59 protein-coding genes (1 of these 59 cut by a window edge) are annotated in these 55,246 nt (G+C 67.5%); 26 read left to right on the plus strand and 33 right to left on the minus strand.

All coding sequences use genetic code 11. The features are described 5' to 3' along the window. Positions 1-179: 179 nt before the first annotated feature. The 3 genes from ACFWAY_RS09085 to ACFWAY_RS09095 are packed head-to-tail and all read right to left on the minus strand — an operon-like array spanning position 180 to position 4,822. A complete protein-coding gene (locus ACFWAY_RS09085) occupies positions 180-1,736 on the minus strand; it encodes a GMC family oxidoreductase (protein WP_378510493.1) in 1,557 nt (518 codons plus the stop codon). Beyond that, positions 1,733-3,292: an APC family permease gene (locus ACFWAY_RS09090; protein ID WP_378452275.1), complete on the minus strand. Its 1,560-nt coding sequence runs from the start codon at positions 3,290-3,292 to the stop codon at positions 1,733-1,735. The genes ACFWAY_RS09085 and ACFWAY_RS09090 overlap by 4 nt, the downstream gene beginning before the upstream one ends. Positions 3,293-3,319: 27 nt before the next feature. After that, positions 3,320-4,822 (minus strand): aldehyde dehydrogenase family protein, encoded by a 1,503-nt coding sequence (locus ACFWAY_RS09095; RefSeq protein ID WP_378510494.1) that lies wholly within the window; start codon positions 4,820-4,822, stop codon positions 3,320-3,322. A 225-nt stretch (positions 4,823-5,047) separates the two neighbouring features. On the opposite strand from ACFWAY_RS09095, the gene ACFWAY_RS09100 reads away from it, so the two are divergent. Further along, positions 5,048-5,995, plus strand: coding sequence for an aldo/keto reductase (locus tag ACFWAY_RS09100; protein ID WP_378452277.1), 948 nt, complete (start codon positions 5,048-5,050; stop codon positions 5,993-5,995). Between the two features lie 2 nt (positions 5,996-5,997). Here the strand turns inward: ACFWAY_RS09100 and ACFWAY_RS09105 are convergent, their stop codons facing one another. Next, positions 5,998-6,915 carry a tyrosine-protein phosphatase gene (locus ACFWAY_RS09105; RefSeq protein ID WP_378510495.1) on the minus strand — a complete coding sequence of 306 codons (918 nt, stop codon included), beginning with the start codon at positions 6,913-6,915 and terminating at the stop codon, positions 5,998-6,000. A 226-nt stretch (positions 6,916-7,141) separates the two neighbouring features. On the opposite strand from ACFWAY_RS09105, the gene ACFWAY_RS09110 reads away from it, so the two are divergent. From ACFWAY_RS09110 to ACFWAY_RS09125, 4 genes are read left to right on the plus strand one after another with little or no spacing between them, the layout of a single operon-like run. After that, positions 7,142-7,918 carry an SDR family oxidoreductase gene (locus tag ACFWAY_RS09110; RefSeq protein WP_378510496.1) on the plus strand — a complete coding sequence of 259 codons (777 nt, stop codon included), beginning with the start codon at positions 7,142-7,144 and terminating at the stop codon, positions 7,916-7,918. 35 nt (positions 7,919-7,953) lie between these two features. Next, positions 7,954-8,745: an SDR family NAD(P)-dependent oxidoreductase gene (locus ACFWAY_RS09115; RefSeq protein ID WP_378452280.1), complete on the plus strand. Its 792-nt coding sequence runs from the start codon at positions 7,954-7,956 to the stop codon at positions 8,743-8,745. Positions 8,746-8,790: 45 nt separating this feature from the next. Beyond that, positions 8,791-9,603 (plus strand): SDR family NAD(P)-dependent oxidoreductase, encoded by an 813-nt coding sequence (locus tag ACFWAY_RS09120; protein WP_378510497.1) that lies wholly within the window; start codon positions 8,791-8,793, stop codon positions 9,601-9,603. A gap of 33 nt (positions 9,604-9,636) precedes the next feature. Further along, positions 9,637-10,047: a hypothetical protein gene (locus tag ACFWAY_RS09125; protein WP_378510498.1), complete on the plus strand. Its 411-nt coding sequence runs from the start codon at positions 9,637-9,639 to the stop codon at positions 10,045-10,047. A gap of 6 nt (positions 10,048-10,053) precedes the next feature. On the opposite strand, the gene ACFWAY_RS09130 is transcribed toward ACFWAY_RS09125, so the two are convergent. Then, the gene (locus ACFWAY_RS09130; RefSeq protein ID WP_378510499.1) at positions 10,054-10,665 is read right to left on the minus strand and encodes a maleylpyruvate isomerase family mycothiol-dependent enzyme; all 612 of its coding nucleotides are present in this window, start codon (positions 10,663-10,665) and stop codon (positions 10,054-10,056) included. Between the two features lie 134 nt (positions 10,666-10,799). On the opposite strand from ACFWAY_RS09130, the gene ACFWAY_RS09135 reads away from it, so the two are divergent. Beyond that, positions 10,800-12,086, plus strand: a complete 1,287-nt coding sequence (locus tag ACFWAY_RS09135; protein WP_378510500.1) for an HNH endonuclease — start codon at positions 10,800-10,802, stop codon at positions 12,084-12,086. On the opposite strand, the gene ACFWAY_RS09140 is transcribed toward ACFWAY_RS09135, so the two are convergent. Continuing rightward, complete coding sequence (locus ACFWAY_RS09140; protein WP_378510501.1) at positions 12,081-12,491, minus strand: PPOX class F420-dependent oxidoreductase; 411 nt, start codon at positions 12,489-12,491, stop codon at positions 12,081-12,083. The genes ACFWAY_RS09135 and ACFWAY_RS09140 overlap by 6 nt on opposite strands. Next, entirely contained in the window at positions 12,488-13,663 is a 1,176-nt protein-coding gene (locus ACFWAY_RS09145) for a hypothetical protein (RefSeq protein WP_378510502.1), read from the minus strand. The genes ACFWAY_RS09140 and ACFWAY_RS09145 overlap by 4 nt, the downstream gene beginning before the upstream one ends. A 96-nt stretch (positions 13,664-13,759) precedes the next feature. Here ACFWAY_RS09145 and ACFWAY_RS09150 point away from each other — a divergent pair, with 96 nt between their 5' ends. Then, entirely contained in the window at positions 13,760-14,380 is a 621-nt protein-coding gene (locus ACFWAY_RS09150) for a hypothetical protein (RefSeq protein ID WP_378510503.1), read from the plus strand. Between the two features lie 5 nt (positions 14,381-14,385). Here ACFWAY_RS09150 and ACFWAY_RS09155 read toward each other — a convergent pair whose 3' ends face one another. Beyond that, on the minus strand, positions 14,386-15,621 hold the full coding sequence (locus ACFWAY_RS09155) for a type II toxin-antitoxin system HipA family toxin (protein WP_378510504.1): 1,236 nt from the start codon (positions 15,619-15,621) through the stop codon (positions 14,386-14,388). Continuing rightward, positions 15,621-15,869 (minus strand): helix-turn-helix transcriptional regulator, encoded by a 249-nt coding sequence (locus ACFWAY_RS09160; RefSeq protein WP_378452289.1) that lies wholly within the window; start codon positions 15,867-15,869, stop codon positions 15,621-15,623. Before ACFWAY_RS09160 ends, ACFWAY_RS09155 begins: the two co-directional genes overlap by 1 nt. A 199-nt stretch (positions 15,870-16,068) precedes the next feature. On the opposite strand from ACFWAY_RS09160, the gene ACFWAY_RS09165 reads away from it, so the two are divergent. Continuing rightward, entirely contained in the window at positions 16,069-16,839 is a 771-nt protein-coding gene (locus ACFWAY_RS09165) for a deoxyribonuclease IV (RefSeq protein ID WP_378452290.1), read from the plus strand. Here the strand turns inward: ACFWAY_RS09165 and ACFWAY_RS09170 are convergent. After that, complete coding sequence (locus ACFWAY_RS09170) at positions 16,836-18,299, minus strand: SulP family inorganic anion transporter (RefSeq protein ID WP_378452291.1); 1,464 nt, start codon at positions 18,297-18,299, stop codon at positions 16,836-16,838. The genes ACFWAY_RS09165 and ACFWAY_RS09170 overlap by 4 nt on opposite strands. 98 nt (positions 18,300-18,397) lie before the next feature. On the opposite strand from ACFWAY_RS09170, the gene ACFWAY_RS09175 reads away from it, so the two are divergent. The 3 genes from ACFWAY_RS09175 to ACFWAY_RS09185 are packed head-to-tail and all read left to right on the plus strand — an operon-like array spanning position 18,398 to position 20,623. Continuing rightward, a complete protein-coding gene (locus ACFWAY_RS09175) occupies positions 18,398-19,186 on the plus strand; it encodes an amino acid ABC transporter substrate-binding protein (RefSeq protein ID WP_011594807.1) in 789 nt (262 codons plus the stop codon). 10 nt (positions 19,187-19,196) lie between these two features. Further along, on the plus strand, positions 19,197-19,865 hold the full coding sequence (locus tag ACFWAY_RS09180) for an amino acid ABC transporter permease (RefSeq protein ID WP_378452293.1): 669 nt from the start codon (positions 19,197-19,199) through the stop codon (positions 19,863-19,865). Further along, entirely contained in the window at positions 19,862-20,623 is a 762-nt protein-coding gene (locus ACFWAY_RS09185; protein WP_378510505.1) for an amino acid ABC transporter ATP-binding protein, read from the plus strand. Before ACFWAY_RS09180 ends, ACFWAY_RS09185 begins: the two co-directional genes overlap by 4 nt. A 4-nt stretch (positions 20,624-20,627) precedes the next feature. Here the strand turns inward: ACFWAY_RS09185 and ACFWAY_RS09190 are convergent, their stop codons facing one another. Continuing rightward, positions 20,628-21,122 (minus strand): GNAT family N-acetyltransferase, encoded by a 495-nt coding sequence (locus ACFWAY_RS09190; protein WP_378452295.1) that lies wholly within the window; start codon positions 21,120-21,122, stop codon positions 20,628-20,630. A gap of 119 nt (positions 21,123-21,241) precedes the next feature. Here ACFWAY_RS09190 and ACFWAY_RS09195 point away from each other — a divergent pair, with 119 nt between their 5' ends. Continuing rightward, on the plus strand, positions 21,242-22,489 hold the full coding sequence (locus tag ACFWAY_RS09195; protein ID WP_378452296.1) for a lipase family protein: 1,248 nt from the start codon (positions 21,242-21,244) through the stop codon (positions 22,487-22,489). A gap of 3 nt (positions 22,490-22,492) precedes the next feature. Here the strand turns inward: ACFWAY_RS09195 and ACFWAY_RS09200 are convergent, their stop codons facing one another. From ACFWAY_RS09200 to ACFWAY_RS09210, 3 genes are read right to left on the minus strand one after another with little or no spacing between them, the layout of a single operon-like run. Continuing rightward, on the minus strand, positions 22,493-23,344 hold the full coding sequence (locus tag ACFWAY_RS09200) for a patatin-like phospholipase family protein (RefSeq protein ID WP_378510506.1): 852 nt from the start codon (positions 23,342-23,344) through the stop codon (positions 22,493-22,495). A gap of 17 nt (positions 23,345-23,361) precedes the next feature. Further along, entirely contained in the window at positions 23,362-25,161 is a 1,800-nt protein-coding gene (locus tag ACFWAY_RS09205) for an AMP-dependent synthetase/ligase (RefSeq protein ID WP_378452298.1), read from the minus strand. After that, entirely contained in the window at positions 25,154-25,678 is a 525-nt protein-coding gene (locus ACFWAY_RS09210; RefSeq protein ID WP_378452299.1) for a MarR family winged helix-turn-helix transcriptional regulator, read from the minus strand. Before ACFWAY_RS09210 ends, ACFWAY_RS09205 begins: the two co-directional genes overlap by 8 nt. Positions 25,679-25,868: 190 nt before the next feature. Here ACFWAY_RS09210 and ACFWAY_RS09215 point away from each other — a divergent pair, with 190 nt between their 5' ends. Both ACFWAY_RS09215 and ACFWAY_RS09220 read left to right on the plus strand, forming a co-directional pair. After that, entirely contained in the window at positions 25,869-26,372 is a 504-nt protein-coding gene (locus tag ACFWAY_RS09215; protein WP_378452300.1) for a GNAT family N-acetyltransferase, read from the plus strand. 68 nt (positions 26,373-26,440) lie between these two features. Further along, positions 26,441-26,869 carry a hypothetical protein gene (locus ACFWAY_RS09220; protein WP_378510507.1) on the plus strand — a complete coding sequence of 143 codons (429 nt, stop codon included), beginning with the start codon at positions 26,441-26,443 and terminating at the stop codon, positions 26,867-26,869. Here the strand turns inward: ACFWAY_RS09220 and ACFWAY_RS09225 are convergent. Further along, positions 26,815-27,330: an SRPBCC family protein gene (locus ACFWAY_RS09225; protein WP_378510508.1), complete on the minus strand. Its 516-nt coding sequence runs from the start codon at positions 27,328-27,330 to the stop codon at positions 26,815-26,817. The genes ACFWAY_RS09220 and ACFWAY_RS09225 overlap by 55 nt on opposite strands. 128 nt (positions 27,331-27,458) lie before the next feature. On the opposite strand from ACFWAY_RS09225, the gene ACFWAY_RS09230 reads away from it, so the two are divergent. Genes ACFWAY_RS09230 through ACFWAY_RS09250 form a run of 5 tightly spaced genes read left to right on the plus strand, consistent with a single transcriptional unit; the run spans position 27,459 to position 34,681 of the window. Continuing rightward, positions 27,459-28,787 carry an SWIM zinc finger family protein gene (locus tag ACFWAY_RS09230; RefSeq protein ID WP_378510509.1) on the plus strand — a complete coding sequence of 443 codons (1,329 nt, stop codon included), beginning with the start codon at positions 27,459-27,461 and terminating at the stop codon, positions 28,785-28,787. Next, complete coding sequence (locus ACFWAY_RS09235; protein ID WP_378510510.1) at positions 28,784-30,259, plus strand: DUF5691 domain-containing protein; 1,476 nt, start codon at positions 28,784-28,786, stop codon at positions 30,257-30,259. Before ACFWAY_RS09230 ends, ACFWAY_RS09235 begins: the two co-directional genes overlap by 4 nt. After that, positions 30,256-31,359 carry an AAA family ATPase gene (locus ACFWAY_RS09240; RefSeq protein WP_378452305.1) on the plus strand — a complete coding sequence of 368 codons (1,104 nt, stop codon included), beginning with the start codon at positions 30,256-30,258 and terminating at the stop codon, positions 31,357-31,359. Before ACFWAY_RS09235 ends, ACFWAY_RS09240 begins: the two co-directional genes overlap by 4 nt. Beyond that, on the plus strand, positions 31,356-33,524 hold the full coding sequence (locus ACFWAY_RS09245) for a DUF5682 family protein (protein WP_378452306.1): 2,169 nt from the start codon (positions 31,356-31,358) through the stop codon (positions 33,522-33,524). The genes ACFWAY_RS09240 and ACFWAY_RS09245 overlap by 4 nt, the downstream gene beginning before the upstream one ends. Next, on the plus strand, positions 33,521-34,681 hold the full coding sequence (locus ACFWAY_RS09250) for a VWA domain-containing protein (protein ID WP_378510511.1): 1,161 nt from the start codon (positions 33,521-33,523) through the stop codon (positions 34,679-34,681). Before ACFWAY_RS09245 ends, ACFWAY_RS09250 begins: the two co-directional genes overlap by 4 nt. 7 nt (positions 34,682-34,688) lie before the next feature. Here the strand turns inward: ACFWAY_RS09250 and ACFWAY_RS09255 are convergent, their stop codons facing one another. From ACFWAY_RS09255 to ACFWAY_RS09280, 6 genes are all read right to left on the minus strand, one after another. Further along, the gene (locus ACFWAY_RS09255; protein ID WP_378510512.1) at positions 34,689-34,892 is read right to left on the minus strand and encodes a hypothetical protein; all 204 of its coding nucleotides are present in this window, start codon (positions 34,890-34,892) and stop codon (positions 34,689-34,691) included. A gap of 186 nt (positions 34,893-35,078) precedes the next feature. Next, positions 35,079-36,206 carry an acyl-CoA dehydrogenase family protein gene (locus tag ACFWAY_RS09260; protein ID WP_378452308.1) on the minus strand — a complete coding sequence of 376 codons (1,128 nt, stop codon included), beginning with the start codon at positions 36,204-36,206 and terminating at the stop codon, positions 35,079-35,081. Positions 36,207-36,215: 9 nt separating this feature from the next. Continuing rightward, on the minus strand, positions 36,216-37,391 hold the full coding sequence (locus ACFWAY_RS09265) for an acyl-CoA dehydrogenase family protein (RefSeq protein ID WP_378452309.1): 1,176 nt from the start codon (positions 37,389-37,391) through the stop codon (positions 36,216-36,218). A gap of 117 nt (positions 37,392-37,508) precedes the next feature. Then, positions 37,509-37,952 (minus strand): hypothetical protein, encoded by a 444-nt coding sequence (locus ACFWAY_RS09270; RefSeq protein ID WP_378452310.1) that lies wholly within the window; start codon positions 37,950-37,952, stop codon positions 37,509-37,511. Positions 37,953-37,963: 11 nt separating this feature from the next. Then, a complete protein-coding gene (locus ACFWAY_RS09275; RefSeq protein ID WP_378452311.1) occupies positions 37,964-38,479 on the minus strand; it encodes a twin-arginine translocation pathway signal in 516 nt (171 codons plus the stop codon). After that, positions 38,476-39,003 (minus strand): hypothetical protein, encoded by a 528-nt coding sequence (locus tag ACFWAY_RS09280; protein ID WP_378510513.1) that lies wholly within the window; start codon positions 39,001-39,003, stop codon positions 38,476-38,478. The genes ACFWAY_RS09275 and ACFWAY_RS09280 overlap by 4 nt, the downstream gene beginning before the upstream one ends. Before the next feature lie 188 nt (positions 39,004-39,191). Between ACFWAY_RS09280 and ACFWAY_RS09285 the strand changes: the two genes are divergently transcribed. The 5 genes from ACFWAY_RS09285 to ACFWAY_RS09305 are packed head-to-tail and all read left to right on the plus strand — an operon-like array spanning position 39,192 to position 41,685. Then, on the plus strand, positions 39,192-39,653 hold the full coding sequence (locus tag ACFWAY_RS09285; protein ID WP_005252221.1) for an Asp23/Gls24 family envelope stress response protein: 462 nt from the start codon (positions 39,192-39,194) through the stop codon (positions 39,651-39,653). Continuing rightward, complete coding sequence (locus ACFWAY_RS09290) at positions 39,650-39,964, plus strand: Asp23/Gls24 family envelope stress response protein (RefSeq protein WP_005252220.1); 315 nt, start codon at positions 39,650-39,652, stop codon at positions 39,962-39,964. The genes ACFWAY_RS09285 and ACFWAY_RS09290 overlap by 4 nt, the downstream gene beginning before the upstream one ends. Further along, entirely contained in the window at positions 39,961-40,140 is a 180-nt protein-coding gene (locus ACFWAY_RS09295) for a hypothetical protein (protein ID WP_005252219.1), read from the plus strand. Before ACFWAY_RS09290 ends, ACFWAY_RS09295 begins: the two co-directional genes overlap by 4 nt. Then, on the plus strand, positions 40,133-41,113 hold the full coding sequence (locus tag ACFWAY_RS09300; protein ID WP_378452314.1) for a DUF6286 domain-containing protein: 981 nt from the start codon (positions 40,133-40,135) through the stop codon (positions 41,111-41,113). The genes ACFWAY_RS09295 and ACFWAY_RS09300 overlap by 8 nt, the downstream gene beginning before the upstream one ends. Further along, positions 41,110-41,685, plus strand: a complete 576-nt coding sequence (locus ACFWAY_RS09305) for a hypothetical protein (protein WP_378452315.1) — start codon at positions 41,110-41,112, stop codon at positions 41,683-41,685. Before ACFWAY_RS09300 ends, ACFWAY_RS09305 begins: the two co-directional genes overlap by 4 nt. Before the next feature lie 126 nt (positions 41,686-41,811). Here ACFWAY_RS09305 and tuf read toward each other — a convergent pair whose 3' ends face one another. The 9 genes from tuf to ACFWAY_RS09350 form a co-directional block, all read right to left on the minus strand. Continuing rightward, the gene (tuf, locus tag ACFWAY_RS09310) at positions 41,812-43,002 is read right to left on the minus strand and encodes an elongation factor Tu (RefSeq protein ID WP_378452316.1); all 1,191 of its coding nucleotides are present in this window, start codon (positions 43,000-43,002) and stop codon (positions 41,812-41,814) included. Between the two features lie 89 nt (positions 43,003-43,091). Then, entirely contained in the window at positions 43,092-45,194 is a 2,103-nt protein-coding gene (gene fusA / locus ACFWAY_RS09315) for an elongation factor G (protein WP_378452317.1), read from the minus strand. 159 nt (positions 45,195-45,353) lie between these two features. Then, positions 45,354-45,824 carry a 30S ribosomal protein S7 gene (gene rpsG / locus ACFWAY_RS09320; RefSeq protein ID WP_073361026.1) on the minus strand — a complete coding sequence of 157 codons (471 nt, stop codon included), beginning with the start codon at positions 45,822-45,824 and terminating at the stop codon, positions 45,354-45,356. Next, positions 45,824-46,198 carry a 30S ribosomal protein S12 gene (gene rpsL / locus ACFWAY_RS09325; RefSeq protein ID WP_005252198.1) on the minus strand — a complete coding sequence of 125 codons (375 nt, stop codon included), beginning with the start codon at positions 46,196-46,198 and terminating at the stop codon, positions 45,824-45,826. The genes rpsG and rpsL overlap by 1 nt, the downstream gene beginning before the upstream one ends. 362 nt (positions 46,199-46,560) lie before the next feature. Next, the gene (locus tag ACFWAY_RS09330; protein ID WP_378510514.1) at positions 46,561-47,100 is read right to left on the minus strand and encodes a DUF3558 domain-containing protein; all 540 of its coding nucleotides are present in this window, start codon (positions 47,098-47,100) and stop codon (positions 46,561-46,563) included. Positions 47,101-47,111: 11 nt separating this feature from the next. Next, positions 47,112-47,636 carry a DUF3558 domain-containing protein gene (locus tag ACFWAY_RS09335; RefSeq protein ID WP_378452319.1) on the minus strand — a complete coding sequence of 175 codons (525 nt, stop codon included), beginning with the start codon at positions 47,634-47,636 and terminating at the stop codon, positions 47,112-47,114. 38 nt (positions 47,637-47,674) lie between these two features. Continuing rightward, a complete protein-coding gene (locus tag ACFWAY_RS09340; protein ID WP_378452320.1) occupies positions 47,675-48,316 on the minus strand; it encodes a TetR/AcrR family transcriptional regulator in 642 nt (213 codons plus the stop codon). A gap of 59 nt (positions 48,317-48,375) precedes the next feature. Next, the gene (locus tag ACFWAY_RS09345; protein WP_378510515.1) at positions 48,376-49,176 is read right to left on the minus strand and encodes an enoyl-CoA hydratase family protein; all 801 of its coding nucleotides are present in this window, start codon (positions 49,174-49,176) and stop codon (positions 48,376-48,378) included. Next, positions 49,176-50,366: an acyl-CoA dehydrogenase family protein gene (locus ACFWAY_RS09350; RefSeq protein ID WP_378510516.1), complete on the minus strand. Its 1,191-nt coding sequence runs from the start codon at positions 50,364-50,366 to the stop codon at positions 49,176-49,178. Before ACFWAY_RS09350 ends, ACFWAY_RS09345 begins: the two co-directional genes overlap by 1 nt. Before the next feature lie 215 nt (positions 50,367-50,581). Between ACFWAY_RS09350 and ACFWAY_RS09355 the strand changes: the two genes are divergently transcribed. Both ACFWAY_RS09355 and ACFWAY_RS09360 read left to right on the plus strand, forming a co-directional pair. Then, the gene (locus ACFWAY_RS09355; RefSeq protein ID WP_378510517.1) at positions 50,582-50,938 is read left to right on the plus strand and encodes a hypothetical protein; all 357 of its coding nucleotides are present in this window, start codon (positions 50,582-50,584) and stop codon (positions 50,936-50,938) included. Positions 50,939-50,953: 15 nt separating this feature from the next. Then, complete coding sequence (locus tag ACFWAY_RS09360) at positions 50,954-51,424, plus strand: hypothetical protein (protein ID WP_378510559.1); 471 nt, start codon at positions 50,954-50,956, stop codon at positions 51,422-51,424. Positions 51,425-51,457: 33 nt separating this feature from the next. On the opposite strand, the gene ACFWAY_RS09365 is transcribed toward ACFWAY_RS09360, so the two are convergent. The 3 genes in view from ACFWAY_RS09365 to ACFWAY_RS09375 are tightly spaced (at most 8 nt apart) and all read right to left on the minus strand, a layout consistent with a single transcriptional unit that may run on beyond the window. Beyond that, positions 51,458-53,467, minus strand: a complete 2,010-nt coding sequence (locus ACFWAY_RS09365) for an acetyl/propionyl/methylcrotonyl-CoA carboxylase subunit alpha (RefSeq protein ID WP_378452324.1) — start codon at positions 53,465-53,467, stop codon at positions 51,458-51,460. Between the two features lie 8 nt (positions 53,468-53,475). Further along, positions 53,476-55,074, minus strand: a complete 1,599-nt coding sequence (locus ACFWAY_RS09370; protein WP_378452325.1) for an acyl-CoA carboxylase subunit beta — start codon at positions 55,072-55,074, stop codon at positions 53,476-53,478. After that, a protein-coding gene (locus tag ACFWAY_RS09375; RefSeq protein WP_378452326.1) for an acyl-CoA dehydrogenase family protein crosses the window boundary here: on the minus strand, positions 55,071-55,246 show its end. Its footprint extends 973 nt past the window's final position; only the last 176 of its 1,149 coding nucleotides appear in the window; its start codon lies beyond the right edge, outside the window — the gene reads right to left on this strand; its stop codon occupies positions 55,071-55,073. The genes ACFWAY_RS09370 and ACFWAY_RS09375 overlap by 4 nt, the downstream gene beginning before the upstream one ends.

The raw sequence follows: 55,246 nt of genomic DNA on the forward strand, positions 1-55,246 counted from the left end.
GGCGGGCACGTCCTTGAACGCACCACCGAAGCTGCCGATCGGGGTCCTCGCGCCGTCGACTACCACGATCGGTTCAGGAGAATTCATGACGTGCCCTTCCGTCTCTCTACCAGTATGTGGAGATAGTAGGACTTCAAAGTACCCAGCGGTTCGGGCAGGGCCTCCGGCACGTCGCCGGGTCAGGTTCCGCGGATCAGATCGGCGCACTTCTCGGCCATCGTCATGACCGTGATGTTGGGATTGACGAAGGGCAGTTTCGGCATGGCGGACGCGTCCACCACCCGCAGATTGCGGACGCCTTTCACCCGCAGTTCCGGATCGAGAACGGCCATCGGGTCGGTCGCCGCACCCATCCTGGCGGTCCCGGCGGGGTGGTACACCGTGTTGTGCGTCCGATGCGCGTAGTCGACCAGTTCGTCGTCGGTCACCGCTTCCGGGCCGGGAGCCAGTTCCCTCGTGATCCAGTCGCGGAGAGGTTCCTGCTCGGCGATGCGACGCGCCAGCCGGATCCCGGCGAGCATTACGGCCTCGTCGTGGCCGTCCGGGTCGGTGAAGTACCGGGGATCCACTCGCGGACGATCCCGGAAGTCGCGGGAGCGGAGCCGCACCGTTCCGCGGGAGAGTCCCTGCGTGACATTCGGGGTGAGGCAGAAACCGTTGTCCGTGGTGGGGTATCCCCACCGGAGTGTGTTCATGTCGAACGGCACGCTGCCGTAGTGCATCATCAAATCCGGATAGTTCAGCCCCTCCGCAGTGGTGGCGAACACTCCGATCTCCCACCACTGCGTGGAAGTCTCGACCATCGGCCGGGACGCATCCCAGAACACCAGCCCCTCGACGTGATCGTCGAGGTTCTGCCCCACCCCGGGAGCGTCGACCCGAACCTGCACACCCATCTCACGCAGATGCACCGTCGGCCCGATACCCGAGAGCATCAACAGTTTCGGTGTGTCGATGGCCCCGGCGGTGACGATCACCTCGCGGCGCGCCGAGACCGTGTCGTATCCGGTGAGATCGGGACGCAGGTACCGCACGCCGGTCGCCGCAAGCGAATCGTCGATGACGATTTCGCTGACCCAGCAGTCGGTGCGCACGTCGAGATTGGGGCGGGACCCGAGGATCGGGTGCAGGTAGGCGTGCGACGTCGACATGCGCGTGCCGTCCTCGGACGCGTTGATCTGGAACCACCCCGCGCCGTCGAGCACTGTCGTGCCCCGGTTGAACTGCACGGTGGGCAACCCGACCTTCGCCGCAGCCTCGAGCAGGGCCACGCCGCAGGGGTCGTGCGGCGGGACGTCGCGCAACCGCACCGGGCCGCTGCGGCTGTGCTGCTCGCCGGGGGCGTCGTTGTTCTCGACCCGCGCCACGACCGGCAGCACGTCCTTCGCGCCCCAGCCGGTGGCGCCGGCCGCCGCCCAGTCGTCGAGTGTCTCGGCGGGTGGCCAGAACGCGATGCACGAATTGTGGGAGGAGCATCCGCCGAGCACCTTGGCGCGGGCGTGCCGCATGAAGCTGTTGCCCTTCTCCTGCGGCTCGACCGGATAGTCCCAGTCGTAGCCGGAGTCCAGCAGATGCATCCACTGCGACAGCTCGAGGACGTTGCGGTCACCGACGTCGGACGGCCCGGCCTCCACGAGGCAGACGGTCACCGAGGGGTCTTCGCTGAGCCGCGCGGCGAGCACACATCCGGCCGTTCCGCCGCCGGCGATCACGTAGTCGAACACGCTGTCCGTCATGGAAGTTCACTCTCCGCCTCGTCTTTCGACGACGCCGCATGCGAGGCGAGGCATCCGATGTGGTTGCGGCCCTTCACCGCATACCAGAGGAGACCGAGCCCGAGAATGATGCCGATGTAGACGAATGCACCCCACGTGTTGTACCAGGGGGTGCCGTACACCTCGGGGCGCGGCCACGCGAGATTGAGCGCCATCCCCACTCCCCACAGCACGGCGAAGATGTTCACCGGAAGCCCCCAGCGGCCCATCGTGAAGTAGCCGCTCTCCGCGAGTTCCTTCGGCGGCCACAGACCCTGTAGTCGCTTCTTCAGCAGCGGACCGGTGACCATGAGGTACGCCAGGTAGATCATGATGATCGCGATCGACGTCAGCACCGTGAAGATCTGCGGCTGACCGATGTTGATGACGAGGATGAACGCCGCGAGCACACCGATCACGATGGCGGGGACCACGGGCGTCTGATGCTTCGGGTTGACGTGGGCCAGGCGCTCCCCGAAGGGCAGCGCGTTGTCGCGGGCCATTGCGAACGTGAGCCGGATGGCCGCGGCGTGCACCGCGAGCGAACACACCGTGACCGCGACGACGATGCAGACCAGGAAGATCTTGCCGAGCGGCCCCCACATCACCTGCTCGACGATGTACTGCAGGCCGCCCTCACTGCTGCCGATCAGCGGATCCTCGAGGTCGGGGGCCGCCATGACGGCGAATACCAGGATCGCCCCGCCGATCACGAACGACGCGAGGATCGCCCGCAGGATCGCCTTGGGCGCCGTCCGTCGCGGGTCGACGGTTTCCTCGCCGAGCGAACTCGCGGTGTCGAATCCGTACATCACGTACCCGGACGCGAGAGACGCCACCAAGAAGACGGACAGATATCCGCCGCTCTCCCCGGCACCGTAACCGTGGGTGGAGAAGAACACGTCCGGACCGCGGGTGATGTTGGCGGCGAGGATGATGGCGATGAGGACGGCCGCGATCAGTTCGACGAACACACCCGAACTGTTGATGAGAGCCATCAGCTTGACACCGAACGCGTTGACCGCTGTGGTGAACGCGATCATGATGGTGCCGAGAATGACAGCGTTGGTGGCGAAGTCGTACTCGCCGCTGCCGTCACCGATGATCTGGAACCCGCTCCACAGCCGCGGCAGGTTGAGTTGCAGCGCCAGCACGACGGCGGAGAGGGTGACGATCGACGCGGTGAGCATCAGCCAGCCCGACGACCATCCCACGATCCTGCTGCCGAGCAACTTGGCCCAGTTGTAGACCGAGCCGGCGACCGGGTATTTGGCGGCGAGCTCCATGAAGCACAGGGCGACGGCCATCTGCCCGACGAACACCATCGGCCAGGACCACAGATACGCCGGTCCGGCGGTGCCGAACCCGAAGTAGAACAACTGGAACGTGCCGGTGAGAATCGAGATGTAGCTGACTCCCGCCGCGAAACTGGCGAATTTGCCGAGGCTGCGATCCAATTCCTGTTTGTACCCCAGTTCGCCGAGTCCACTGTCCCCCGGTGCACCTCCGTCACCCACTGCTCCGTGCCGAGTAGCCATGGTTCTCTCGCCTCTCCGTGCGCCGACCTAGCCGTTGTCGAACCACCCCGCCGCCGTGGGCGAGGTGTTGTGCCAGATATGTTTGGTCTCCTGGTATTCCGCCAGACCGGTGGGGCCGAGTTCGCGCCCGTTCCCCGACATCTTGAAGCCGCCCCACTCGGCGGCGGCGGTGTAGTAGCCGAAGTCGTTGAGCCACACCGTGCCGTGGCGCAGACCCCGCACCATCCGCTCACCCCGCGCGCTGTCGGCGGTCCGGACGCCGGCGGCGAGGCCGTACTCGGTGTCGTTGCCCAGTCGCAGCGCCTCCTCCTCTGTGGTGAAGCGCTCGACGGTGAGGATCGGTCCGAACGTCTCCTCCTGCACGAGGCGCATGGTGCGGTCGCAGTGGTCGAAGATGGTGGGCAGGTAGTAGCTCCCGTCCGCCAACGCGGGATCGGAGGGCCGGGCTCCCCCGGTCACCAACCGGGCGCCCTCGGAGAGGCCGAGCGCCACGTACCGTTCGACCTTCTCCCGGTGGGCCTCGGATACCAGCGGGCCGGTTCGGCTCGCGGGATCGAGACCGTTGCCCATCCGGATCTTCTCCGCCCGCGCGGCGAGCGCGGCGACGAACCGGTCGGCGATGGACTCCTCGATGATGAGGCGGGTGCCCGCCGAGCACACCTGACCGGAATGCAGGAACACCCCCGTGAGCACCTGGTCCACCGAGTCGTCTCCGTCCGCGTCGGCGAAGACGATGTGCGGATTCTTGCCACCGAGTTCCACCGCCACCTTGGTGACGTTCTTCGCCGCGGTCTCGAGGATGACGCGTCCGGTGGCCAGCCCGCCGGTGAAGGAAATGAAGTCGACGTCGGGGGTGCCCGTGAGTGCGGCGCCCAGGACGGCGCCGCTGCCCTGCACGAGGTTTACCACCCCGGCGGGGACACCTGCTTCGGCGATAAGCGCGGTGAACGCGATGGTGCTGAGCGGGGTCACCTCGCTCGGTTTGAGGACCATCGTGCACCCGGCGGCCAGCGCCGGCGCCACCTTCCACGAGATCTGCAGCAGCGGGTAGTTCCACGGTGCGATGAGCACGCACACGCCGATCGGCTCGCGCACCACCCTGCTGATCACCTCGGGGCGACCGACATCGATCAGATTGTCGGCTTCGACCGCGGCGAGTTGCGCGTAGTACCGGAACACCGACACCACGTCGTCGATATCGATCCTGCTCTCCTCCAGAGTCTTTCCGGTGTCGAGCGTCTCGATGCGTGCAAGGGTCTCCTTGTCGCGCTCGAGGAGATCGGCGATCCTCGCGACCAACGCCGTGCGCTCGGCGACGGTTGTGCGGGACCAGGTTCCCTCGTCGAAGGCCGCGCGGGCAGCGGCAACTGCGCGGGTTGCATCCTCCGGGGAGGCCTCGTCGACGGTGGCGACCACCGATCCGTCGGCCGGGTTGATGCAGTCGCGGGTCTCGCCGGAGCTGGAGCGGATCCACTGCCCGTCGACGAACAGGCCCGTGTTCAAGAGGTCATCGATCGACTGGTCCTGCATCACTCAACTCCGTGTCTCGCCGGAACGAACGCACCCCCTTTACGGTATGCCGTCGGAGTCGCGGTCGGCGGGGATCGCGCACACATGTCCGATTCGCCACGGTATCCGTGACCGAGAAGAGTGTGTCCGGTAGCCGGACGCGCGTGCGCCTAGCGGCTGCGATAGCGTCGTCAGGCGAACTCTTCGCACATTCCCGGACAGGACACACCAAGAAACGGAGCACCCGTGGTCGCGATCGGCACGTCGGATCTGGACATCTTTCCCCTGGCCCTCGGCGGTAACACCTTCGGCTGGACCAGTGACGAACCGACGTCGTTCGAGATCCTCGACTCCTTCGCCGCAGGTGGCGGCAACTTCGTCGACACGGCGGACTCGTACTCCGCGTTCGCCGAGGGCAACTCCGGCGGCGAGTCCGAGACCGTCCTCGGCAACTGGATGGCGTCCCGCGGCAACCGCGATCACATGGTGATCGCCACCAAGGTCAGCCAGCACCCGGAGTTCAAGGGCCTGGCCCCCGCCAACGTCCGCGCGGCGGCGGAGGCATCCCTGAAGCGGCTGCAGACCGACCACATCGACGTGTACTACGCCCACTTCGACGACGCCGACACTCCCCTCGTCGACACACTCGGTGCCTTCGACGAACTGGTCCACGACGGGCTCGTCCGCCACGTCGCCATCTCCAACTACTCGCCCGAGCGCATCCGCGAGTGGCTGTCCCTGACGGCCGAGAACGGCTTCGCGGCCCCGATCGCGCTGCAGCCCCACTACAACCTGGTGCACCGCCACGACTACGAGCCCGAGGTGGCCGCGATCGCCACCGAGAACGGCCTGGGCGTCTTCCCGTACTACTCGCTCGCCGCGGGTTTCCTCGCCGGCAAGTACCGCACCCAGGCCGACCTGGACGGTCAGCCCCGCCAGCGGATGGCGACCCGCTACTTCTCCGAGTCCGGCCTCGCCGTCGTCGACGCCCTGGCCGAGATCGCCGAAACACACTCGGCGGAGATCTCCACCGTCGCGCTCGCGTGGCTCCTCACCCGGCCCGGCATCACCGCGCCGATCGCGAGCGCGAGCCGCCTCGAACAACTTCCTGCCCTGCTCGACGCCCCGACCGTGACCCTGACCGCAGCCGAGATCAGCCGGCTCACGACTCTCTCGGACGCGATCGGCGCCTGACCTCAGCTCAGCAGCTTGCTCCGGAGCCGGTCGACGGTCGCCGCACTCAACCCGAGCCCCTCGGTGAGATAGCGGTCGACCGTGCCGTACTGCTCGGTGAGCCGACCGAGCCCGGCCTCGAGGTAGCTCCGGTCGACGCCCAGCAGCGGCTGGTAGATCTGCGCCACCGCCTCTCCGCGGCTCGCGGCGATCTGGTCGTACGTGATTTTCATCGATGCGGCGGTGTACTCGTTGGTGCGCAGATAGTCGTCGAAGGTGGTGTCCTGCGGGACTCCCGCGATGGACAGCAGCAGCGCGGACGCCCAGCCGGTGCGGTCCTTGCCCGCCGTGCAATGGAAGATCTGCGGCCCGTCGGTGTCGGCCAATGACGTCAGAAGTTGCGCGAACCCGGCCCGGGTTGCCGCGTCGTCGACGAAGCTTCGGTTCATCTGCTGCATGAACGCGACGGCGTCGGCGGGCGACTTCAATTGCGCGACTGCGGCCCCCAGGTCTCCCGACAGGATGGGGATGCCGAGGTACCGCGGCCCGGCCGGGAGCCGGTCGGGTTTCGCCGCCACCTCTTCGACGGTCCGCACGTCGTACACCGCGGTCAGTCCGAGCCCGGTGAGGACCGCGAGATCCTGATCGTTCGGAACCAGCGCGTTCGAACGGTAGAACAGTCCCCTCGTGACGTGTCCTCCACGGGAGGTGGCGTACCCCTGGCCCGATCCCCCGACGTCGCGGAAGTTGTCGACTGACGCCAATCGGGGTGTCTCGACGACCGGGCCCGCGCTCCCGAAGTCGGACGAACCGAATCCCGGGAGACTGATTCCGGGTAGCGACAGTGGGTCCGCCGAAGCGAACGCAGGCGCGCCGATACCGGCGAACAGGACGCTGCCGGTGATCAGCGCCGCGGCGGTGGAGGTGACGCGTCGAGACATAGGGGAAGCCTTTCGATGGGCTGTCGGGGAGATCCGCTCGTCCGGCATGTCCGGAACGTCAGCGGGTAATCCACATCACAGTGGCCGGACGTTTCCCGTGGCTACGAGTTGTTCCGATCACCGGGAGAACCCGTTTCCCGCCGGCGGCGCCCACAGCAGACTCGGGCCGTCGGCAGCCGACGTGCCCGACGAACGTGACTCTTTGACGACGAGGATGTGAGCTGAGATGACCGAGACCGCACAGCAACTGGCGGGGAAGGTTGTGATCGTGACCGGGGCGGCGCGGGGGCTCGGCGCAGCATTCGCCCAGCGCATCGTCGACGAGGGCGGCAGCGTCGTGGTCGGCGACGTTCTCGACGACGACGGCCGCGCGACCGTCGACCAGCTGGGTGAGCGGGCGCGGTACAGCCACCTCGACGTCACCGACCCGCAGCAGTGGCAGACCGCGGTCAACGTGGCGACGAGCGAATTCGGACGCGTCGACGGCCTCGTCAACAACGCCGGTATCTCCACCGGCCAATACATCGAGCACGAACCGCTCGAACACTTCCGGACCGTCCTCGACATCAACCTGACCGGCGTGTTCAACGGCCTGCAGGCCGTGATCGGCCCGATGCGCGCCGCCGGCGGCGGATCCATCGTCAACATCTCGTCGGCCGCCGGACTGATGGGACTCGCGCTGACCGCCGGTTACGGCGCGTCCAAGTGGGGTGTGCGCGGGCTCACGAAGATCGCCGCCGTGGAACTCGGCACCGACCGGATCCGCGTCAATTCCGTCCACCCCGGAATGACGTACACCCCGATGACCGCCGGCCTCGGAATCCAGCAGGGCGAGGGCAACTACCCGAACACCCCCATGGCCCGGGTCGGGGTGCCCGAAGAAATCGCCGGCGCCGTCGGATTCCTGCTGTCCGACGCGTCCACCTACGTCACCGGAGCGGAACTGGCCGTCGACGGCGGCTGGACCGCCGGGCCGACCGTCAAATACGTCATGGGCCAATGAGATCGAATTCGAAAGCAACACGAGGAGCACAGACGATGAATCGATTCGACAACCGGCGGATCCTGGTGACCGGAGCCGCGTCGGGTATCGGACAGGCGACCGCCCTCCGCCTGCTCGAGGAAGGCGGCACCGTCGTGGCAGCCGACGTCTCCGAGGACGGCCTCGCGCGGACGGTGGAACTGGCCGAGGCGGCAGGCACGGCGGGGCGCCTCAGCGTCGCCGCAATCGACATCGGCGACGAGAAGTCCGTCACCGACGGCGTGAGCCGCAGCGTCGAGAATCTCGGCGGACTGGACGTACTCGTGAATGCCGCAGGCATTCTCCGCGCCTCGCACACCCACGAGACGTCGCTGGACCTGTGGAATCAGGTGATCGGGATCAACCTCACCGGCACGTTCCTCATGGTTCGCGAATGCCTGCCCGCGCTACTGCGCAACGAGCGCAGCGTGGTCGTGAACTTCAGTTCCACGTCCGCCGCGTTCGCGCACCCCTACATGGCCGCGTACGCCGCGAGCAAGGGCGGCATCCAGTCGTTCACCCATGCGCTCGCCCTCGAATACGGCAAGCAGGGTTTGCGCGCCGTCGGCGTCGCCCCCGGCAGCATCAAGACCGGCATCACCGACGCCACATCCGGATACGTTCCGTCCGATGCCGATTGGAGCCTGTTCGCCAAGCTCTCACCCATCCTCCCGACCACCCTGGAATCGGGTGGCGCGGCCATGGGCGGACCCGAGCAGGTCGCCGGAGTCGTCGCCATGCTCGCCTCCGACGACGGCGCGTTCGTCACCGGAACCGAGATCCGCATCGACGGCGGAACCCACGCCTGAGCGGTGAACCCTTGCGCGTGCGACGGCGGCACGTAGGTTGGATCCATGAGCCTGCCCACACCTGCCGCCGATCGCACCGCGCTCGTCACCGGAGCGTCGTCCGGGATCGGCGCGGCCCTCAGCCGTGAACTCAGCCGCCGTGGTCACCAGGTGGTGCTCGTCGCACGCCGGGCCGAGAAGTTGGAGGAACTGGCCACCGAACTGCGGGCCGCAGGTGGTCGGGCGCACGTGCTGGGTGCCGATCTCTCCGACCGCTCGGCCCGCGCGACGCTGCTCGACCGGGTCGGCGAACTCGGTCTCACCCTCGACATCCTCGTCAACAACGCTGGCCTGTCCACACTCGGCCCGGTGGCCGCGTCCGATCCGGACGCCGAGATGAACATGATCGAGGTCGACGTGACGGCCGTCGCCGACCTGTGCAGCCGCGCCCTGCCCGGCATGGTGCAACGACGCCGAGGAGCCGTCCTCAACGTCGCCTCCACTGCCGCGTTCCAGCCGCTGCCCGGACAAGCTGCCTACGCCGCAGGCAAGGCATTCGTCCTGTCCTACACCGAGAGCCTGACCGGCGAACTGAAAGGCACCGGCGTCACGGCGACTGCCCTCTGCCCCGGGCCGGTGGACACCGGTTTCGGTGAGACAGCCGGCTTCGCGAAGGAAGACGCCGAGGCCGCACTGCCGAGCTTCATGTGGGAAAGCCCCGAATCCGTGGCCAGGACCGGAATCGACGGCCTCGACAAGGGGCACATGATCGCCATCCCCGGCCTCGCGAACCGGGCGGCTTCCGTGTTCGCCCACCTCGCGCCGAACAAGCTCCTCGTCCCCGTCCTGGCCAGCCGTCATCCCGGTTTGCGGACGTAGAAACGGCCGCCGGTTTACTGTGGCCTAGTGGAGATGACTACCGCTACTCGCCGATTCGCACAGATCACCGCCACCGTGGCCGTCGCCGCCGCCGCCCTTATCGGGAGCGCCGGTGTGGCCGCCGCCGACGAATGGCCGCCGGTGCCCACCGAGCCCAGTCCGGTCGCGCCGTTCGACAACCAGAACTTCCTCACCCCGACCGACGTCGACTATTGGAATCCGTTGGTCAGCGCAAATCGGCTCACCTCGCCGTTCGGAACCGCCAACCGCATCGTCTGCACCGGATTCCACGGCGTGCTGCTCGATTGCTGGCAAGCCGACCAGAACGGGCAACCACACAAACTCGTCAAGTTGTCCATGGACTTCCCCGGATCCCTCGGCGCCACCCTCCCCGGCGGAGGCCCCGGGCACTTCGTCTACCCGGGCTTCATTCCGGGGATCTGAACCAGATCACAACGGATCGCCCTCGACCCGTCCTGCCGGAAGCGTACGGCCGCAGATCATCAGTGCGAGATCCTCGCCCACTCCGCGCAATTCGGCGCCCGATCCATACGACCAGTCGAGGTCCGTGGCCCGCAGGCGGCGACCCTCGATGCCGACGCCGAAATTCGAGTGCCCACCACCCGCCGTGAGGTCGTTGAGGACGATGCGGATCGCCGCCTCGGGTACACGGCGCGGAACCCCGAGCGGGACCGTCGCGTCGAGTCCGTGGATCACCACATGGTTGAGAGCGCCGTGGTATCCGCCGCCCGGTGGGGTCCAGCGGCGCATGATGTCCGAGCGCAGGTTGGCGACGAGTTCCGCTGATGCCAATTCGGCGTCGCTACGGGCGATCTCGTTGGACAACCGGGTGAAATCGAACTCGCACTCACGCAGGCGCGCCATAAACTGTTCCTCGGAGTAGCGCGCCGCCATGGTGAGATGCGCGATCACTTCGCGAACCCGCCAACCCTCGCACAGCGACGGTGTGTCCCACTCCGCCTCCGAGATCCCGTCGAGCAGATCGGCCAGTGCCGTGAACTCGTTCACGACCGCACGTTGCAGAGCGGCGTCATCGGTCATCGCTCTCGGCCCCCACATCTCTGTCGACGAGACTTCTCACGCCCACCGTAGACCGGATCCGCCGAGTATTGCCCCAGTCGAACATGATTGGTAGAATCGAACACATATTCGAACGGCCTTGGGGGAGGTTGATTGTGGGGGAACTGGCACCGGCTCTGGACGAATTGCGTGCGTTCACCGCGCGGTTGCGTGTGGTTTCTGCCGACGGCGATCCGGGACTGGGCATCGATTTGCTCGATGCGATCGAGACGTTGAAGTCGGTCGGGTGCGCGGTGCAGGCGGTGATCACCGACGACGTCGCGACGAATATCCGTGCCGACCGCAGGGCTCGGCGACTTCCGCAGTCCGAGTGGGGTCGGGGTATTGCGTCGCAAATCGCCTTGGCACGCAGGGAGTCCCCCAATCGGGGCGGCCGGCATCTGGGGTTCGCGCAGGCTCTGGTGCACGAGATGCCCCACACTCTGGCCATGTTGCAGACCGGCCGGTTGAACGAATGGCGTGCGACCCTGCTCGTGCGGGAAACAGCGTGCCTGTCCGCGGCAGATCGGGGAATCGTCGACCGCCGGTTGTGCTCGGACCCGGCCACTCTCGACGGCGTCGGCGACCGCGGTCTGATCGCCCGGGCGAAAGCGTTGGCGGTCGAACTCGACGCCGCCGCGGTGGTCCGAAGGCATCGCAAAGCGGTGTCGGAACGGCGCGTCACGACACGGCCCGCCCCTGATTCGATGGCCTACCTGAGTGTGCTGATGCCGGTCAAGCAGGCCGTCTGCCTGCAGACGACCCTGGGTCGGGACGCGGACAGCCTCATCGCGACCGGCAACAGCGGCGGCCGCACCCGCAATCAGCTCATGGTGGATCTGATGTTCGAGCGTGGCACTGGGCGGGCTGCTGCTATTGGTGTTCCAGTGGCGGTGAATCTGGTGCTCTCCGACGAGACCTTGCTGGCCGGTGGTCACGAGGCCGCGCAGCTACAGGGATTCGGGCCGGTGTCGGCGGGTATCGCTCGGCAGTTGGTAGCCGACGCCGTCGATAGTGGCACCGAGACGTCGCTGCAGCGGGTGTATTCCTGCCCGCAGTCGGGTGCGCTGACGGCGATGGAATCGCAGTCCCGTACGTTCCCGAAGGGCCTGAGGAAGCTGATCGATCTCCGGGATCGGACGTGCCGCACTCCGTCGTGCGATGCACCGATCCGGCATCACGACCACATCCGCTCACGCCGAAAGCAAGGGGCGACCAGCGTGCACAACGGGTCCGGCCTCTGCGAGGCCTGCAACTCTGCGAAGGAAGCGCCGGGCTGGACGGCCCGCCCGGTCGGCCGGCCCGGCCGCACCCACCTCATCGACGTCGGCACCCCGACCGGGCACCACTACCGATCAACCGCGCCGCCGCTCCCGACCCCGGCGCACCTGCGCGCGTCATGAGGTGGCGATTACCCTCTCGGTCGCCGGGGTGATCCGTAACAGCACCCGCGGCTTCTGCCGACGCGCGAGCATTCGTTCGACGAACATCACGATCCGGTATTCGAGCCCGTACTCGTCCCGGATGGTGTCGGCCATCCTTCGGCTGGTGGACTCGTCGGTGACGATCTCGGCCACTGCGGCGACCGAGTCGACCCCGGCGTCCACTTTTCCCCGCCGGGAACATGGGCGAAGTTCGACGCTCGGGTTGTTGCGTAGCCGCTTCACCTTTCCGCTGTCCGCCGGGGTAATGACGATGAGATCGTCGCCGTCGCGCGCGATCCAGACCGGCGTCGACACGGGCTCCCCGGACCGGCGGAACGTGGTGAGGGAGACGAACGATTCATCTCCCAGCGCGGTGAATGTCACTTGTTCCCACCTGACCAGGACGTGAGTTCGGCGATGTCGCCGTACAGCGTCGACTGGTAGGTGAGCATCAGTTCCTCCACCCCGCCGAACTGATCGCCGACGTGATGGGTGTTCTCCGCCGACAACTCGCGGTCGCCGGAACGTGCGATGAGTTCGTCGATGCGGCTGTCGAGACTCATCGCCCGGTTGACGGCCAGCACTGATCGCAGTTGCACCTCGGCTCGGGACAGCAGGTCGCCGATTCGTGCGAGTGCGGCGACGCGGTCGACCAGTTGATCCCACACCGGCTTCAGCGCGTTCTGCCGGGCCTCGATCTGTTCACGGGCCGTGTCGGAATGGGTGGCGCGCAGTGCTTCGTCGAGTTCGGTCCGGATTCCGCGCAGCGCCACGGTGTCGACGGCGATCTGTGTCAATTCTTCGGCGAGGTCGAGTTGGTACCGCTGGATCGCGAAGTGCTCCGAATGCCAGACTGCGGAACCGTCGATCCTGTCGAAGAGCATCCCCGCCAGGTAGAGCAGGGTGTCGTACAAGTCGGCGAATCTGTCGTTGTCGAGATCGACGCCCTTGCCGATGGCGTCGGCGACACGTCGTCCGACTGCGGCCATCGGGGTGTTCTCGGCCGCCTGGCCGAGTCGTTCCGCCGCGGTGCCGCGGGCATAGTTGCCTGCACGTTCGAGCGCGGTACCGGCGATCGGCGCCGGTGTGCGTTGCAGCGCCTGGAACAGCGCCTCACGCTGTTCGAGGTCGAGATGGACACCCTCGCGCCGATCCCGACGCATCGCCCGGACACCGTTGCCGTAGTGCGCCGGCGACATCACCACCGCAGACCGATATGACTGCAGCCTGCGGCCCAGTTCGGTGGCGCGGTACTTGAACAGCAATTGGGCCGGTCCGGGACGCAGGCTGTCGGCGCGGCGCGCCACCTGGTGGTACTCGTCCGTCAGCAGACGCAGCGCCCCGAAGCCCCGGATCGACGGGATGGTGCGGCCCGCGCGACGCCGGTTGGTGAGTACCTGCCGGGTGGGCAAATCGAGGTGTCCGGCGGCGATCAGCACAGCAGCGGCGTCCGACAACGGGGCGTGCGTGCCCGTGATCGCGGATCGTTCGCACCACTGGCGGACCTGCAGGGAGATGCGTGCGCGCCGCTCCTCGTACTGGGTGCTTTCCGACATCGGACCTCCTGGCAGTTCGCTGCTCACCACTGTCCCAGAATTTCGTCCGACGCGCCGCGACCGCTCGAGGCCGCCTGCGGTTCTAGGCTCTCCCTCATGACCTTCACGGTGCGTGCGGTACTTCTGTTCGCGACGGCGTTGGTGGTGGCCGGTTGCGGTCGCTCGGTCGACGGCTCCCCCGAGACCGGCGCCGTCGCGGGGCCCGCGACCACCCCGAGTGTGACGACCGCACCGAAGACGACCACCACTACCCCTACGAGCACGACGAGCCCCACGACCAGGACGACTACCACCACGAACACCCCTGCCCAGGCAAACCCGCAGACATTTGCCGGCACCGCGGAGGGGAGCTATTACTTCACGACGCCGAGCACCAAGTTCCACTGCGCGATCCTCACCGGCGGCGACGTCCCGACCGCCGGCTGTCACGGCCCGATGCCGGCGTCGGCGCCGAAGGTTCCGGGGTCCGGTGCGTCCGGCACCCCGGTGACACCCAACGCGATCGAGGTCACCGGTGGACGCCCCGGTGAGTTCGCCAGCGCCGGCGATCCCCGGTACTACCCTCTCGACGGATCCGCCGCCCCCGCACTGTCGTACGGCACCGCGTTGCAGGTGAATGACCTGACGTGTCTCGTCGACGAGACGTCCGGGGTCTCGTGCCGCAGCGATGCGGGCCACGGATTCACGCTCTCGGACAGCGCGTTTCGAGTGTGGTGAGGCGGTCAGCCCAGTTCGTCCGAGCGCCGTTCCATCATCGTGCGCAGCTGGGCGTTCTCCTTCGCGGTGAAGCCGATCGTCTCGATCTCCCCGATGCCGCGCCCGATGCCCTTGCGAACGCCGTCGAGCATTCTGGTGACCGCGCGTTCGGGAACACCGAGCCGCCCACCGGATTCGACGAGGTGCCTGCGCGTCAGCTTGTTCGCCTTGCCGTAGAAGTCGAGCGCCATCGGGTCGCGCCATGCGAGGTACGGCTGGGTGCACAGGAGGTCGTAGGCGGGTGTGACACTCCACAGGCCGGATTCGGCGAGCTGCACCGAGAAGTTCTTGCCGTGCAGGTCGCCGTTGCCGATCGCGTACGAATAGGCGACCAGCCGAAGCAGTTCCAGGGTGGCCACCCGCGCCGAACCGCCACCGCGCTCACACACGCCGGCGAGTGCGGTGATCACACTCTCGGTCTTCAGCCGGTACTTGGCGGCGGGGAACATTCCCATCACCTGGCACGCGTCCTCCTGGGGTGTGCGGATGACGCGGCCGGCCGAATCGACGCGCCGGTCGAACCGGGCGACGAGCAGACCGGCATTGCCCTTCCCATCGCGTACCAGCTGGTGGTCGGCGACGGGCAACCCGCACTGCGCGGCGAGTCCCATGAAGAAGTGCTCGTTCTCGACCAACTGCGGATACCCCTGCGGTGGTGAGAGTTTGAGGATGGCGGGACCCTTCTCGGTCGCGATCGGTGTCGAGTACATCTGAGCCGACACCTTCGCCTGGACACCGGGCAGCGAGGTGGGGTCCAGCTTCACCGCCTCGTGCCCCGACATGTGCTCGAACAGCGCCCGCAGGTCCTGGCGCTCGACCGCGTCGGGGTCGAACACCGGTGCGGTCTCGGGCGGCGGCACCCCCGCGGGCAGTACGCGCACGTCGCCGATCGTGTCGGCCCCGACCGCCATCAGGATCGTGAGGTGATCGTCCTCGGACGTCTTGGTGGCCGCCACCGCGCCCCGCAGCCTGATCCCTTCGGGGAGGAGACCCGCGAAGAACGGCGGGACGCTGCCCCCACTCGCGCGCACGTCGGTCGACGACGTGGGGATCGTCCATGCGACCTGCGGGGCGCCGGGGTCCTGCAGGTACGCGGTGTCATAGCGGAAGACGACGTCACCGCCCTCCCGCACGAGACTGCCCGCGAGGCGCTCACCCTTGTAGACATCTGCGCGGTCGACGCTGCTGAGGTTCTCGACCATCAGGACGCCACCTCCACACCCGAGCGGGTGACGAGTGTCAGACGGCATCCCATCGCGTCCGCGACGGCGTCGACGAGATCAAGTTGGACGGTTCCCCGACCCGATTCGATCGACTGCACACTCGACCTCGACACCCCGGCCAGGTCGGCAAGCTCCGCCTGCGTGAGCCCGAGCTGATGTCGGCGCGCCACGAACCCGTCGGCGATCCCGCCGGTCTCGGTACGCTCGCGGCGGCGTGGGGTTGCCATTGAAGCCTCCCTGATCAGTGCAATGCTTGTCGACGGATGCTTAACGCCAGTGTGCGCCGATTCTGCCCCGAAGTCCATGCCTATGATTGCGAATGCAAGCTTAAGGTGCGAGAAGGTCCGAAATGTGACCTACACCGGTCGTAAGCCTGCGATGACAAGCACAAGGTTTGTTGACACACCCACCCCCTACCCTGGATACATGCGCATAGGAGCACACGTCCGCCAGGACGACGATCCGATCGGATACGGCGAACGGCTCGGCGCCGACGTCATTCAGATGTTCCTCACGGACCCACAGAAGTGGGAGAAACCGCCCGCGCATCCGCGGACCGACGAGATCCGGAACAGCCCCATCGACGTCGTCGTGCACTCGTCGTACGTGATCAACGTGGCCAGCCTCAACAACCGGCTCCGGATGCCGTCCCGCAACGCCGTCGCGCAGCAGGCCCAGGCCGCCGCCGACATCGGCGCGTTCGGGCTGGTGGTCCACGGCGGGCACGTCCGCGACGGCGAGGACGTGAACGCGGGGATCATCAACTGGCGCAAACTGTTCGAACGCCAGGCCGACAAGGGCGGATTCCCCGTCCCCATCCTCATCGAGAACACGGCGGGCGGCGACTTCGCGATGGCACGGCACTTCGACGCCATCGACCGGCTGTGGCAGGAGGTCGGTGATTTCGGCGCCGGATTCTGCCTCGACACCTGTCATGCGTGGGCGGGTGGTGAGGAACTGGTGGGTGTCGTCGAACGCATCAAGGCCATCACGGGGCGCATCGACCTGGTGCACCTCAACAACTCCCGCGACGAGTTCAACTCGGCCCGCGACCGGCACGCCAACCTCGCCGACGGAACCATCGACGCCGAACTGCTCGCCGAGGTCGTGCGAACCGCCGATGCGCCCGTCGTCCTCGAGACGCCGGCGGAGGGGCTGGCCGAGGACCTCGCGTACCTGCGGGAAACTGCCGGTTAGTCGCCCAGCCGGCCGGTCAGCCTGCGGTACCGCTCCTCGCTGACCGGATTCAGGCCCTCCACCGTGACGTCGGTGCCGCGACTCGCGTACTTGGTGGTGATGCCGTCGAGCGCGGCCACGGTGGACGCGTCCCAGATGGTGGCGCCCGACAGATCGATCACGACGCGGCCGGGGTCGTCCGCGTAGTCGAACGAGAACACGAGATCGTTGGACGAGGCGAAGAAGAGCTGACCGCTCACCCGGTACGTCTTCACGTCGCCGTCGAGTTCGCCGCGCACGTCCACCATGTGAGCCACCCGGCGCGCGAACAGAACCATCGCCACCAGCACGCCGACACCCACACCGATCGCGAGATTGTCGGTGGCCAGGGTGCCCGCCACGGTGCTGAGCATCACCATCGTCTCGCTCAGCGGCATCCGCCGGAGCGTGCGGACGCTGTGCCAGTCGAAGGTCGTGGCGGCCACCAGCACCATCACGGCGACGAGCGCCGCCATCGGAATGGTCCCCACCACGTCGCCGAGCCCGACCACGAGAATCAGCAGAAACGCACCGGACAGGAACGTCGACAACCGGGTTCGCGCGCCGCCGGTCTTGACGTTGATGATGGTCTGCCCGATCAGTGCGCACCCGCCCATGCCGCCGAAGAGCCCGGTGACGATGTTCGCGACACCCTGCCCCCACGACTCCCGCGTCTTGTCCGAATGCGTGTCGGTGACGGAGTCCACCAGTTTGGCGCTCATCAACGATTCGAGCAGTCCGACGACGGCCATCGCCAGCGCGAACGGCGCGATGATCTTCAGGGTGTCGACCGTGAGCGGAACGTCCGGCAGCCCGATCAGAGTCGGCAGCCCGTCGGGCAGTTCACCCTGGTCGCCGACGGTGGGCACCGCGACACCGGCGAGGACGGTGAACGCGGTGAGCCCGACGATCACCAGCAGCGGGGCGGGCACCGCCGTGGTCAGCTTCGGGATCCACACGAGCAGCGCCAGGCCGGCCGCGAGGAGCGCGTACACCGCCCACGGCACGTTCGTCAGATACGGGAACTGGTGAACGAAGATGAGGATTCCCAACGCGTTGCAGAACCCGACCATCACACTGCGAGGCAGGAACCGCATGAGCCGCGCGACCCCGAGGACGGCGAGGAGGATCTGCATCGCACCGCCGAGGAAGACGGCCGCAATGAGGTACTGCAATCCGTGTGACGCCATGAGCGGGGCCAGCACCAGCGACACCGAACCGGTGGCCGCGGAGATCATCGCGGGACGGCCGCCGGTGAACGCGATGGTCATCGCCATGATCGCGGCGGTGAACAAGCCCACCCGCGGATCGACACCCACGATGATGGAGAACGACAACGCCTCCGGGATGAGGGCCATCGCCACGACGAGCGCGGACAACGACTCGATACGAAACACCGTCGGATGCAGCCACACCGGCCGTCGGAGAGCGAGAGTGGGCACGGCGAGACAATCCTTCTTCCTGAGGGGACTCGGAAGATCCTATCCGGGTAGCGTTCGACCAGTACGGTTAGCTGATCCGCCGACAGAGGAGGAACCCCGTGCGACGCACACTTCCGGCCGTCCTGATCACCGTCCTGACCGCGCTGTCGCTGGCGGGGTGTGGGAACTCCGACTCGGGGCCGGTCATCGACCAGGTTCGCGAGGCCGGGGTCCTGAAGGTCGGCACCGAGGGCACGTACACACCGTTCAGCTACCAGGGCCCCGACGGTCAGCTCACCGGGTACGACGTGGATGTCATCCGCGCGGTCGGCGACAAACTCGGCGTCTCCGTCGAGTTCACGCAGACCCCGTGGGATTCGATCTTCGCGGGCCTCGAAGCGAAACGCTACGACCTCGTCGCCAACCAGGTGACCGTCAACGACGAACGCACCCAGAAGTACGACCTGTCGACGCCGTACACCTACTCCGAGGGTGTGATCGTCACCCGCGCCGACGACAACTCGATCACCTCGCTCGCCGACCTGAACGGCAAGACGACGGCGCAGTCGGCGACGAGCAACTGGGCACAGGTCGCCCGGGACGCGGGCGCGAACGTCGAATCCGTCGAGGGCTTCGTGCAGGCCATCACGCTGCTCAAGGACGGCCGCGTCGACGCCACCGTCAACGACAATCTGGCCGTCGCCGAATACCAGAAGCAGACGAGCGACACCGGTGTGAAGGTGGCCGCCGAGACCGGTGACACGAGCGAGCAGGCGTTCGCGGCCCGCAAGGACAGCGGCCTGATGCCCGACATCGACAAGGCCCTGGACGAACTGCGCGCCGACGGAACGCTCGCCCAGATCTCGCAGAAGTACTTCGGCACCGACGTCTCGGCGCCGACCAACTGAGAGACGGCCTGTGGACGACGCAACAGTCCAGCTGATCCTGGACAACCTGTGGCCGATGCTGAAGGCCACGGTCACCATGACGATTCCGCTGACGATCATCAGCTTCACCATCGGGCTCGTCATCGCGTTGCTGGTGGCGCTCGCCCGGATCTCGTCGATGAGACCGCTGTCGGTGATCGCCCGGTTCTACGTCTCCATCATCCGCGGCACGCCGCTCCTGGTGCAGCTGTTCATCGTGTTCTACGCGCTGCCGCAGTTCGGCGTGGTTCTCGACCCCTTCCCGGCGGCCGTGATCGCCTTCAGCCTCAACGTCGGCGGGTACGCCGCCGAGGTGATCCGGTCGGCGATCCTGTCGATCCCCAAGGGGCAGTGGGAAGCCGCGCAGACCATCGGCATGGGCTACAGCACCACACTGCAGCGGATCGTGCTGCCGCAGGCCGCGCGGGTGGCCGTTCCGCCGCTGTCCAACACACTGATCTCACTGGTGAAGGACACGTCGCTGGCGTCGACGATCCTGGTGACCGAACTGCTGCGCGTCGCCCAGCTCGCGGCCGCGCCCACCTTCGACTTCTTCGCCCTCTACAGCGTCGCTGCTCTGTACTACTGGGTGATCTGCATCTTCCTGTCGGCCATCCAGGGCCGGCTCGAAGCCCGACTCGACAGGTATGTGGCCCGATGACCGACACCCCTCCCCTGCTTCAGGTATCCGGCGTCGAGAAGTCGTTCGGCGACCATCACGTCCTGCGCGACATCAGCTTCGACGTCGGGGCGGGAACGGTGACCGTCATCATCGGGCCGTCGGGCTCCGGCAAGACGACGGTGTTGCGCACCCTCAACGCCCTGGATGTGGCGGACCGCGGGACGATCTCCATCGGCGACGTGTCCGTGGACTTCGGTGCCAAGGTGGACCGGTCGACGCTGGCCAGGTTCCGCGGGCAGAGCGGCATGGTGTTCCAGGCCCACAACCTGTTTCCGCACAAGACGGTGATCCAGAACGTCACCGAGGGACCGATCGTGGTGCAGAAACGACCCAAGGGCGAGGCGCGCGCGGACGCGATGCGGCTGCTCACCCAGGTCGGCCTGGCGGAGAAGGCGGACCAGTACCCGTATCAGCTGTCGGGCGGTCAGCAGCAGAGGGTCGGTATCGCCCGGGCACTCGCCCTGAAACCGAAACTGATGTTGTTCGACGAGCCCACGTCCGCACTCGACCCCGAACTGGTCGGCGAGGTGTTGCGGGTGATCCGGGATCTCGCGACCGAGGGCTGGACGATGGTGATCGTCACCCACGAGATCCGGTTCGCGCAGCAGGTGGCCGACCAGGTGTTGTTCGTCGACAACGGTGTCGTACTCGAACGCGGCACACCGAAAGACGTACTCGCCAATCCGACCGGGCCGAGACTGCGACAATTCCTGCACCGGATTCTCGACCCGCTGTGAACGGTCAGCGCAGGGATTTCTCCATGAGCACGACGCTCGGCCACTCCACCTCGAAGTCCCTGCGACCCACCAGGAAGAAACCCTGCTCCTCGTAGTAGTCGCGTAGCCGGGCGTTGGTTTCGACGCACTCGAGCCGGACGACGGACGCGTCCTCGGAGCGGGCGTGCTCGTCGACCCACCGGAGCAACTGGGCGCCGAGTCCCGCGCTGGCGTGCCGGCGGTCGGTCATGACGCGGGCCACGTAGGCGGCCGGAATGTCGTCCTCGATCCACACGTCCGGGTCGGTTCGCAGCACCCGCAGCGCCCCGACCACGATCCCCGCGAACAGCGCGACACGCCATTCTCCGAACTCGATCTGTTCACGAACGTCGGCGAGCGACACCTCACCCCGGGCGGGTGCGTCGAGTTCCCTGGCCAGGATCCAATCCTCAGCGTCCCAGTGCATCTGAACGATGTCTTCAGCCTGCTCGAGTACTGCCCGCTCCACGGTGACCGCCATGCACACACAGTAACCACCCTGCGGCGAAAACAAACCACCGCTGTACCCGTGTCGATCTGCGATGATGTTACTGAAGTTACAGTTACATTCTGGGACAGTTACCTCAGGCGGTGGTAGCGATGAAGCTGTTTCGTGCAGTGGTCCTGATGGCACTCTCCACCTGCGCGGCCGCGTATGTCTGCGCCCACCCCCCACGTGTGTCGGCCCAGCCCCTCGGGCCCGAATCCATTCTCCCGACCCCCATCCTGGACGACGACTTCTTCACGTGGCCGCCGAACGTCGCGGAGTTCGGCGCCGGCGAGATAATCCGCTCACGGCGGGTGACGCTCCGCGCGTTCCCGAATGTGCTGGTGCCGCACCGGGCCCACCAGATCATGGTGCGCTCCAACGATTCCAAGGACCGTCCCGTGCCGGTGACCGCGACGGTCCTCGTGCCGACCGCAGAGTGGACGGCACCGGGACCGAGGCCGGTGGTCGACTACAACATGCCCATCGACTCACTGGGCGCCCGGTGCACCCCGTCCTACAAGATGGTGCACGACGGGCAGACACTGGACCTGGACATCCCGCCGGTGCTGGCGTTGTTCCTCGCGAAGAACTACGCGGTGCTCGTGCCCGATCACCAGGGACCGCGGATGGCGTACAGCGCCGGACGAATGGCCGGTCACGCCGTGCTCGACAGTATCCGCGGCATGAAGCGTCTGCCCGGCCTCGGGCTCTCGAACAGTCCGGTCGTCGCCACCGGATACAGCGGTGGTGCGATCGCCACCGGCTGGGCAGCGCAACTGCAGCCGTCGTACGCGCCGGACGTCGAACTCGCCGGCGCCGCCGCGGGCGGGATCCCCACCGATTTCGGTTTGCTGCGCAGGACAATGAACGGCCAGCTCGGTTCGGGCCTGTACCTGTCGGCCGTCCTCGGGCTCGCCCGCGAGTATCCGGAGATGCTGACACTGGCGAATCCGCTCGGCGTGCTGCTGGCGACGTCCCCGCTGAAGGATCAGTGCATCCTGGCTCTCGCCCCGACCGGTATCGCCTCGCTTCCCGCCGAACTGTTCGCGTCCGTACCCGACCCGTTCGACTCCCCCACGGCACGAACGGTGGTCGCCGAGAACAGGATGGGCGCGCTCACCCCGGCCACGCCGGTGCTGCTCTATCACGGGTCGTCGCGGGTGTTCCTCGGCGACGAGTGGATTCCGGAGGAAGGGGTGATCGCTCTGCAGCGGGAGTGGTGCCGCGGCGGCGGCGACGTCACCTACGCCCCGCAGTTCGGCGAGCACCTCACCGCGGCCGTGGTCGCGCTGCCCGAGGTGGTGCGCTGGATCGACGAGCGCCTGGCCGGGGTGCCGGCGCCCGCGGGGTGCCGCTGACGGTTATCCGTGCACGTGCGGCAGCAGCAGATCGGCCTGACCGACCGCGACGACCCGCGCCTCGTCGAGCCACTTCGCGGTCTGCTCCCGAGCCCGCGTGATCAGCTCGTCGGCATCGCCGAAGTCGGCGGGACTCGTGTCCAGCGGGCACAGCGGGGGCACCACCCGGATGTCTGCGGCACTCTCGTACCGCTCGATGTCGAGGGCAAGCCGCTGATTGATCGCGAGGGTCACACCGAGCAGCCCCATGCCCAGGGCACTTCCGGGGACCTTGGACAGCGTGCACGCATATCCGGTGGGGAGTACCCACACGGTGGTGGCCCCCAGCTCGATCGCGTGGGAGATGGGGGTGTTGTTGACGACGCCACCGTCCATCAGCGCCCGGCCGTCGATCACCACCGGTGGGAGGATGCCCGGCAACGCCGCGCTGGCGGTGACGGCGTCGACGGCAGGCCCCGTCGACAACCGGACGTCCTTGCCGGTCAGCACGTCGGCGGCGATGACGTGCAGCGGAATGGGTGCGTCCTCCATCCGCTCGAACCGGAGATGCTTCTCCAACAACCGCTTGATGGCCCGGTTCGACACGAGATGGTTCCCGAGCCCGACGAAGCCGGTGAACCCGGTGAGCAATCCGGTGGGAAACACCGCGCTGCGCTTCAGCCCGCGCCACAGATCGGCCAGTTCACGAAGATCCGCGTCGGAGGAGCCGCCGGCGAGCCAGGCACCGTTGAGCGCGCCGACGGACGTGCCGACGATGAGGTCCGGCCGAAGTCCCCTGCCGATCAGGGTCTGCAACATGCCGACCTCGATGGCCCCGAGGCTCGCCCCACCCGACAGAACGAAAGCTGTTGTCATGCCGCCACCGTAACGGGTCAGCCCCGCCGGTACAGGCTCGCGATGTCGTCGGCGAAGCGCTCGGTCACCACGGGACGCTTGATCTTCAGGGTGGCGGTCAGTTCCCCGTCGGCCTCCGTGAGGTCGCCGCCGAGGACGACGAACCGTTTGATCGACTCCGTGTGCGACACGGTGGTGTTCGCGTCGTCCACCGCGTCCTGCAGATCCCCGCGCAGCTCCTCGTCGTCGCGCAGGTCCGCCACCGTGGCGTCGGACGGCTTGCCGTGCGTGGACTTCCACTTGTCGAATTCCTGCGGATCGACGGTCAGCAGGGCACCGATGAACGGGCGGCCGTCTCCCACCACCACCGCCTGCGAGACGAGAGTGTGCGAGCGCAGCCGGTCTTCGAGGGGCCCCGGCGACACATTCTTGCCGCCGGCGGTGATCAGCAGATCCTTCTTGCGGCCGGTGATGGTCAGGTAACCCTCGTCGTCCAGGTCGCCGAGATCGCCGGTGCGGAACCACCCGTCGTCCAGCACGTCCCGCGTGGCGTGTTCGTTGCGCCAGTAGCCGCCGAACACGACGCCGCCACGCAGTTGGATCTCACCGTCTTCGGCGATCCGCACGCTGTTGCCGCCCAGGGGCTGACCGACCGTCCCGATCTTCTGGGCGCCGGGCACGTTCACGCAGTGTGCGGCAGTCGATTCGGTGAGACCGTAACCCTCGTAGACCGGAACTCCCATGCCGCGGAAGAAGTGACCGAGCCTCGGGATGAGGGCCCCGCCACCCGAGATCGCCCACCAGCAGTCGCCGCCCAGGGCGGCACGGAGTTTCGCGTAGACGAGCTTGTCGGCGAGCGCACGCTCGAGCCGGAGCCGCAGCGACGGACCACCCGTGTCCTGCGCCTCGCTGTACGCCACCGCCGTGGCCTCGGCGAAGTCGAAGATCCGCTTCTGCAGGCCGCCTGCCGACGCCGCCTTGCGCGCCGCACCGTCCCGCACCTTCTCGAACACGCGGGGAACTCCGAGAATGGCGTTGGGCCGGAAGCGTTCGAATTCCCCCGTGACCGTGCCGAAGTCGGACCAGTGCGCCTGCGTCGCGCCGGCCTCGAACATCGCGAGCGACACCGCGCGCGCCAGCACGTGTGCCAGCGGAAGGAACGTCAGGACGCGGTTGCCCGGCCGGGCGACGTCACCGATCGGCGCCGCGAGCAACGCCCGCACCTCCGACAGGAAGTTCCGGTGTGTGAGAATGCAGCCCTTGGGACGCCCCGTGGTCCCGGACGTGTACACGAGCGAGGCGGGATCGTTGGCGGTCAGCGCCACCACGCGTTTGAACACCTCGGAATCGTCGATCGACAATCCGTCCCTGATGAGCGTGCCCACCGCGTCCTCGTCGATGGTGAGGATGCGCTTCAGCGTGTAGGGGATGCCGTCGCCTTCGAAGCTCGACGCGTGGGCCGGAGTCTCCACGAGCGCGGCGACAGCCCCCGAATCCTCGATGATCCACCGGATCTGGTCGTGCGAGGACGAGTCGTAGATCGGAACGGACGCGGCGCCCGCCGCCCAGATCGCGTAGTCGAGCAGCGACCATTCGAATCTCGTCGACGACAGCAGTGCCACGCGGTCGCCGGGCTGGACACCGTTGGCGATCAACCCCTTCGCGACCCCGATGACGAGCGCGCCGAAGTCCTTGGCCGTCACGTCGACCCACCCCCCGGACTCCGGACGCGTGTACATCACCCGATCCGGGTAGCTCTCGGCGTGCGCGAATACCCTCAGCACGGCGTTCTCGTGGTCGGAGACGGTGAACGTCGGGGCGCTGGTGTACTCACGCACGGGTGTCGTCTCCGATGCTGTCGTGGTCTGTGTCGCCGCCCTGGCGGAATTTCCGGAGGTGCCGGGCGAACGCGGCGATTTCACTGTCCGACCACGCGGCCACCCGGTCGCGGACTTCCTCCACCCGACGTGCGTCGGCGCCGGCCAGCACCGCGACGCCGCCGTCCGTGAGGCTCAGCGGGTGACCGCTGCGGAGCGGCCCCGGCTCTGCGTGCACCCATCCCTCGTCGATGCAGCCCCGGAGTTGACGCGACACCGTGGAGCGGTGCACGCCGAATGCGTCCGAGATCTGGGTGGCCCGGCATCCCGGATTGCGAGCGACGAAAGAGAGCAGCGAATGTTGAGCGAACGTCGGGGATCCGACGGGAGGACGGTCACCAGCAACCAGTTGACGGACGAGGCGGACGAGTTCGTCGTGGACGGCCACCACGCCCGATGCGGGCGTTTCCACCGACTCGACCTCGTTGTGTTGCACACCGCAACTGTATCCGACCACTCTGGCCTCGACCACCTGCACCTCGATTCCCGTTGTCCTTTGCTCGACTCACGTTCTGCCCATACTGCTATTGACGCTTCGGAAATTCCTTCGGCCGGAAACGTCACACGGTCACAATTGGAGAACGCTTTCCGTCCGCGGCTACCGGCCGGACAACGGGCGCCGTCAGAAATCCGTTGCGGCCGCGGGCCCGTCGATGCACTCTGTCCGCATGCTGATCAGACGCGAGAATCCGGCCGACATCGACGCGGTGGCGGAGGTGCACCGGCAGGCCTTCGACGGCGACACTCCCGTCGAGGTCGACCTCGTGACCCGGTTGCGGTCGAGCGACTCGTGGATTCCGCAGCTGTCCCTCGTCGCCGAACTGGCGGGGTCCGTCGCCGGCCACGTGTGCCTGACCCGCGCGACCGTCGACTCCACGGACGTACTCGCGCTCGGCCCGATCGGAGTACTCCCCGGCCTCCAGCGCGACGGCGTGGGTTCGGCACTGATGCACGCCGCGCTCGGCGGTGCCGATGCCAGGGACGAACCACTGGTGGCACTGCTCGGTCACCTCGACTACTACCCGCGATTCGGCTTCGTCTCCGGAACGTCGGTCGGGATCGAGCCGGACCAGCCGTCGTGGTCGTCCCACTTCCAGGTCCGCCCGCTTGCACGCTGGGATCCGAGCATCACCGGCACGTTCAGGTACGCCGCACCCTTCTACGACCTGTGACGTCGTATCCGCTGGTAGTTTGAGGTGGCACGTGTCATGGGGGTGAGCGGGAACCGAGGTAGGAAACGATGGAGCACGTGGCCGACGGCGCCGGAACAGGCGGGCCTGTGGATGCGTCTGTCACGACGACCATCGTCCGCCGGGTCCTTCCCGGCTGCGACGAGGAGTTCGCCGACTGGATCCAGACCGGACTCGGCCTCGCCCGGCTGTTTCCCGCATTCCTCGGCGGAGGATGGCTGAAGGAGAGCAGCACCTCCGATGTCTGCGTGATCGTGCTGAAGTTCGAAACCCAAGCCGCGCTGGACAACTGGTTGACATCTTCGTTGCGGAACGGGTGGCTGAGAACCGGCCGGAACATCGCGGTCGAGGAACCGGACGAGCCGGCGTCGGACGTGGAGAGCCTGTTCGAACGCCCTCGACGCCGGACCGCCGCCGGCCACGGTCAGGCGGACTCCCCGGGGATCTGCGCGCCGGACGGCATCCCCTCCCCCAAATAGGTCTGATAGAACGGCCGCCAGTCCGCGGACGCATCTCCACGGTGACCCGGCGCGCCGGAGCCGTCGAGGTGCCGGTCGAGGTCGGCGAGGCAGACACTCCACCCGGCGGCGTTCCTGGCCGCCGTATTGCGGACCTCGAGGACGTTGACGAGCGTCAGGGCGCACCCTTCCGCGGTCGGCTCGACCTCGAAGTGGATCTCGTCCCCGCCCCACGTGAACGCGAGCGTGTACGGGCCGCCGTAGACGAGGACCGTCCCCGTCTCGGGGTCACCGTGCGGTTCCGGGAAGAACTCGATGTCGCCACCGGCGCACGTGTCGATGCGAACCCGTGACGGAAACCAGTGCGCGAGCTCGTCCGGCTCGGACACCGCCTCCCACAGCCTCTGGACGGGAAACGGGTACGTGCACCGGAACCGCACGGCGGGACGACCCTTGAACTCGAAATACCTTCCGTGTATCACCGGCCCACTCCCTCGCTGTCGTACCTGACGACAGCTTGACACGGGAGGCCGTCGTCCACACCGAAGTTGGCCGACAATTCCGGGCACCCTCCTCCCTTCCTGTCGGACAACTCCCCTACGGTGGCGGAGTGACGTCGCCTTGGCCGGAGGGACAGGTCGCATCGGTCGCCCCCGATGCCGGCTCGCTCGCTGCCGCCGAAAGGCTGTCGGCCTCGTGGTCGGCGACCGGCAGCAACGGCGGCGCGCTCTGGGGACTGTGCCAGGGCAGCGGCAAGACCCCCTATCGATCGGTCGTCGACCTCTCCGGCCCGGCGTACAACTGCTCGTGCCCGAGCCGGAAATTTCCCTGCAAACACGCGCTCGGCCTGCTGCTGATCTGGTCGCGGGGCCGCGTCCCGGATCAGTCCGAACCGCCCCCGTTCGCGGTGGACTGGCTGAACCGCAGGGCGGGGCGGGCAGCCGCGCCGGCGACTGCGGCCATCAAGACGACCGGTGCGAAGGCCACCGAACGCCGGGCCGAGCGGGTGACGGCGGGCCTCGACGAACTCGACCTGTGGCTCACCGACCAGATCCGCGGCGGGCTCGGCGCAGCCGACATCTCGGCATCCGCGTTCGACGCCATCGCGGCCCGCATGGTCGACGCGCAGGCGCCCGGCGTCGCGTCCGCCCTGCGTCGCCTGCCGATCGTCGTGGCCACCCGAGCCGACTGGCCGGACCGGCTGCTCCGCGAGTACGCCAGGCTGCACCTTCTCGTCGTCGCCCATCGCCGTCTGAGCGAACTACCGGAACCCCTGCAGGCGTCGGTGCGCTCGCACGTGGGATACCCGGTGGCCACCGACAGCGTGCGCAGCGAGCCGGGAGTCCGCGACCGGTGGATGGTCCTGGGAATGCAGACCACCGAGGAGAAGCGCCTCTTCACCCGCAAGGTGTGGTTGATCGGCCGCGACCACGGTCGCCGCGCGATCCTCCTGGACTTCACGCACGGCTCCGCGAACTTCTCGACAGTGGTCCCGCCGCTCGGATCGCTCGTCGACGCGACCCTGCACTTCTACCCCGGCGCCGCACCGCTCCGGGCACAGTTCGGCGACGCCCACCAGGCCCCCGAACCGTTCACCACCGTCGCACCGAGCGACATCGACACCGCTCTCGACCACTTCGCCGCCGCGGTCGGAGCCGACCCGTGGGTCCGCTCGTGGCCGGCTCTGCTCACCGGCGTCACCCCGACATTTGACGACGGGCACTGGTTTCTCGTCGACGCGCAGGGGCGCGCGGTGCCGCTGTCCGGCGAAGACCCGGTCCTGTGGCGGCTCCTCGGAATGTCCGGCGGCCGGCCCGTCACCGTGTTCGGGGAGTGGACCAGCGAATCGCTGGTTCCCGTATCGGTGTTCGATCGCGGCGACGTGTACCCGCTCGGGGCCGGCACGCCCTCGGCCGCGACGGCGGGGAGTCGGCGATGAGCGAACTCCTGTCCGCCGCCCTGCTCGGCACGGCACGGTCCACCCCGTCGTTCCAGGATCTGGCCACCGGCGAACTGGCACAGGCACTCAGCGGTGATCCGGCGGAGACTCTGCTCGGCGCCGCCGCGCTCGAGAACGCGTACTACGACGGCGGAGTCGCCGCCTCCGCTCGCGTGCTGCCCGCACCCGCCGAGGACGATCCGAGGCTGCAGCTGCCGCCCGCGTCCGCGTCGCATCTGATGCAGTTGCTCGCGGCCAAGTCGTGGACGCTCACCGAGTGGTTCGCGGTCGCGGCCGAGCGGGATTACCGAGCGCCGGATCATCTCGTCGCCGACCTGATGGCCGTGGCCCGCACGAACGACACCCACCGCGAGAGCATCCTCCGACTGGTGGGCTCCCGCGGCCAGTGGCTCGCCGCGCAGAACCCGGACTGGTCGACGCTGGTCCGTCGGTCCGATCGCACCGACGTGTGGACGCACGGCGCACACCAGGAACGACTGCAGTGGCTCACGACGATGCGGGCGGTGAACCCGGCGATCGCGATGGCCGAATTGAGCCGCACCTGGGATTCCGAACGGGGCGAGCACCGGGCGGCGTTCATCGCGGTCCTGGGAACGGGGCTCGGCGACGCCGACTCCGCACTGCTCGAGCACGCACTCGACGACCGGCGGAAAGAGGTGCGCCAGCAGGCGGTCCAGTTGCTGCGGCAGCTACCGAACTCCGCCTACGCCGAGCGGATGGCCGCTCGCGCCCGGGCATGGGTGCGGGTGGAGAAGAAGCCGCTGCGCACCCGCCTCGTGGTGAACATGCCCGGTTCCCTGGACGATTCGGCCCGCCGCGACGGCATCGAGGACGTTCACTTCAAGAACAAGGGAATCCGTAGCTGGTGGTTGCGAATGGTGGTCACCGCCGCCCCCTTGTCGGTGTGGGAAGGCATGATCGGCTCCGCCTCCACCGCGTTGGAGATCCGGATCGAGGACCAGTGGCGGGAGGTGATGATGGAGGCGTGGACCACCGCCACCGTGCTGCAGCGCAATCCGCGCTGGGCGTCGGCTCTGCTGCACCAGGAAGGGCGGAAGACCGAACGTCGCGTAGTACCGATCGTCCCCGCTCGCGAACGCCTCGCATACATCCTGTCGGGTCGCGCCGACTCCTACCTGCTGGGCGTCGACGGCGCCGCCCTGTTCGACGGTCTGCCCCATCCCTGGCCGCTCGACCTGGCCGAGCGGGTGATCGCTCGCCTCGAGGACGTCGCCGGGCGGCACGCCGAGACCGGCAAGGACCTCGGGCAGTTCTCCCGGCACAGCCACTACTCGACCCTCCGCAGCGCCGAGACGCACTTCCCGTTCACGGCGGCGCCGCTTCTCCGAGCGGCCGCCGAACGCACCCGCGATCCCGGCTGGCACCAGGCATTCGCCACTGTCGCCACCAACATCGACCATCGCAGAACAGTCCTGAAGGAGCTCGAGTGACCGAGATCGCGGCCGCCCAGGCCGACCTGCTACGACCCCACGCCGAGCAGGCCTACGCCGACGAACTCGCCGCCCTCGCCGCGCACGACACCCGGCCCCGGCCACCGTCGTGGAAATTGTCTCCGTGGGCGGTCGTCATGTACCTGCTCGGCGGCGAACTCGACGACGGCACCGTCATCACCCCCAAATATGTAGGTCCCCGCCGGCTCATCGAAGTGGCTGTCGCGACGCTGGCGACCGATCGTGCGTTGCTTCTGCTCGGCGTCCCAGGAACCGCCAAGACGTGGGTGTCCGAACACCTGTCGGCGGCGGTCTCCGGCGAGTCGACCCTGCTCGTCCAGGGAACGTCGGGGACGCCGGAGGAGGCCATCCGGTACGGCTGGAACTACGCGCGCCTTCTCGCCGAGGGCCCGACAGCGGGCGCACTCGTTCCGTCCCCCGTCATGACGGCCATGCAGGGCGGGCGGATCGCACGCGTCGAAGAACTCACCCGCATTCCCGCCGACGTGCAGGACGCGCTCATCACCGTGCTGTCGGAGAAGACGCTGCCCATCCCCGAACTGGGCACCGAGGTGCAGGCCGCCAAGGGTTTCAACCTGATCGCCACCGCAAACGACCGCGACCGCGGGGTCAACGAACTGTCCTCCGCGCTGCGCAGGCGGTTCAACACGGTGGTCCTGCCCCTGCCCGCCAACGAGGAGGACGAAGTCGCCATCGTCGCGCGGCGCGTCGAGCAACTCGGGTCCTCGCTGGAACTGCCGGAGGTCCCGGCGACCGTCGACGAGATCCGGCGCGTGGTCACCGTGTTCCGCGAACTCAGGTCGGGCGTCACCGGCGACGGTCGCACGAAGCTGAAGTCGCCGTCCGGAACGCTGTCGACGGCGGAGGCGATCTCCGTCGTCACCAGCGGACTCGCCCTCGCCGCGCACTTCGGTGACGGGGTGCTCCGTCCGTCCGACGTCGCCGCGGGCATCCTCGGGTCCGTGCTGAAGGACCCGGTGGCCGACAAGGTGGTGTGGACGGAATACCTCGAGGCCGTGGTCCGCGAACGGGAAGACTGGGCCGACTTCTACCGCGCGTGCCGCGAGGTCACCGGGTGAACTCCGACGTCCGTGTCTTCGGCATCCGCCACCACGGGCCAGGTTCCGCACGATCGGTGCGTCGCGCGCTCGACGAGTTCGTCCCCGACGCCGTCCTGATCGAAGGGCCCGCGGACGCCGATCCGCTGGTCGCATTGACCGCCTCCGACACCATGGAACCGCCGGTGGCGTTGCTCGCGTATGCCGCCGGGGAGCCCAGGACGGCGGCGTTCTGGCCGTTCGCCGTGTTCTCCCCGGAGTGGCAGGCGCTGTCGTGGGCGGCCGGGCGCGGCGTCGACGTCCGCTTCTGCGACCTTCCGGCCGCCAACACCCTCGCCGCCGACGACTCCGAGCCCCGCTCCGAGGATCCACTGACCCAGTTGGCCGCCGCGGCGGGCTACGACGACACGGAACGCTGGTGGGACGCCGTCATCGAATCGGGGTCGGGGCCCGACTCGTTCGACGCGATCACCGAGGCCATGACCGCCCTCCGGGACACGGTCGAACTCGACGAACCCACCAGCAGGCGCGAGGCGTACATGCGCCAGACGCTGCGGAAGGTCATCAAGGGCGGCGCGCAGCGGATCGCGGTGGTGTGCGGCGCGTGGCACGCCCCGGCACTCGCGGGACCCCTCGGACCGGCCACTGCGGACGCACGAATCCTCAAGGGAATACCCAAGATCAAGACCTCGCTCACGTGGGTGCCCTGGACGCACTCCCGGCTGTCCGCGGCGTCGGGATACGGCGCCGGGATCACCTCCCCTGGCTGGTATCACCACCTGTTCACCGCACCGGACCGGACGATCACCCGATGGCTCACGAAGGTCGCGCGGGTGCTGCGGGACGAGGACCTTCCGGTGTCGAGTGCGCACGTCATCGAATCCGTCCGTCTCGCAGACACGTTGGCTGCGATGCGTGCGCGGCCACTGGCCGGGCTCTCCGAGGTCACCGAGGCCACCCGCGCCGTGATGTGCGACGGCGACGACGTCCTGCTCGACCTGATCACGCGGCGTCTCGTCGTCGGCGAGGCACTCGGCGCGGTCCCGGACGACACCCCGACGGTTCCCCTCGACGCCGACCTGCGGGCGCGGGCGAAGACTCTGCGGCTCAAGCAGCAGGCCACCGAGAAGACCATCGACCTCGACCTCCGCAGAGACAACGACGTCGCGCGGTCCCGGCTGCTGCACCGGTTGCAGATCCTCGGTGTCGGCTGGGGCACCCCGGCCGACAGCGACGTGCGCGGCACCGGCACGTTCCGTGAGACGTGGTCCCTCACCTGGAAACCCGAACTGGCGGTGTCGATCATCGAGGCGTCGCTGTGGGGCACCACCGTCGAGGCCGCGGCGACAGCGAAGGTGCGCGAGCAGGCGTCGGCCGGCGCCGTCTCCCTCGCCCAGCTCACCGGGCTGCTCGAGCAGTCCCTGCTGTCGGATCTCGGGGATGCGCTGGCCGAGTTGTTGCGGGCACTGGAGACCGCGGCCACGCTCGACCACGACGTGATGCACCTGATGGATGCCCTGCCCGCGCTCACCCGAACCCTGCGGTACGGCGATGTCCGCGGCACCGACGTCTCGTCCCTCACCCGCGTGACCGACAGCTTGCTCGTCCGCATCTGCGCGGGACTGCCCTCGGCGATGTCGGGGCTGGACGACGACAGCGCACTCGACCTGCGCCGCGCCGTCGACGACGTGCACGCGGCGGTGATGCTGCGCGACGACGACCGTGCGTCGGCGCGGTGGCTCGGCACACTCGGGGGCCTCGTCGACCGCAGCGACGTGAACGGCCTCGTGATCGGACGCATGGTCCGATTGCTCCGCGACGCAGGCACCGTCAGCGAAACCGAGTCCGCCACCCGACTGTCGCGGGCGCTGTCCGTCGGCGCCGATCCCTCCGCGAAGGCGGGGTGGGTCGACGGTTTCCTCGGCGGCGGCGGGCTGCTTCTGGTCCACGACCGGCAGCTGCTGCGACTGCTCGACGGATGGGTGTCGGGGCTGCGCGAACAGGACTTCGTCGATGTGCTGCCACTGCTGCGCCGCACGTTCGGCGGGTTCGAAACAGGGGAACGCCGGGCCATTGGACAGTCCGTGGAGGGCGGGTCCACCGCCGATGCCCGCGCCGAGGTCGACGCTCGGCGGGGCACGATCGCGATCCGGACCGTCGCGGACATTCTGGGGGTGAAGTCGTGACCGAAGACGCGGAGCGCCTCAGACGGTGGCGGCTGCTGCTCGGCAACGCAGCCGAGGAGTCCACCGGCGGTCTGACGTCCAAGACGGACGCGGCGATGGACGGCGCTCTGGCCGCCCTGTACGACACCAGCAGCGAAGGGTCGAAGAGCCGCCGTCGCGGCGCGGGTCTCGGCGGATCGGCGCCGAAGGTCGCGCGCTGGCTCGGCGACATCCGTACCTACTTCCCGAGCAGCGTCGTCCAGGTGATGCAGAAGGACGCCATCGACCGGCTCGGCCTCACCCAGTTGCTCCTCGAACCCGAACTGCTCGACGCCGTCGAACCGGACGTCCACCTCGTCGGCACACTGCTGAGCCTGAACCGGGTGATGCCCGAGTCCAGCAAGGCCACCGCCCGGATGGTCGTCGAGAAGGTGGTCCGGAAGGTGGAGGAACGGATCGCGCAGAAGACCAGGACCGCCGTCACCGGTGCGCTGAACCGGTCGGCCCGCATCACCAATCCCAAGTACCGCGACATCGACTGGAATCGCACCATCCGCGCCAACCTCGCGCACTACCTCCCCGAGTACAAGACGGTGGTGCCGGAGCGACTGCTCGGATACGGCCGCCGATCGCAGGCCGTGCACCGCGACGTCGTCCTCGCCATCGACCAGTCCGGGTCGATGGCGTCGAGCGTCGTGTATGCGTCCGTGTTCGGGGCGGTGCTCGCCTCGATGCGCGCGCTGAAGACGTCGCTGGTCGTGTTCGACACGGCGGTCGTCGACCTCACCGACAAGCTGTCCGATCCCGTCGACGTGCTGTTCGGCACGCAACTCGGTGGCGGCACCGACATCAACCGGGCCATCGCTTACAGCCAGTCACTGATCGACAGACCGGCCGAATCGCTGTTCGTGCTGATCTCGGATCTGTACGAGGGTGGGATCCGCGCGGAGATGCTGCGGCGGATGGCGGCGATGAAAAACGCAGGCGTCCAGGTGGTGGTCCTTCTGGCGCTGTCCGACGACGGCGCCCCGTCGTTCGATCACGACAACGCGGCGGCCCTGGGCGGGCTCGGCATTCCCGCGTTCGCCTGCACCCCGGACAAGTTCCCGGAACTGCTGGCGCTCGCACTCGAACGCGGCGACATCGGCAGGTGGGCGGACAGTCTCCGGACGGGGTGACCGGGGGTCAGCCGGCAGCCATCCGGCGGTCGCTGTGCAGTTCGGGGTGCGCGTCGGCGCGGATCCTGAGCAGGACCAGGCCGGAGACCGAGGCGACGATCAGCGATGCGACCGTCCAGGGAACGTGCAGTTCGGAGATCCCGACTCCCGCACCGACGAGTCCCACGAAAAGCAGGCTCCACATGATCGCTTTGAATGGACCGGACCCCATGGCAATGCTCCTTCACCGAGATTACGTACATCCCCCGTGAGTTCTGGTGTGCGCGCAGAACGTTAGCCGCGTCACACTGGGGTCCTCGTGCGACACGTCGGAAACGCTCTTTCCGATACCAATCCGAGACCTGGACCCGTGAGTACTTCTTAACCGCGGGCGGTTGAGAAGTACTCACGGGCGCAGCTAGATGATGCTGATGGTTCCCTGGGTGGTCGCCGACGCGAGCACCCGCAGGTGGTCGTCGGACCCGCCGAGGGTGTGCTCGATGGCGGTCAGCCGGCTCACGTAGTGGCCGACCGGATACTCGGCCGTCATGCCGATGCCGCCGTGCATCTGGATCGCTTCCTGCCCGATCGTGCGGGCGGAGCGGCCGATCTGCAGCTTGGCGCGGGAGGCGACCACCGGATCGACGGTTCCGTCGGCCAGCGACATCGTCGCGTAGAGACTCATGCTGCGAGCCAGTTCCAGCAGCACGTACATGTCGGCCGCACGGTGCGTGAGCGTCTGGAACTTCGCGATCGGGACACCGAACTGCTTGCGGGTTTTCAGGTACTCGGTGGTCAGTCGCAGCGCTTCCTCCATCGCGCCGACGGCCTCCGCGCACAGTGCCGCCTGCGCCCGGATCTGCGCGCTCTCGATCGCCGACGACGCGTCGCCGCCCTCACCGAGGGGCTCCGCCGGGGTGTCCGACAGTTCCACCTGCGCGGCCCGCAGTCCGTCGTGGGTCGCGTAGGCGGTGCGGGTCAAGCCGCTGGCGTCGGCGCCGACGAGGAACAGTCCGACCCCACCGTCCGGGAGTGCAGCCGTGACGACCAGGGTGTTCGCGCTGCCACCGTGCGGAACGGGGTTCTTGGTACCCGTGAGGGTCCACGCGTCGCCGTCCTTCTTCGCCGTCGTGGACACCTGGGTGGACGGCCAGCGCACACCCGGCTCCCGATCGGCGAAGGCCAGCAGGAGGTTGCCCTCCGACACGTCGGGAAGAATCCTGCGGCGCTGCTCCGTGCTGCCGGCCGCAGCGATCAGGCCGCCGGGGACGAGCACGGCGTCGAGGACGGGTTCGGGCGCGAGGCGCCGGCCGATCTCGGTCATCACCGACGCGACCTCGACAGGTCCGGCGCCCATTCCGCCGTCTTCCTCGTCGAAGCTCAGGCCCAGCAGTCCCACCTCGGCGAGTTGCTTCCACACCTGCGGGCTCCACCCCTGCTCGGTGTCGGTGATGGCGTTGCGCTTCTCCGCGTCGTAGCTACGTCCCAGCAGTTCACGAGTGGTGTCGCGCAGCAGTTTCTGTTCGTCGGTCAGTTCGAAGTCCATGTCACGCCCTCACAATCCGAGGATCGAGGAGGCGATGATGCTGCGCTGCACTTCGCTCGATCCGCTGTAGATGGAAACCTTGCGGTAGTTCAGGTAGGTCGGAGCCGTCCGCTGCGCCCAGAGCGGCGAAGAGATGCCGTCACCTGCGGCGAAGGGCAGGGAGTCGGGTCCGGCGACGTCGGTCAGCAGTTCGAGTGTGGCCTGCTGCAGTTCGGACCCGCGCAGCTTCAGCAGCGACGACGCCGGGTTCGGCTTGCCGTCGGCCGAACTGGCGACCACCCGCAGCTGGGTGAGTTCGAGCGCGATGATCTCGTTCTCCAGCTCGGCGATCCGGGCGGCGAACAGCGGGTCGTCGAGCAGCGTCCCCTCGCCCACCGAGATCTCCGCGGCGCGTTCCTTCGCCTGCGCGAGGCGGACTTTGGAGAATCCCAGCCGGGTCACACCGGTGCGCTCGTTGCCGAGCAGGAACTTGGCGTAGCTCCAGCCCTGGTTCTCCTCGCCCACGAGATTCTCGGCCGGCACGCGCACGTCCTCGAAGAAGATCTCGTTGACCTCGTAGCCGCCGTCGATCAGCTTGATCGGACGCACCGTGACCCCGGGCGTCTTCATGTCGACGAGGATGAACGAGATGCCGGCCTGCTTCTTGGGGGCGTCCGGGTTCGTGCGAGCGAGGACGAAGATCCAGTCGGCGTGCTGCGCGAGAGTGGTCCACGTCTTCTGGCCGTTGATCACGTAGTCGTCGCCGTCGCGGACGGCGCGGGTCTTCAGCGACGCGAGGTCGGAGCCGGCTTCGGGTTCGGAGAATCCCTGGCACCACCAGATGTCGAGGTTGGCGGTCGCGGGAAGGAACTTCTCCTTCTGCTCCTGCGAACCGAATGCCGCGATGACGGGGCCGACCATGCTGGTGTTGAAGGCGAGCGGCTCGGGCACCGACGCGAGCTGCAATTCGTCGAGCCAGATGTGCTTCTGCACCGGCGTCCAGTCGCGGCCGCCCCACTCGACCGGCCAGTGCGGCGTCGCCAATCCGTTGGCGTTCAGAATCCGCTGGGACTCGATGAAGCCCTCTTTCCCCACTTCTTCTCCACGCGCATACCGCTCGCGGGTTTCCGCCGGAATCTGTGTGGTGAAGAACGTTCGCATCTCGTCGCGGAACGCCAGCTCCTCGTCGGTCAAGGCCAGATTCATCGGACTTCCTTCGCACTCGAGGTCGGATTCATGTTCTGATCCCGACGGTACTCCCCCGTGCGGCTCCGCCGCCCGTGAGTACTTGTCAACCGCCCGCGGTTAACAAGTACTCACGGGTCAGGCGGTGCGGAGGACGAGCAGGTAGGCGCCACCGGCGGCGTCGATCTGCGTCTCGACGTTCAGTTCGGGTGCGAGACGGGACAGCCTGTCGAGCAACCACTCCGACGCGTCCTCGGCGTCCGATTTGCCCGGGCACCGCGCCACCGCCACCCGTCCGCCCTTGCGGCCGAGTTGTTCGACGACACCGATGATCGGGGCGGGATCGACGACGAACAACCGGTCTGGCCACGGCACGACCGGTTTGACGGCACCCTTCTTGGTGTTGCACGCGCGGTGAGCGAGGCGTTCGACGCCGCCCTTCGCCTTGGCCTTCTTCGCGGCGACGACGCTGTCGATGCTGGGTCCGCGCGGATCGTTGACCGACATGTCGGGATCCACCGGTTCGTCACACAGCCAGCAGCGCCACGACTCGCGGTCGCCGACCTCTCGAAGAGTACTCATGGGCGCCAACGCTACCCGTGCGACTGGACCGGATCGAAGCCGGAAATCAGCCAGTTGTCGCCGGACTTGGCCAGCTCGACGGTGATGCTCGTCGCCGTCGTCGCCGGTTCGGGTTTCGCCGCACTGGTGGTGGTCTGGTTGACGAACAGCAGCACGGTCGCGGTGTCGGCCGCCACGTCGACCGGACCGGAGGCGGCCACCGTCGCCTGGGTAGCCACCCGGCTTTCCTTCGCCGCCGGGACGACGACGTCCGTCGTGAACTGTGTGTAGTAGTCGAGGAACTCCCCTGTCAGGCGTTCCTTCGCGACACCGACGTCGTTTTCGACCGTGTCCGGCTTGTACGACAGTAGAGCGATCGCCCCCTGCGACGCGGTGTCGGTGACGGTGGCGCGGACTGTGTCGTCGACGCGCTGGTCGGGACGGTAGAGCGTGAAGTACAGAACCCCCGCCAGCACGGCCGCGACCGCGGTGAGCGCGCCCAGGATCAGGAGGAGTCTGCGCGATTTCGGCGATGCGTCGGTACTCACTGCACGAACCCTGCCTTCACGATCTTGTATGTGCCGTCCTCGAGTTGCATCGTCACGCGCATTCTCTGACCGCGCGGTTCCTCGGCAGCGCCGCCCGCGTTGGACACCTTCTGCGCGACCGCGACGAGCACGTCCGCGGAGTCGCCGTTCTGCGCCTCGATCGCAGCCTGGCGCACCTCCCCCTGGGACTTGACCTTGGCCTCCTGCATGACCGCAATGAGATCTTTGGATCGGGCTTCGAATTCGTCGCGGAATTCCCCGGCCGAACCGTCGAGCACCTTCTGCACATCCTCGTCAGCCCGCTCGAAGTCCATCGTCGTCAGATCCACGACGCCCTGGCGCGCTGCATCGAGGATCTCGGATCGCTGCTGGGCTTCCTGCTCCGCCTGCCGGTGCGTGTAGCCGAAATAGCCGCTGACCGCGAGGAACGCAAGCGCAAGGACGGCCAGGACCACCACACCCGCGCTGACGGCCGGCGTCCGGGCCTGGGGATCGGCGTCCTCACCGGTGGGCTCTTCCGCCATGGGGTTCCTTCCGTCGTGCCGTATCTCTGTTACCTGCATCACGCCAGATGCTACCGGCTAGTCATATCAAATATTTTTCGGCGCTCCCGCGGGCAGATCCGCGGGCGGAAAGGCGCGTGGGAGACCACGCGTACGGTCGGTGATCATTACTGTTGAAGAGAAGGCAGGCGACTCGAAGGGGATCCACGATGACCAGCGATTCAGGCGCACGCAGCCGCGTGCAGTTCGGTGCCGGGGCGACACCGGAACTCGTCAGTTCCGAGGGACGGACCATCATCGCGGACGCCGTCGTCGCCAAGATCGCAGGTATCGCCACCCGTGAGATCAACGGCGTCTACGACGTGGGCGGCGGCACCGCACGCGCTGTCGGCGCTCTCCGCGATCGGATCCCCGGCGCCCGCGTCAACCACGCCCAGGGCGTCGCCGTCGAAGTCGGCGAGAAGCAGGCCGCCATCGACATCGGCATCGTCGCGGAATACGGCGTCGCACTGCACGAACTCGCGGTCGGCATCCGGCGCAACGTCATCGCGGCCGTCGAGCGCATGACCGGGCTGGAAGTGACCGAAGTGAACATCACCGTCTTCGACGTCATGCTCTTCGACGAATCCGAGGCCGCGTCCGAGCTCGACGGCAAACCGAGGGTGCAGTGACCGGACCACTTCCACCGGACACCCACGCCGAGGACATCTCCGAACGCATCGTCGCCGCCGTCCTCGCAACCCCGGGAGTGGCAGCGATGCACGGCGGCGCGTTCGGTGAAGTCGCGACCTACCTGCCCGGACGCCGGGTGACCGGAGTGACCGTCGGCCCCACGTCCTGTGCCGTCCACCTCGCGGCTCGCTACCCCGCCAACGTCGTCGACACCGCCGAAAGAGTGCGGGCCGCAGTGGAATCGCTGGTGGACGTCCCGGTCGACGTGACCATCGAAGATCTCCTGACAGAGACAGGACAAGCTCAATGAACAGCACAATCACAGGCCTGATCGTCGGGTTACTTCTCGCCATCGCCGGCATCCTCGGCGGTTTCAGCGGATTCGTCTTCGCCGTCCTCCTCGGAGCGCTGGGCATGGCCGTCGGCGCGCACCGCGACGGCCACCTCGATCTCGGCGCCATCCTCCGAAGCCGCGGCCGTGGCTGAACCCTTCACCGCACCCACCGCCGGTCCCCACGACGACGCGGCGCTCGACGACACCGCCCTACGCGGCGAGCTGGTAATCAAGGAGCGCGCCGTCGTGAAGATCGCCGTCGCCGCAGCGCTCCAGGTACCCGGCGTCGTCAAGCAGTCCGGTGGGCTGTCCCGCCTGACGGGTCGGGAACTCCCCCGCGCCGACGTCTCGACGGGAGCGGGCGCCGTCGCGATCAACCTGTACATCGCGGTCCAGTGGCCATGCCACCTCGACCTCGTCAACCGTCGGCTCCGCGCACAGGTGCACCATCAGGTCGAGCAGATGACGGGCATGCCGGTCATCGAACTCAACATCGTGGTCGTCGGAACGGAATCCGCAGCACCCGAGGACAGTTCGGCCGAAAGCCGCTACTCCGAACAAGGCGACCCCGCCGTGCCGCCCGCCCCGGTGGCGCCCGTCCGGCCACGCACGCCGCGCGCGACTCCGGCCGCTGTGCCCGCCGCAATCATCGTCGCCGTCGGAGCTCTCGGTCTCGCGGTCGTCGCGGCGCGTGAACTGCTCATCATGCGCGGCACCTTCGCCAACGCGCCCTGGATCCGCAACACCGTGCAATGGCTGGGCCGGCTGCACTGGTCCGAGTGGATCGTCCCCGTCGCCGCGGGCGCGATCGTCCTGGGGGTCGTATTCATCGTCGCGGCCCTCAAACCGCGGCCGCGCACCCACCTGCCGCTCGCGGTGGGTGACACCCCGATCGTCTGGCTGCGCCCCACGGACCTCGCTCGCAACTCCAGCAGCCACGCCAAGACCGTCCCCGGAGTGCTGTCGGCGCACACGACGGTCGACCGCAAGCACGTCACCGTTCGCGTGGTACGCACCGAGTCGACACCCGCCGGGGACGTGGCCATCTCCGTCCGCGAGGCCGTGGAACCGACGCTGTCGCTGCTCGGCACGTCTCCCGAACTCCGAGTGCAGGTGAAGCCGTGAGACATCGGACGGCCGCCGTCAACCGGGTCATCGTCCTGCTCGTCGGGCTCGCACTCCTCGGATTCGGCGCCTACGCCGTGGCCTGGGACCTGCAGGTTCCGATCGTCCGCGAATGGGTGTCGCGATACGACCGCGCGCGCGTCACCGCACTCCCCGACCAGGACTGGTGGGGCTGGGCACTCGCCGCGACGGTCGTCGTGGGACTGGTCTTCGGGATCGTGCTCCTCGCCCTGGATCTCACCCGGCGACGCACGTCCCCCGTCGCCGTACCGGATCGCGAATCGGGCACCTACGTCACCGTCGACCTCGGCTCGCTCGCCAACGGGGTCGCCAGCGAACTCGGCCAGTACCCCGGAGTCCGGCAGACACGCGCTCGCGCCGTGGTCGAACGCGGACTCCCCACCCTGTCGATCGTCGTGACCGCCGACCCCACCCTCGACATCTACGACTTCACCCGCAAATCCGAGGACGTCGCATCGTGGGTCGCATCGACCCTCGGCGGTGAACAGGTCGCTACCCAGGTCCTGCTCCACCTCGACCGCGCCGACCACCCGGCGCACGTCGAAAACTGACACGGGGCGTTCCGGTCGGCGACCTCCGAGAATGGGATGCGTTTGAACTACCGCTGAGCGTGTACCCCGAAACGCCAATGGCGCCCACCCCTGAGGGTGGGCGCCATTGGCGTTGGTGGAGCTAGATCACTTGTTGATCTTCGTGACCTTGCCGGCGCCGACGGTACGGCCGCCTTCGCGGATCGCGAAGCGCAGGCCCTCGTCCATGGCGACGGGCTGGATCAGCTTGACGGACATCTCGGTGTTGTCACCGGGCATGACCATCTCGGTGCCCTCGGGCAGCGTCACAACGCCCGTCACGTCCGTGGTACGGAAGTAGAACTGCGGACGGTAGTTGTTGAAGAACGGCGTGTGGCGGCCGCCCTCGTCCTTGGACAGGATGTACGCCTGGCCCTCGAACTCGGTGTGCGGGGTGGTGGTGCCGGGCTTGACGACAACCTGTCCACGCTCGACATCTTCGCGCTTGATACCACGAACCAGCAGACCGACGTTGTCACCGGCCTGGCCCGAGTCGAGGAGCTTGCGGAACATCTCGATACCGGTGACCGTGGTCTTGGTGACCGTCTCCTTGATGCCGACGATCTCGACCTCTTCGTTGACGTTGACCGAGCCACGCTCGATACGACCGGTGACGACGGTGCCACGACCGGTGATCGTGAAGACGTCCTCGACGGGCATGAGGAACGGCTTGTCGGTCTCGCGGACCGGGTCCGGGATCGACTCGTCGACCGCAGCCATGAGCTCGAGGATGTTCTTGGTCCACTCCGGGTCGCCCTCGAGCGCCTTCAGAGCGGAGACCTTGACGACGGGAGCTTCCTCGTCGAACTCCTGCGCAGCGAGGAGCTCACGGACCTCCATCTCGACGAGCTCGATGATCTCGTCGTCGTCCACCATGTCGGCCTTGTTCAGGGCGACGAGGATGTACGGCACGCCGACCTGGCGGGCGAGCAGCACGTGCTCACGCGTCTGGGGCATCGGGCCGTCGGTGGCCGCGACCACAAGGATGGCGCCGTCCATCTGCGCCGCACCGGTGATCATGTTCTTGATGTAGTCGGCGTGACCGGGAGCGTCGACGTGCGCGTAGTGGCGCTTCTCGGTCTGGTACTCAACATGCGAGATGTTGATCGTGATACCGCGAGCCTTCTCCTCAGGAGCCTTGTCGATCTCGTCGAAGGCCGAGGCCTCGTTGAGATCCGGGTACGCGTCGTGCAGAACCTTGGTGATGGCCGCGGTCAGCGTGGTCTTGCCGTGGTCGACGTGACCGATGGTGCCGATGTTCACGTGCGGCTTCGTCCGCTCGAACTTCGCCTTCGCCACTGTGTGTCCTCCTGGACTGATTGATGCTTGCGGTATGCAGCAGTGCGGTTGTTATTACTGGGTCGTGCTTCGGCCGGCTGGAACCGAGGTTACTCGCCGGTCGCCTTGGCGATGATTTCCTTCGAGACGTTCGCGGGAACCTCTGCGTAGGAATCGAACACCATGGAGAAGTTCGCCCGGCCCTGGGTCTTCGACCGCAGATCACCGATGTAACCAAACATCTCCGAGAGCGGAACCAGCGCCTTCACGACACGGGCACCACTGCGTTCCTCCATGGCCTGGATCTGGCCACGGCGGGAGTTCAGGTCGCCGATCACGTCACCCATGTACTCCTCGGGTGTGGTGACCTCGACAGCCATGAGCGGCTCGAGAATGACCGGGCCGGCCTTGCGGGCGGCTTCCTTCAGCGCCTGCGAACCGGCAACCTTGAAGGCCATTTCCGACGAGTCGACATCGTGGTACGCACCGTCGAGCAGCGACAGCTTCAGGTTCACCAGCGGGTAGCCGGCAAGAACGCCGTACTGCATCGCGTCCTGCGCGCCTGCATCCACGGAAGGGATGTACTCGCGAGGGATACGACCGCCGGAGACCTTGTTCTCGAACTCGTAGGTGGCACCGTCTTCGCCGACGAACGGCTCCAGCGCGATGATCACCTTGGCGAACTGGCCCGATCCACCCGTCTGCTTCTTGTGGGTGTAGTCGTGCTTCTCGACCTTCTTGGTGATGGTCTCGCGGTAGGCAACCTGCGGCTTGCCGACGTTGGCCTCGACCTTGAACTCGCGACGCATACGGTCGACGAGGATGTCGAGGTGGAGCTCGCCCATGCCGCCGATGACGGTCTGGCCGGTCTCCTCGTCGAGCTCGACGGAGAACGTCGGGTCCTCTTCGGCGAGCTTCTGGATCGCGGTGCCCAGCTTCTCCTGGTCGGACTTGGTCTTGGGCTCGATCGAGACCTGGATGACCGGGTCCGGGAAGCTCATGGACTCGAGCACGATCGGCGCGTCCTGTGCACACAGCGTGTCACCGGTCGTGGTGTCCTTCAGACCGATCATCGCGTAGATGTGGCCGGCCACGGCCTCGTCGACCGGGTTCTCCTTGTTGGCGTGCATCTGGAAGAGCTTTCCGATGCGCTCCTTCTTGCCCTTGGTCGCGTTCATGACCTGGGCGCCCGGATCGATCCGGCCGGAGTACACGCGGACGAACGTCAGCTTGCCGAAGAAGGGGTGCGAAGCGATCTTGAAGGCCAGAGCCGAGAACGGCTCTTCCTTGCTCGGCTTACGCGTGAGGATCTCTTCTTCGTTGCCCAGGGCGTGACCCTGGACCTCGCCGATGTCCAGCGGGTTCGGCAGGTAGTCGATGACCGCGTCGAGCATGGGCTGAACGCCCTTGTTCTTGAACGCGGAACCACACAGAACCGGGTACAGCTCGGAGGCGACCGTCATCTTGCGGATGGCGCCCTTGATCTCCTCGACGGAGAGTTCCTCACCGGCGAAGTACTTCTCCATGAGAGATTCGTCGGACTCGGCAACGGTCTCGAGCAGCTTCTCGCGGTACTCGGCAGCCTTGTCGGCCAGATCCGCGGGGATCTCCTCGATGGTGGGCGCGGCACCCGTCGGCACGACGCCACGCCAGGTGATGGCCTTCATCTCGACCAGGTCTACGACGCCGTCGAAGTCGTCCTCGGCGCCGATCGGCAGCTGGAGGACGAGCGGCTTCGCGCCGAGGCGGTCGATGATGGTCTGGACCGTGAAGTAGAAGTCCGCGCCCATCTTGTCCATCTTGTTGACGAAACAGATGCGCGGAACGTCGTACTTGGCGGCCTGACGCCACACCTGCTCCGACTGGGGCTCGACGCCCTCCTTGCCGTCGAACACGGCAACAGCGCCGTCGAGCACGCGGAGCGAACGCTCCACCTCGACGGTGAAGTCGACGTGGCCGGGCGTGTCGATGATGTTGATCTGGTTGTTGTTCCAGAAGCAGGTCACCGCGGCAGAGGTGATCGTGATGCCGCGTTCCTTCTCCTGCTCCATCCAGTCCGTCGTCGACGCTCCGTCGTGCGTCTCGCCGATCTTGTAATTGACACCGGTGTAGAACAGGATGCGCTCGGTGGTCGTGGTCTTGCCGGCATCGATGTGCGCCATGATGCCGATGTTGCGGACCTTGTTCAGGTCGGTCAGCACTTCCTGTGCCACAGGATTCTTCCCCGCTCGTAGCTCGTGTATCGGGTATCGGCCTCCCCGGTGTTCACCAGCGGGGCCATTGTCTCGAGTTGTAGATCAGCCGGTCCCTGGTGGGGACCGACGTGCGACGACGCCGGAGCAGTCACGGTTGGTGACTGCTCCGACGTGACGTCACCAGCGGTAGTGGGCGAATGCCTTGTTGGCTTCGGCCATCTTGTGAGTGTCCTCACGACGCTTCACAGCGGCACCGAGGCCGTTGCTGGCATCGAGGAGCTCGTTGGCGAGACGCTCGACCATCGTCTTCTCGCGGCGCTGCCGGGAGAAGGTCACCAGCCAGCGCAGCGCGAGGGTGGTGGAACGGCCCGGACGAACCTCGACCGGCACCTGGTAGGTCGCGCCACCGACACGGCGGCTGCGAACCTCGAGGGCAGGCTTGACGTTGTCCAGTGCGCGCTTGAGGGTGACGACCGGATCGGTGCCGGTCTTCTCGCGCGCCTGCTCGAGTGCTTCGTAGACGATGCGCTCGGCGGTGGACTTCTTGCCGTCCATCAGGATCTTGTTGACGAGCTGCGTCACCAGGGGCGAACCGTAGACCGGGTCGTTGATGAGCGGACGCTTAGGAGCGGGGCCCTTACGTGGCATTAGCTCTTCTCCTTCTTGGCGCCGTAGCGGCTGCGGGCCTGCTTGCGGCCCTTGACACCCTGGGTGTCGAGGGAGCCGCGGATGATCTTGTAGCGCACACCCGGGAGGTCCTTCACGCGACCACCGCGAACGAGCACCATCGAGTGCTCCTGCAGGTTGTGGCCCTCGCCCGGGATGTAAGCGGTGACCTCGACGGAGCTGGTCAAGCGCACACGCGCGACCTTACGGAGCGCCGAGTTCGGCTTCTTCGGGGTGGTGGTGTACACGCGGGTGCACACGCCACGGCGCTGCGGGCTGCCCTTGAGGGCTGCCGTCTTGACCTTCGCGGTCTTGTCGCGGCGGCCCTTGCGGACCAGCTGGTTGATGGTTGGCATTTACCGGCTTTCTTCGTGTTGAACAGACTGCTCTGGACAAGCAACCTTGGCTGTTCTGAAATTAGGGATCTAGCAGTTGGGGCAAGAGAGCTGCTGCCCCTCACCCACACCTCGAGCTGCACCCGAGGTCGGGTGTGTCGCATACCCCCACACAGGCAGCCGGATGCTCGTTCCATGCAGAAATCTGCACGAACGCGCGCACGGCAATACCTCGCTAGGCACACAGATCGGCCCGGGCATGCCGGACACGACCCACAACGATACCCGGCGGCGCGCCGGAAGGTCAAAGTGGGCTGGCAGTGGTAAGGGCTGACCTGGGATGTGGGGCACTGCTTGGAGCTGTCGGTACGGGCACGGGCACATCAACTACTCAGATTGAGCGTCAGATCCGCAAGCGTCGATGCCGCCTCACACGGGTCTGCCGCCCCCGTCTGGAACTGTACCCACCAGCCGACGACGCCCGCGGAGGGCGATCCGACCGTCACTCCGCACGCCCCCGGATCACCGGGGGGACGCATCACGACGGCCTTGCGGCCCTGGATGGTGGAGGACTCCACGGCGTAGCCGAGCTTCTCGCCGGTCGACTTCTCCGTGTCGAGTGAACCTGTCTCGAACCAGTTGAACGTCACCTTCACGGGACCGTTGGCACCGACCGCGTCCCACCGGCAGATCGCGCCGAAGAAGCCCCGTTGAATGGCGTCGGCGCCGACGGTCTGGGCGATCTGGTCGTCGGCGACGGCGTTGCACTCCTCCAGCAGGGCCGTGAACTGTTCGGTGTCGCCGGACGAGGCCGCCCCCTCGGCCCTGGGCGAGCCGTCGATCGTCGACCCGCACCCCGCGATCAGCCCGACCGCGGTGGCCGCGGCCAGCACCCGCACGACGCGCAACGTCCCGCTGCTCATCACTCCCCCGCTCACTTGGCCCTCGACACGCTGAGTTCGGCGAGATCGCGCGCCACCTTGCACGGGTCCGCCGCGGGTTGCGCGTCCGCGTACATCACCGACCAGTGAACGAAGTCGCCCCCGAACTCCACACCGAGTTCACACAGAATTCCTTCGGACGATGCAATGAATCCGGGATGTCCCTGGACGTCGATGTCGGTGGCCGGCCTGCCGATCAGCTCGGAACCCGCCCGCTCGCGGCCGATGGGACTGCCGCGGTACCAGGAGAACGTCACGCTGGGACCACCTATTCCCGCGGTTTCCCACTCGCAGCCGACGGAATTACGCGTCACCCCGGTGAAGGGCGGCATCCCGAACGCCTTCGCCACCTCGTCGTCCGTGACCGAACCGCACTGACCGAAGAACGGGCCCGGATCGGTCACCTGCGGGAGCTGCTGCGCGGCGGGTTCGGTACCGGAATCGTCTCCGTCTCCCCCGCAGCCGACCAGACCGGCCGCGACGGTGATCAGGACGAGCAATCCCCATTTCCGGCCCATGGTCGGTGACTCTACCGATCCCCGCGATCTTTGCCCGGTCAGTCGAGAACGGCCGCGTCGAGCCTCCGCGGCCCTATCGATTCACCGCTCCGCGGTAGTGCGGCATCCAGCTGCGCCGCCCACTGCCGCACGATCTCCGCCCGTCGCTTGGAGTCGTCCGTGAGCACGTCGGCCAGACCGAGTCCGCGTGCGAGATCGAGGGTGGCCTGGACGAGCCGGTGCGCCACCGGGTCGGCGTCGTCGAAGCCGAAGTGTTCGACGGCGGTGCGGTGCGCGATCCGGCCGAACCGCTCCTCGAGCGGCACGATCCGGGCCCGGAGTTCGGGGTCGGCGGCGGCGGCCGTCCATACCTGCAGCGCCGCCTTGAACAAGGTGCCCGTGTAGTAGTCGACGAGCCGCGACACCACGGCCTCGGTGCGTCCCTCCCCGGTCGGCAGGTCGGTGGCCTCGCGCCGGGCCTGCTCCATCCGGGCGTCGAACATGACCTCGAGCGCCGCGGTGATGAGGTCCTCGCGGGTCGGGAAATGGTGCTGGGTCGCGCCGCGGGACACGCCGGCGCGCTGGGCGACGAGGCTCACCGTGGTGGCACCCCAGCCGAGTTCGGCGAGGCAGTCGATGGTGACCGCGAGGAGATGCCCGCGCGTGACCCGGCTGCGGTCCTGCTTCGGTTCGCGGGTCATGTGTCACTTCCTCTCGTCGCGCTGCGCGCCCGTGAGTACTCGACGAGTCCTGAGACTCGTCAACCACGCACGGGGCCGGAGGCCCATCTCGGCGGCCGCTTCTGCAGGAACGCCATCATGCCTTCCCGCGCCTCCTCGGATTCGAACAGCCTCGCCGACTGGGCGGTCAGCTCGTCGGTGTAGCGGTCGAAGTCTGCGAGCACGCCACGGGTCGTCAGGGTCTTCGACTCGGCCAGACCCTGCGGCGACGCCTGCCGCAACTGGTCGAGCAATTCCTCGACGGTGTCCTCTGGATCCTCGGCGGACTCACTGATCAGCCCGATGGCCTCCGCCTCGTGGACACCGAACTTCTCGCCGGTGAGGAGGTAGCGGCTCGCGGCTCGCGAATCGATCCGGGGCAGCACCGTCAACGAGATGATCGACGCGGCGAGTCCGAGCCGGACCTCGGTGAGCGCGAAGGTGCTGCGCGGGCCGGCGACGGCGATGTCGCAGGCCCCGACCAATCCCATGCCCCCGGCCCTGACGTGACCGTCGATCCGGGCGATCACCGGCTTGGGCAACTCGACGATGGCCCGCAGCAGGTCGGCCATCTGCCGGGTCCGCGAGCCGACGTCGCCGGACGTCTCACTCAGATCCGCCCCGGCGCAGAACGTGCCGCCGGTGTGGGTGAGGACGACGCCGCGGACGTCGTCGTCCGCGGCGGCGTCCCGCAATCCCTGCAGCAGTTCGCCCACGAGCCTGCGGGAGATCGCGTTCCTGTTGTGGGGCGAATCGAGGGTGAGGGTGGCGAACCCCCGGCTCACCTCGTACCGGACGTACCGGTCGGCTTCCACGTCGGTCATGTGCTGTCCGTTCGACATCAGTACGACTTCGGCAGCCCGAGCGAGTGCTGGGAGACGAAGTTCAGGATCATTTCCCGGCTCACCGGAGCCACGCGGGCGATGCGCGCCGCACCGAGCATCGCCGCGAGACCGTATTCCTTGGTCAGGCCTGCGCCGCCGTGCGTCTGGACGGCCTGGTCGAGTGCCTTGATGCTGGCCTCGGCGGCGGCGTACTTGGCCATGTTGGCGGCCTCGGCGGCGCCGAAGTCGTCGCCGCTGTCGTAGAGGACGGCCGCCTTCTGCATCATCAGCTTGGCGAGTTCGAGTTCGATCTTGATCTGCGCCAGCGGATGCGAGATGCCCTGGTGCGCGCCGATCGGCTCCTTCCACACCGTGCGTTCCTTCGCGAACCGCACCGCGGCGTCCAGCGCGTAGCGGCCCATGCCGATCGCCATGGCGGCGCCGAGAATGCGTTCGGGGTTGAGACCCGCGAACAACTGCATCAACGCCGCATCGGCCTCGCCGACGAGCGCGTCGGCGGGCAGCCGGACGTCGTCGAGGAACAGCATGAACTGGTGGTCGGGCTCGACGATGTCCATCTCCATCGGCGTCTTCACGAAGTTCTCGGCGTCGGTGGGGACGATGAACAGTGCAGGCTTCAGCTTGCCGGTCTTCGAATCCTCGGTCCGCGCGACGATCAGGACGGCGTCGGCCTGGTCGACCCCGGAGATGTAGATCTTGTTCCCCGACAGCAGCCAATCCTCGGCTGAACCATCACCCCTCGCTTCGCTCGATCGGACCCGACGCGCGGTGGTCGTGATCTGGTGCGAGTTGGAACCCGCGTCGGCCTCGGTGATGGCGAACGCCATGATCTTCGAACCGTCGGCGAGGCCGGGGAGCCAAGTCTGCTTCTGCTCCTCGGTGCCGTACTTGCCGATGATCGTGCCGCAGATCGCCGGCGACACGACCACCAGCAGGAGGCCGGCGCCGTGGGCCGCGAGTTCCTCCTGGACGAGGGCGAGCTCGTAGATGCCTGCGCCGCCACCCCCGTATTCCTCGGGAAGGTTGACGCCGAGGAAGCCGAGTTTGCCCGCCTCGTTCCACAATTCGGTCAGCGGTTCGCTGCGCCGCGCCCGGGGCAGCACGTAGTCGACGTAGTTGAAACGCTCCCCGAGCCTCGACACCGAGGCGCGGAGTTCCTTCTGTTCTTCTGTCTCGATGAATCTCATCGGGACTCACGGGCGGAGACCCCACCCTTCGGGTCAGGTACGGAGCCTTCTGGGCGGGTGTGACGTGTCTGGCGTCTGTACATGTCGGTGCTCCTGACTACGGTCGAGGTGTGGAAGAGGTTGTGCGGTACAGCTATCGGCTCCGGCCAGGCGTGATGGCTGTGCGCGCGCTCGAATCCGAGTGGCATCGCTGCCGATACCTTTGGAATGAGGCTGTGCGGCAGCAGAAGACCGGACTCAAGCCGACGTTCGCGAAGCTCGGAAAGCTGCTGACCGAGGCGCGCGGACGTAACGCGTGGCTGCGCGAAGGTGCGCAGGTCCCTCAACAGCAGACGCTGAGGACTTACGCGAAGGCTTTGGAGCACTCGTTCACGGTGAAGGGTCGAGGACGCCCAGCATTCAAGGCGCGCAATAAATCTCTCCCTGCGCTGGAGTACACGTCCCGAGGGTTCTCGGTCCGCAACGGTCGGCTGTCTCTCGCCAAAGGCATCGTGATCCCGGTGGTCTGGTCGCGGGAGCTGCCGTCCAAGCCGACCAGTGTGCGGGTGCATCGAGATTCGCTCGGGCACTGATACGCGTCGTTCGTGGTGCGACGCGAAGCCGTCGCTGCCCCCACTGTCGACGAAACCAGTGGGATCGGCATCGACTGGGATGTATCCGTAACAGCCACGACCACGAGTCCCGGGTTCGACCTGCCATATCTCGGGCACCGGAAGCGCTGTTCCGCAGAGCTTGGTAAGGCGCAGCGAAAGATGGCCAGGCGCCATAGCGGCAAGCGTGGACCGCAGTCCAAGGGATACCAGCGGGCACGGAGAGAAGCCGCGAAGCTGCACAAGAAGGCCGCACGACAGGTGCGGCACGACTCCAGATGCGCGAGAGCCAAGCAGCGACTCGGACTCGCGGAACGAACCTTCCTGTGTCGGAATTGCGGATATACCGACTGCCGGGACAGGAACGCTGCCAGGGTGATCCTGGCTGTGGCAGAACGGGGCCACACTCGTGTTGACGTTGTCAGACATGCGCATTCCTCCTTCGGGTCGGATGTGTGTGCGGTCTGAGCGTGGAATCTCCCGCCTTCATTCGGGGAACCGTTAAGACTCTCTTTGGGGCTGCGCTGCTTCGACTACTGCCAGGACCGTTCCCACGTCGACCTGCTGACCGGCGGTCACGGAAAGTTCGGTGAGGACACCGGAGGCCGGTGCCTTGATCGTGTGTTCCATCTTCATCGCCTCGAGCCACACGATCGGCTGACCGGCGGTCACGGAGTCGCCGACCTCGGCGCCGAGGCGGATGACGGAACCCGGCATCGGCGCGAGCAGCGACCCCTCGGCGACGACGGCGCTCGGATCGGTGAATCGCGGTGCGGCGAGCAGGCTCACCGGGCCCAGGGCGGAGTCGACGAACACGTCGTCCCCGTACCGGGACACCGCGAACGAGCGGCGTAGCCCCGCGACGTCCAGTGCGACGTGCCGCGCCGTGGCCGACACGAGCGCGACGTCGTCGAAGCCCTCGGCCCTCAGCCCGTTCCGGGTGAGCAGGTACCGGATCTCGATGTCGCCGCCGGTGCCCGTGAACGTCTTGCTCTGCGGCGCGGACGCCAGATTCCGCCATCCGCTGGGGAGCGTCGAGTCGACCGTCGCGACGTCGCGGTTGTGCGCAGCGTCCGCGAGTGCGGCGGCCAGCGCCGACAGTCGCTCGGTGTCGGCCGACGCCAGCGGACGCGCCAGCACGTCCAGCCCGTGGGTTTCGAAGAAGGCGGTGTCCGTGTCGCCGGCGAGGAATGCCGGGTGGCGGAGCACGTTGACGAGGAGGTCGCGGTTGGTGCGCAGTCCATGAATCTGCGCGCGACTCAGGGCCGTCGCCAGCCGGGTGGCCGCCTGCGTGCGGGTGGGCGCGAACGAGATGACCTTCGCGAGCATCGGGTCGTAGTGCACGCCGACGGTGGATCCGTCGACCACGCCGGAGTCCAGGCGGATGCCCGGGGAGCGCAGCACGTCGAATTCGACCGCATTCTCGGGAAGGTCCAGACGGTGGACCGGTCCGCTCTGTGGCTGCCAGTTCTGCGCCGGATCCTCGGCGTACAGCCGGACCTCGATGGAATGGCCGGACACGGCGGGCGGTTCGGGGTCGAGCCTGCCGCCTGCAGCGACCTGCAACTGCAGGTCGACGAGGTCGAGGCCGGTGGTGCATTCGGTGACCGGATGCTCCACCTGCAGCCGGGTATTCATCTCGAGGAAGAAGAAGTTCCCGTCGTCCGGGTCATCTCCCCCTCGCTCCGCTCGACCGGAAGCCAGGAACTCGACCGTTCCCGCACCCTCGTAGTCGATCGCCTTCGCCGCGAGCCGGGCGGCCTCGAACAGCCGCTCGCGCATCCCCGGGAGGGCTTCGACCAACGGCGACGGCGCCTCTTCCACCACCTTCTGGTGCCGACGCTGGATGGAGCATTCACGCTCCCCCACCGCCCAGACGGTTCCGTGCCGGTCGGCCATCACCTGGACCTCGATGTGCCTGCCCGTTTCCAGGTACCGCTCGCAGAACACAGTCGGGTCACCGAAGGCCGATTGCGCTTCGCGGCGGGCGCCTTCCAGCTGTTCCGGGAGGTCCGCGAGCTCACGCACGACGCGCATGCCGCGTCCGCCGCCACCGGCGGACGCCTTGACGAGCACCGGCAGGTCGGCTTCGGTGACGGCGCCCGGATCGAGTTCGGCCAGCACCGGGACACCGGCGGCGGCCATCATCTTCTTGGACTCCACCTTGGAACCCATCATCTCGATGGCGGGCGCGGGCGGCCCGATCCACGTCAGCCCCGCGTCGTGGACGGCGCGCGCGAAGTCCGCGTTCTCGGAGAGGAACCCGTAGCCGGGGTGGATGGCATCGGCACCGGCGAGCAGTGCCGCCTCGATGACGAGGTCGCCGCGCAGGTAGGTGTCGACGGGACTGTTGCCCGGCAACCGGACCGCGGCGTCGGCCTCGGCGACGTGTGGGCTGAGTGCGTCGGCGTCCGAAAACACGGCGACGGTCCCGATGCCCGCGCGACGGCAGGTGGCGAAGACGCGGCGGGCGATCTCACCACGATTGGCAACCAGTACGGACTGGATCATTTCGGGCCTCACATCCGGAAGACGCCGAAGTTCTCGGCGCCTTCGATCGGGGCGTTGGCAATGGCCGACAGGCACATTCCCACCACGGTTCGGGTGTCGCGCGGGTCGATCACGCCATCGTCGTAGAGGCGACCGGACAGGAACATCGGCACGGATTCCGCCTCGATCTGGTTCTCGATCATGGCGCGCATGCCGGCGTCGGCCTCCTCGTCGAACGCCTGCCCGCGGGCCTCGGCGGAGGCGCGGCTGACGATGGAGATGACCCCGGCCAGCTGCGCCCCGCCCATGACGGCGGACTTGGAGCTGGGCCAGGCGAACAGGAAACGCGGGTCGAATGCGCGTCCGCACATGCCGTAGTGGCCGGCGCCGTAGGACGCGCCGAGCAGGATCGAGATGTGCGGGACAGTGGAGTTGGACACGGCGTTGATCATCATCGACCCGTGTTTGATCATTCCGCCCTCCTCGTACTCCTTGCCCACCATGTAGCCGGTCGTGTTGTGCAGGAACAACAGTGGTGTGTTGGAGCGGTTGGCCAGCTGGATGAACTGGGTGGCCTTCTGCGATTCCTCGCTGAACAGCACGCCGCGCGCGTTGGCGAGGATGCCCACCGGATACCCGTGCAGCTCGGCCCAGCCCGTGACGAGTGACGACCCGTACATCGGCTTGAACTCGTCGAAATCGGAGCCGTCGACGATGCGGGCGATCACCTCTCGGGGATCGAACGGGACCTTGAGGTCGGCGGGGACGATGCCGAGCAGTTCCTCGGGGTCCGCGAGCGGTTCGATGACCTCGGCCCGCGGCGCGGGCCCCTGCTTCTTCCAGTTCAGGCGCTTGACGATGCTGCGGCCGATCCGGATGGCGTCCTGCTCGTCGATCGCGAAGTAGTCGGCGAGGCCGGACTTGCGGGCGTGCATCTCGGCGCCGCCGAGGGTTTCGTCGTCGGATTCCTCGCCGGTGGCCATCTTGACGAGGGGCGGTCCGGCGAGGAACACCTTGGACCGTTCCTTGATCATGACGACGTGATCGGACATGCCGGGGATGTACGCGCCGCCCGCCGTCGAGTTGCCGAAGACGAGGGCGATGGTCGGGATGCCCGCGGCGGAGAGCTGGGTGAGGTCGCGGAACATGCGGCCACCGGGTATGAACACTTCCTTCTGGGTGGGGAGGTCCGCGCCGCCGGACTCCACGAGGGAGATGACGGGGAGCCGGTTCTGCCGGGCGATGTCGTTGGCGCGGAATCCCTTCCGCAACGTCCACGGGTTGCTGGTGCCGCCGCGCACCGTCGGGTCGTTGGCGACGATCAGGCACTCGACGCCTTCCACCACGCCGATGCCCACGACAGTGCTGGCACCGACCGGAAAGTCGCTGCCCCATGCCGCGAGCGGGCACAGTTCGAGGAACGGCGAGTCGGGGTCGAGGAGCAGTTCGATGCGCTCCCGGGCGAGGAGCTTGCCGCGCTTCTTGTGCCGCTCGGTGTACTTCTCGCCGCCGCCCGCGAGCGCCTTGGCGTGCTCGGTGTCGATCTCGGCGAGCTTCTCCGTCATGGCCTTCGCCGCCGCGGCGTACTCTTCGGAACCCGTGTCCAGCGTGGACTTCAACGTGGTCATGACTGATACCCCAATCGCTTGGCCGCGAGCCCCGTCAGGATCTCGGTGGTACCGCCACCGATTCCGAGGATGCGCATGTCGCGGTACTGCCGTTCCACTTCACTCTCCCGCATGTAGCCGAGGCCGCCGAACAGCTGGACGGCCTGGTTGGCCACCCACTCGCCCGCCTCGA

The organism is Rhodococcus sp. NPDC059968 (assembly GCF_042738615.1).
Classification (GTDB): Bacteria; Actinomycetota; Actinomycetes; order Mycobacteriales; family Mycobacteriaceae; genus Rhodococcus_F.

What these genes read in the sequence shown, in the direction of transcription:
- ACFWAY_RS09085 (WP_378510493.1), bottom strand. Translation starts at nt 1,736, where the DNA reads ATGACGGACAGCGTGTTCGACTACGTGATCGCCGGCGGCGGAACGGCC.
- ACFWAY_RS09090 (WP_378452275.1), bottom strand. Translation starts at nt 3,292, where the DNA reads ATGGCTACTCGGCACGGAGCAGTGGGTGACGGAGGTGCACCGGGGGAC.
- ACFWAY_RS09095 (WP_378510494.1), bottom strand. Translation starts at nt 4,822, where the DNA reads ATGCAGGACCAGTCGATCGATGACCTCTTGAACACGGGCCTGTTCGTC.
- ACFWAY_RS09105 (WP_378510495.1), bottom strand. Translation starts at nt 6,915, where the DNA reads ATGTCTCGACGCGTCACCTCCACCGCCGCGGCGCTGATCACCGGCAGC.
- ACFWAY_RS09110 (WP_378510496.1), top strand. Translation starts at nt 7,142, where the DNA reads ATGACCGAGACCGCACAGCAACTGGCGGGGAAGGTTGTGATCGTGACC.
- ACFWAY_RS09115 (WP_378452280.1), top strand. Translation starts at nt 7,954, where the DNA reads ATGAATCGATTCGACAACCGGCGGATCCTGGTGACCGGAGCCGCGTCG.
- ACFWAY_RS09120 (WP_378510497.1), top strand. Translation starts at nt 8,791, where the DNA reads ATGAGCCTGCCCACACCTGCCGCCGATCGCACCGCGCTCGTCACCGGA.
- ACFWAY_RS09125 (WP_378510498.1), top strand. Translation starts at nt 9,637, where the DNA reads ATGACTACCGCTACTCGCCGATTCGCACAGATCACCGCCACCGTGGCC.
- ACFWAY_RS09130 (WP_378510499.1), bottom strand. Translation starts at nt 10,665, where the DNA reads ATGACCGATGACGCCGCTCTGCAACGTGCGGTCGTGAACGAGTTCACG.
- ACFWAY_RS09145 (WP_378510502.1), bottom strand. Translation starts at nt 13,663, where the DNA reads ATGTCGGAAAGCACCCAGTACGAGGAGCGGCGCGCACGCATCTCCCTG.
- ACFWAY_RS09150 (WP_378510503.1), top strand. Translation starts at nt 13,760, where the DNA reads ATGACCTTCACGGTGCGTGCGGTACTTCTGTTCGCGACGGCGTTGGTG.
- ACFWAY_RS09155 (WP_378510504.1), bottom strand. Translation starts at nt 15,621, where the DNA reads ATGGTCGAGAACCTCAGCAGCGTCGACCGCGCAGATGTCTACAAGGGT.
- ACFWAY_RS09160 (WP_378452289.1), bottom strand. Translation starts at nt 15,869, where the DNA reads ATGGCAACCCCACGCCGCCGCGAGCGTACCGAGACCGGCGGGATCGCC.
- ACFWAY_RS09165 (WP_378452290.1), top strand. Translation starts at nt 16,069, where the DNA reads ATGCGCATAGGAGCACACGTCCGCCAGGACGACGATCCGATCGGATAC.
- ACFWAY_RS09185 (WP_378510505.1), top strand. Translation starts at nt 19,862, where the DNA reads ATGACCGACACCCCTCCCCTGCTTCAGGTATCCGGCGTCGAGAAGTCG.
- ACFWAY_RS09190 (WP_378452295.1), bottom strand. Translation starts at nt 21,122, where the DNA reads ATGGCGGTCACCGTGGAGCGGGCAGTACTCGAGCAGGCTGAAGACATC.
- ACFWAY_RS09195 (WP_378452296.1), top strand. Translation starts at nt 21,242, where the DNA reads ATGAAGCTGTTTCGTGCAGTGGTCCTGATGGCACTCTCCACCTGCGCG.
- ACFWAY_RS09200 (WP_378510506.1), bottom strand. Translation starts at nt 23,344, where the DNA reads ATGACAACAGCTTTCGTTCTGTCGGGTGGGGCGAGCCTCGGGGCCATC.
- ACFWAY_RS09215 (WP_378452300.1), top strand. Translation starts at nt 25,869, where the DNA reads ATGCTGATCAGACGCGAGAATCCGGCCGACATCGACGCGGTGGCGGAG.
- ACFWAY_RS09220 (WP_378510507.1), top strand. Translation starts at nt 26,441, where the DNA reads ATGGAGCACGTGGCCGACGGCGCCGGAACAGGCGGGCCTGTGGATGCG.
- ACFWAY_RS09235 (WP_378510510.1), top strand. Translation starts at nt 28,784, where the DNA reads ATGAGCGAACTCCTGTCCGCCGCCCTGCTCGGCACGGCACGGTCCACC.
- ACFWAY_RS09255 (WP_378510512.1), bottom strand. Translation starts at nt 34,892, where the DNA reads ATGGGGTCCGGTCCATTCAAAGCGATCATGTGGAGCCTGCTTTTCGTG.
- ACFWAY_RS09260 (WP_378452308.1), bottom strand. Translation starts at nt 36,206, where the DNA reads ATGGACTTCGAACTGACCGACGAACAGAAACTGCTGCGCGACACCACT.
- ACFWAY_RS09265 (WP_378452309.1), bottom strand. Translation starts at nt 37,391, where the DNA reads ATGAATCTGGCCTTGACCGACGAGGAGCTGGCGTTCCGCGACGAGATG.
- ACFWAY_RS09270 (WP_378452310.1), bottom strand. Translation starts at nt 37,952, where the DNA reads ATGAGTACTCTTCGAGAGGTCGGCGACCGCGAGTCGTGGCGCTGCTGG.
- ACFWAY_RS09280 (WP_378510513.1), bottom strand. Translation starts at nt 39,003, where the DNA reads ATGGCGGAAGAGCCCACCGGTGAGGACGCCGATCCCCAGGCCCGGACG.
- ACFWAY_RS09285 (WP_005252221.1), top strand. Translation starts at nt 39,192, where the DNA reads ATGACCAGCGATTCAGGCGCACGCAGCCGCGTGCAGTTCGGTGCCGGG.
- ACFWAY_RS09295 (WP_005252219.1), top strand. Translation starts at nt 39,961, where the DNA reads ATGAACAGCACAATCACAGGCCTGATCGTCGGGTTACTTCTCGCCATC.
- rpsG (WP_073361026.1), bottom strand. Translation starts at nt 45,824, where the DNA reads ATGCCACGTAAGGGCCCCGCTCCTAAGCGTCCGCTCATCAACGACCCG.
- rpsL (WP_005252198.1), bottom strand. Translation starts at nt 46,198, where the DNA reads ATGCCAACCATCAACCAGCTGGTCCGCAAGGGCCGCCGCGACAAGACC.
- ACFWAY_RS09330 (WP_378510514.1), bottom strand. Translation starts at nt 47,100, where the DNA reads ATGAGCAGCGGGACGTTGCGCGTCGTGCGGGTGCTGGCCGCGGCCACC.
- ACFWAY_RS09335 (WP_378452319.1), bottom strand. Translation starts at nt 47,636, where the DNA reads ATGGGCCGGAAATGGGGATTGCTCGTCCTGATCACCGTCGCGGCCGGT.
- ACFWAY_RS09340 (WP_378452320.1), bottom strand. Translation starts at nt 48,316, where the DNA reads ATGACCCGCGAACCGAAGCAGGACCGCAGCCGGGTCACGCGCGGGCAT.
- ACFWAY_RS09345 (WP_378510515.1), bottom strand. Translation starts at nt 49,176, where the DNA reads ATGTCGAACGGACAGCACATGACCGACGTGGAAGCCGACCGGTACGTC.
- ACFWAY_RS09350 (WP_378510516.1), bottom strand. Translation starts at nt 50,366, where the DNA reads ATGAGATTCATCGAGACAGAAGAACAGAAGGAACTCCGCGCCTCGGTG.
- ACFWAY_RS09365 (WP_378452324.1), bottom strand. Translation starts at nt 53,467, where the DNA reads ATGATCCAGTCCGTACTGGTTGCCAATCGTGGTGAGATCGCCCGCCGC.
- ACFWAY_RS09370 (WP_378452325.1), bottom strand. Translation starts at nt 55,074, where the DNA reads ATGACCACGTTGAAGTCCACGCTGGACACGGGTTCCGAAGAGTACGCC.